This is a genomic window from Streptomyces panacea, assembly GCF_040560175.1.
GTDB lineage: Bacteria > Actinomycetota > Actinomycetes > Streptomycetales > Streptomycetaceae > Streptomyces > Streptomyces panacea.
In genome coordinates this window covers 54867-112187 of sequence record NZ_JARJHW010000003.1, presented here as the reverse complement: position 1 = coordinate 112187, position 57321 = coordinate 54867, and the positions used below count along the sequence as shown (strand labels likewise).

Sequence of the window (57321 nt, the reverse complement as noted above, 5' to 3'; positions counted from 1 at the left end):
CGAGGACGGCCCAGCCGAGGACGCCGGCGTCCTCCCGCGCCGACGCCCAGGGGCCGGACGCCTCTCCGGGCTGCGGGGCCAGCTCCGGGAGCTGCGGGTACGCCGCGTGTTTCTCCGCGTTGGTGGAGTCCCTCACCCAGATCTGAGCCTGTCTCAGCGCCTGCTCCGGCTCCATCCCCTCGCCCAGCCAGTGGGTGTAGAACCTGTCGGTGATCAGCGCGCAGACCCAGCCGTCCGCGTCCCAGCCGGTCGCCATCACCGCGGCGTAGCCGCCTTGCAGGAACGCGGACGGCATCCCCGCTGCCTCGTCGAGCACCGCCCGGTCCACTGCCCCGGTGCGGCAGGCCGGCAGGACCGCCATGCGTACGTTCCCGGCGGGGAGTCTCAGCACGTCCCGCACCGTCAGCAGCCGATCCCGCGACAGGACGAGCCCTCCGTCGAGCGGTGAGCCGTCCACCACTTCCCCGTGACAGGCGAAGTGCTGGACCGACGCGTGCGGGAGCGCCGCGAGCACGGCCTCGCGGGTGGCTTCCGGGCCGCTGAGGGACACCCCGGTCCCGCTCCGGAAATGCTGCCGGGCCAGGTGTATCTGCCACTTCGCGGAGGGCAGCGGGGTGTAGGACACGGGTGTCGGCTCCGTCACCGTCAGCAGGGTGTGGTGCCCGCCGGTCAGGGACCGGATCGTGCGGGCGGCGCCGAGGGCCCGCACATTGGCCTGGTAGCTGACGGCGAGGTCGTCGATCACATGCCGGTGGCCGGTCGGAGCCGTGGTCTCCGGGCGGCGGGCGGCGTGCAGCGGGAGCAGGCCGAGCCCGCCCACGGCTATCAGCGACACCTTCGGGACACCACGAAGTCTGCGCAGGACGGGGGCCATCACATCGGTCCACAGCCGGTCGGCCACGGCGTCGCACTTCTCTTCGCGCTCCTCTTCCCCCTCTTCTTCGTGCGCTTCTCCGTCCCGCGTGTCCACCGCGCTCTGCCAGTCCGCCACCAGCCCGTCCAGCGCCGCCGTGGTGAGTGAGGGCAGCGGGATCCGGAACGGACGCGCGTTCTCGGTCGCGGGCAGCGAGAGCGCCAGGCCGCCGCGGTCGGTCGCCAGGAGGTAGACGATGTGCGTGCCCGACTCCCTTACGGTCGAGGTCAGTTCGCCGTACGAGGGTGGCGGCAGGAAACTCGCGAGCCCCGCCGCCTCGCGGATCTCCGCGACCACGGCGTCGAAGCGGTCGCGTACGCGCGCGGCCCGCGTCGCCTCCGTCGCCGCTCCCGGCCGCGTCCCCGGCCGCGTCCCCGTGCCGCCGGACCAGCCGCCGAGAAGCTCCGCGTCGGAGCGCGCCACCTCGGCGGCGGCGTCGCGGAACGCGTCGGCGAGATCGGAACGGCCCGCCCGCCGCAGCCGGTCCAGGTCGGCGGCCCGCCGCTCCAGTGCCTCGGTGAGCATCAGCGCCCGGCCCGACTCGACGGCGACGACGGCCCGGCCCAGCATTCCGGACTCGGCGAAGGCGTAGGCCGCGCGGGCCCCCATCCCTTCGGCGTCGGCCAGGACCGATGTCTTGTCGCCGCGCGTGACCTGGACGCGGCTGAGGTGGTGCAGTGCGCTCAGCCCGTGGCGGTACGCCTCGGCCGCCTCCAGCAGCGCACCACGGCGCCATGCCCGGTCGCCCCATGCCCGCGCCGTGCTGTGTTCGACGGCGGGGCTGAACTCACCCGCCGCGTCGCACGCCCGCCGCGCCGCTCGCGTGGCCTTGTCGTCGTCGTCCGGTGCGCCGGTGATCTCCGCCTTGGCCAGCCGTACGCGGAACAACTCGGCGAGCAGAGCAGGCAGGTTGGCGCTGTCGGCCGGTAACGCCCCTTCCAGTTGCGCGAGTTGGGCGGCGGCGGCCTCCAGGCCGGACGGATCGCGGCGGAGGGCCGCGAGACCGGCGCGGCACTGCGCCTGGGTGGTGCCCGCGAGCGGGGCCTCACGCTCGTTGAAGGTGCCGCCGGCGAGTGCCTCCGTGATCTCTTCGAGCGCCTTCTCCCACAGTGGCCCGGCGGACCGCGGCCGGAGGCGCGCGAGTTCCATCAGGCAGTGGGCGGACATACGCAGTGCGTGCGCGCGTACGGGCAGGTCGCCCGCGAGGCCGATCGCCCGGGAGGCCAGGGTCGAGGCGTCGTACAGATCCTGCGACGCCGGATCACCCGCGGCGCCGCGCGCCTGGTGACGACGGAAGAGAGCGAAGCTCTGATTCAGCAGGAAGGCCGGATCGGTGGAGGCAGCCCCGTCGTTCCGGAGGATGTCGACGGCCTCGTCACCTGCTTGCAGACGGCCGCCGCGGTGGTGGCGGATCTCCGCGAGGACGGCCTCCACGCTCCGCGTCCGGTCGCCGATGATGCGGTGCAGGGGACCGCGGTCGGCGGACTGCCGCCTGAGCAGGTCCTCGGCCTCGGGCAACGGGCCGGTGTCGCCCGTGCGCTGATGGCGTACGAGGGCGATCTGGCCCAGCACATGGGTTCGCACGGCGGCGTAGCCGGGGACGGCGTCACCCAGTCCCGAGGCGTCCAGCTCGTCGATGATCCCGCGCGCCTCCGTCAGATGCCGCTCGTCGTCGCTCACTCCGGTGTACGAGCTCATCAGGGCGTTGGCCAGATTGCAGCGGGCAACCAGCAGCGTCCGGCCGTCGGGCGAGTCCGCCAGCAGCCGTGCCGCCTCCCGGCACCGTTCGATCGCCCGCGTCAGTAGCGCGTTGTCGTGCGAGATTTCCCATTCGCTGTGATCCAGCGTGCCCAACTGGAGCACAGCCAGGCCGCGTTCCTCGTTCCCGGCGCCCGGACGCCGGTAGGCGCGCTCCAACTGCTCGCGTACCGAACCCCCGTCCGGTACGGATGCCGGGCCGGATGTGGCGGAGGAGCCGGGAAGGTACGTCCTGAACGTGCTGATGTTGTGCTCGATGTCCCGGACCGCCTCGGCGGCGGCGAGACCGCGGGGGGTACTGCCGAAGCGGGCGGCGTCCCCGGCGGCGAGGTCCCGGGCCTCGGTCAAGTGCCCTATCGCCTCAAGGAGTTGTTCGGGCTGGTCCAGTCGTGCCTGGCACCGGTAGGCGCAGTAGAGACTCGTCGCGAGGTTCGCCAAGGCCGGGATACGGCGCTCGGGGCGGTGCCCGGCCGCCGCGAGCGCCGCCCTGTCCTCCCGCACCGCCGCGTCGACCTGATCGCACGGCATGTTCTCGTCACGCGGCTCGGGTCGCGATCTGCCCAGCTTCATTCTCCACGTCCTCAGGCCAGGTCCCGGTCCCGTTCCCGGCCGGGCGAGGGCGGGATCACCGGAACAACCACCTCGAAGCACTCGCCACGCGGGCGAACCACTCAGGACTGATCAGCATGGCCTTCGAGGACCGGCGGCGCCATCCCGAACAACCGTTCCATTCATCGGGTATCGGTGGCGTTCGCCCGGTAGGCGGGACTTCCGGAACGCGGCCTAACCCCGCGCCGAGGCGATGACCGGATAGTGGTCCGAGAGGTTGGTGTACGTGTACTCCGTGCCCCAACTCGATACCGTCCAGGGCGCGCTCTCCTCCTTCACCACCTCGTTCGTCCAGCCGCCGGGCTTCGCGTGGCCCGCGCGGTGCAGCACGTGGTCGAGATCCTCACGCGGGTCGTCGGGGTAGCGCTCGGACGCGATCGAGTTGTCCGCCGTGTCGAAGGAGTACGGGTGCCCGGTCCGCGCGTCCGCGCCGGCCAGACCCCCGTCGGCGAGCATCGACGCGTACTCCGCGCTGTGCGCGTCGACGTTGAAGTCACCGGCGGCCAGGACCTGTTCGGACACCGGGATGTTCTTGGCGTCGAGGAAGGAGTCGATCGCCCGGAACTGACCGCTCCGTACCTCCGCCGCCTCGCCCGCCGAGCAGCCCGGATCGGTCGACTGCGTGTGGGTGCCGACCAGATGGACCCTGCTGCCGTTGACGTTCAACTCCGTATAGACGAAGCCCTTGTTGGAGAACCAGTCGCTGCCGCACGCGTCCTGGAAGACGTACTGCTCCTTACGGACGATCGGCCACTTGCTGAGGACGGCGACGCCGCCGTCCTCCGGGGTGAGGGCGGAGTACGACCCGCCCGTCGCGTCCCAGCCGCTCCTGCTCCGGCCCAGCACCGGTGTCTGGTGCGGATACTCGGCCACCGAATTCCGCTGGAGCGCGTCGGACGAGGAGTTGTCGAAGGCCTCCTGCACGACGACCACGTCGTTGCCGCCGTAGAACGGGGCGGCCGGGATCGCCGCCGCCCGGTGGTCCTGGCCCCAGTTGGGATAGAGCGTCTTGCTGAACAGGAAGACTGCCTAAGTGTAGTGTGATGTCCACTATCGGTCAGATCAGGGGGTTTCATGATCGAAAGGCCATATGACGGGTGCGGTCGCTGCCTTGTGGCTCTGCGGCGACTGTCACGGAAATCAGATGCCACGTCGTCGCCAGGCAAGCAACGGGACCAAGTCCTGAGCGCCACTCGGGGCGTCGAGGGGCACATCATCGCATGGGCGGATGACTGGGAGGTATCGGGCGCAACTGACCCGGTGACGCGCCCCGAGCTGGGGCCGTGGCTGCGGGGGGAAAAGGGACCGTATGACGGTGTGGTGGGAGCCGCTGTCGACAGGTTGGGAAGGAACCTCGTCGACTGTCTGAACACCGGCTACATGATGCGGGACACGGGAAAGATGCTCGTCACCTACGGGCATGACGGACCGTGGGATCTGGATGACCCTGCCGACGAGAACCGTTTCACGCTCGAAGCGTGGTCTGCCCAGATGGAGCTCCGCTCCATGCAGAAGCGGAACAGCGAGACCACGGTCAGCGAGCGGAAGAAGGGACGAAAGCGAGGCAAGCACGCCTACGGATACCGCTATGTCCGCCTTCACGCAAAAGCAGCCATTGACCATGTGGCGCTGGATCATGGTGAGATGGTGCCGGAAAGCATGAGAAGCAAAGAAGACGCTGCCCTCAACCTGCGCACGGTGGCCCGCAGGATTCTCGCTGACGCAACGGGGGAGATCACGCCGGACGGTGAGGCTGCGCGACTTACCCGAAGTGGCACACTGGCTCCCAGTGACCATTTGCGAGTAATGGTTGGGCAGAAGCCGAAAGGGATTCCATGGGACGGCGCTGCTCTGTCCAAGATGCTCCAGTCAGAGGCAGCACTGGGACTTCTTATGCATGAAGGGCGCCCCGTGGTTGGTGAGGATGGTAAGCCCGTTCAATTGGCTGAGCCGCTTTGGAACCGGGCAACGCACGTCGCGCTCGTCAATAGGCTCCGTTCGAAAAAGCCCCGGGGAAAGCGCGCGCAGTCAGGGACCCACCTGATGTCCGAGGTGACAAAATGCGGGACGTGTGGGTACCGGCTCTATCGCACGGGCAGCCCTGTGGCCATGACGTGCAAATCACGCCTCAAGGGACTGACTGACTGCGAGCCGGCCCCGACGATGCAAGTCTCGCTGCTGACGGAGCTGGTGACGAGCACCTTCCTCACCGACTTCGGAGACCACATGTTCATGGAGACGGTCTACGACCCCGGAAACGGAGCGGAGGAGTTGCTAGCCGGAGCCCGGGCCGCACGCGTCAGGCTGCGAGACGACCGAAGCGCGGGCCTCTACGACGACGCGGAGGACGCGGAGTGGTACCGGTCTCGATACATCGGTCTGACGGAAGAGATCAAGAAACTTGAGTCGGAGCCCGTCCGGCCGGCGGGCATGGTGCACCGTCCTACGGGGCGCACAGTGGAGATGGAGTGGACGGCTGCTGCGGACGACGGGGAGCGGCGCAAGACGCTCCAGGAGTTCGGTGCACGCGTAAGAGTGTGGCCCCAGGGTCACGAGCCGCGGGTTTCGGTGACGTTCGACGTCGGGGTCCCTGCTCCGCGGACTGCTCCTGACGCTACTTCGACAACCGTGAAGTAACGACTAGATAACGCTATCGGGGGCGTCGGGTAACCCGTCCGGCGCCCTCGCCGTCGTCCTCGTCCTCGTCGACCGCACCCTTCGCGCCGCGAGTTATCCACAGGTCGTTGTGGATAACTTCGCAAAGTCACAGATGTCATCGTTAATCGTCACCCTAGAGTGCATGGTCTCGCCAAACTCGCGCCAAAACGACGAACTAACCCCCTATTTTCCTTTCTCTCTAACGCGCGATAGAAGAAAGGAAAGTAGGGGGTTAGTTCGTCGTTTTGGCCGCAGTCTGTCCGCGGGGGAGGGCGAGCAAGATCATCCCCGTGTCACACCCGCCCGATAACGTAAGTAGGAAGAAAGGTCTCGACGGCCTTGCCGGCGCGTGGCGCGGCACCTCAGACCCCTTCCCCACGTACGGACGACGCGCTCCCGCGGCTCCCCGCACTCTCCTCCGGGTTGAGCCTAGGTTGAGCGCGTCGTCCGACTCATGTTTCCCGTCGACGTCCAGGGGACGGACGAGGGGAGGTGTAGTTGCGTGCCCCGAGCGGCCGAAGGGGTGACGTTGCCAAGATCCTTACCCGTCCGGCATTTGGGCGAAGGGTGGGACCGCGGGTTCAAATCCCGCCGCGACTACGTGGATGGAGTGGCGAGCGTCTGCCCGTTCGATTCGGGCGTCCGTCTGGCGACGGTGTGGGGTCCGATTCCCCTTGGCCATGGTGGCGAAAAGGTAGGGCCGCTGTGCCCGATGATCCGCGCAGGCCGGTTCGACTCCGGCCCCATTCACCTGCTGTCCACGAGGCGCCGGGAACGGGGCTCACCTGCCGTGGTCAGAGGATGAGGACCGACATCAGGTCGCGACGTCCAGCACCCCGGCCTCCCGGTCAGGATGAACGGGTGTTGGGGCAGCCTTTGTTGGCTGCCCCGCCCCGTTAGTTGTTCTGCTTCAGGTGTTCAAAGATCCTCATGCCGACGCCGAAAGCGGCACCAAACGTCACGCCTCCGGCGCCAAGGATTCCCAGTGCCGGGGCGTGGAAGATCGCGGTTGCGATGCCTGCGGAGAGAGCGGCAGTCGTGGCGGCGAAGAAGACGGTGGTGACCTCCAGCCACCTGCGCGCGTCCGTGGGCTGGGTTGAGGGGGTCGTCACTGGCAAAGCCTCCGAGTCGTCGTCGCGGCATGATCTGCAAGCAGGCACACCTCATAGAGGTGAGTGCTGCTGACAGGCGACGGCGGGGCAGGATGCCCTACCGTCTAGATGCGCGTCGAGACACAGGAAGACTCCCTTTGGGGCCGAGAGCTGACGAGCGTAGATTACCGGCTGGCCTACGGAGCGTCAAAATCCTTTAGCTCAACGGAGTATGGCGCAGCTTGGTAGCGCATCCGCTTTGGGAGCGGAGGGCCGCAGGTTCAAATCCTGCTACTCCGACGACAAGACGCAGCCCCGCCGTGGAGGACGAATCCTCACCCACGAGCGGGGCTGAGCCATTTCCGGAGGCCACATGGCGCGCATGCTTCGCGCACATGCGACGGTCCACCAGCGCGAGACGAGGACATACGGCTACGAGGTGAAGGGCAACTTGCGCGCTCACGAGCGACGCGCGTGGTTGCTCGACTGGTCGGCCGACGTCGACGACGCGTGGCACGAGCGTCAGGAGCGTGAATGGCTTCGCCTCACGTGGTGGGGTCGAACGGCGCTTGAGCTTGTCGGCGGAACGTCAGCGTGACGAACCGGGCGAGCCCTTCTCCCTCCGCTTACTGGCTCTGAAGCGTCCACCCGATGGCTTCGACGTCGGATATGCCCTTCGCCAAGTCGGTCTGGTTCTTCGTGGGCCGCGGATGGAACTTGCGAACGAAGATCGTGTCTCCGCGCTTGCACGCCTCCCGCGCTGCCTCGTCGATCGGCGGTACGGCGAGCTTCTTCAGCAGCTTCTTCAACATGTCCGAATCGTAGGACAACGGCCCCTTTGGAGGAGGCGCGATGGGCGAACCGTGCGTGTTCTGCGACATCAACACCGGCCTCGCGCCCGCCACGTTTGTGCACGAGTGGTACGACGCCATCGCGATTCTCCCACTCAACCCCGTGATCGCGGGGCACACCCTCGTCATTCCGAAGCGGCACGTAGCCGATTTCGTCGAAGACCCCGACGTCTCCGCCGCAACTTCCCGACGGGCTGCGCAGCTTGCCGCGGACATGGGCCCCTGCAACTTGATCACCTCGCGCGGCAGGGAAGCGACGCAGAGCGTCTTTCACCTGCATATGCACATCGTGCCCCGCTCCGACGGGGACGGCCTCGCGCTCCCCTGGTACAGCGGGAAGAGGCGGTGACGTGGCGTGGGAAGGAAGTACCCGCCGGCAGCGCCTCCCGAAGGACTGGCCTCGCATCCGACGGCGCATCATCCGACGTGACGGAGGCGTCTGTACGGCCCGCTACAGCGACGGCCGACGGTTGCCCCGCACCATGAGGGCCCTGCGCATACGCCTGCTATCGGGCAGTGCTCCACGCAGGGCCGTACGAAGGGCACGCGGTGGAGGGACCATGCCTGAGTACGTGCCCACGCAGGGCACTGTATGCGTGCGTATGGGCGTAGGTGAGCGCCCATGAGTGGCGCGCACGTGGTGCTGCACGAGGAGGCAGACACGGGCGAGGACGGACTCATGGTCACGCACGTGAGCGTCAATGGTGTCGATGTTGGTCGACTCGCAAAGGCTCCAAAGATCGCAGTTGGAACGAAGGACGATCGTTCTCTGACGACGATCACTCTGACGCTCGTACCGAGTCGCCTGGAGATCAAGGGTGAGCACGCTGACGGTGATCGTCGCGAGTCTCGCGCCGGCTTCACGGCCAAGATTGGTTAGCCCTTGATCGTTTGACCATGATCACCAGGGGGCGACCCCCGATCTTGGTCTTTGAGAACCGAAGAGGTGCTGGGGCTCGCTGTCTGTACGGGTCTGGGGGATCGCCCCAAGGTGTCCGCAGGAGCCGGCTGGAGTTCCGAACCGCACCCTTCCGGGGGTGCTGAAGGGTGCGGTTCGGCACGCGGGCATACAGGGCTTCGGTCTCACGGTCAAATGAATCATCGCAGGTCAATGGACTAAAAGCGTTCGTGGCCGATAGGGTGAACCCATGCCAACGACACCCGCCAGGATGTGCGAGCACTGCTCGTCTCCCCTTCCGCTGATGGCCCGTCAGCACGCCCGGTACTGCGACACGCGGTGCCGGTCGAAGGCGTTCAGGGCACAGAAGAACGATGCGACTCCCCGTGAGCTGACGATCCGCGACAGGTGGATCCGGCGCTCGTCCACGAAGGTCCCGCTGACGGCCGCCGGCATGGCAGCCTCATCGACCGACCCGCGGACGTGGAGCGACTACGAGTCGGCCCGCAAGTCGACTCACGGCGTCGGTACGGGCTTTGTCCTGTCCGACGTCGACGACGTGGTCTGTATCGACCTGGACCACTGCTTGAACACGCTCACGGGCCGCCTGGCACCGTGGGCCGCTGCCATTGTCCGTGACGCGGGAGCCACCTACGTAGAGGTTTCCCCGTCCGGCGACGGGCTGCACATCTGGGGCCGCGCGAACGTCCGACAGGGACGCCGTATCCGACGCCCTGACGGTACGGCCGTGGAGATCTACGGGACCGGCCGCTACATCGCAATGACGGGACGCCGACATGGTTCGTGCCCGTCGATCCTCGCGGACCTCTCCGCAGTGATCACCGAACTGACGCAGTAGCTCCCGACAGGGGCCGCGCTGCTGTCTCTGACCGGGAGTCCCCATGCTTGCTGAGCCCACCCGAGTCCTGCCCATTTCGACTCCCATCGTGGGGAAGCCAACTCCGTTGATTCCGTCCGTAGGGCGGGTTGTTCATTACGTCAGCCACGGAACGCCGGCTCGCGAAGACGGCTCGCAGGAATTCACCTCGCAGTGCCGCGCGGCGGTGGTTACAGCCGTACGCAACTCGGAACCGGTCCCTGAGCGCAGCGTGCCGTACGTCGACCTCTGCGTCCTCAATCCCACCGGCATGTTCTTCAACCAGGAGTGCCGCTACGACGAGTGGGACGGCACCTATACCATGCCTGGCGCGGAGCCTCAGGGCGGCTCCTGGCACTGGCCGGAGCGTGTCTGATGGCTGGCAACCGACCCGCTCTCTGGATCGAGGGCAAGCGCTACGACGTTGCCGACCGAGACGACTTCCACAGCGACTTGCGCGCTGACTACATAGCGACTCTCCGAAACGGAGCGAGGCACCGGGGACTCCTCGAAGCACACGCCCAGTGTGGGACGTGTCTGGAAGTCCGGGAGGTGTTCCATGGCGGGTAGAGGACCAGCACCCAAGGACCCCACGAAGCGTCGCCGGCGCAACGTGCCCGACGACCTGACGACCATCACGCCCGACGACGAAGTCCGCGGCCCCGAGCTGCCTGAGGGCGTCCTGGGCGTCAATACCAAGACCGGTCAACTCACTGAGTGGCACCCGATGACGCTGCTTTGGTGGAACGAGTGGCGGATGTCCCCACAGGCGCAGACCTTCACCGGTACTGACTGGTCATTCCTGATCGACACGGCTCTTATGCATCACTCGATGTGGGACAAGGGCCAGTGGACGCTAGCCGCTGAAGTGCGCCTGCGCGCCGCGAAGTTCGGCGCTACGCCGGAGGACCGGGCGAGATGAGGAACGTGTTGTACGTCAGCACCTTCAACGCGGTTACGCCGACCGTCTTTTGAGGCGCCGAGGGCGACGCCGAAGCGCCGGGCGCGGTCGCGGTCAGCGTCGCGAGGGCGAGCGCGCCGGACAGCGCGACGGCGGGGACGCGGCGGAGCACGGAGTGCGGCACAGGGACTCCCGGTTCGGTGGGGGCGGAGCGGCGCCGCTCATCAAACCAGGCGTAGTTACTTCCCGGTAGCCATCAGGGGAAGCGAATGCGCACACCGCACGACCGGTGGCCACACCGACGCGAAGAACGCGATCGTGCCCCCGGCACCCTTGGGGTACTGTGACCCCGACCGAAGCAGAGCACGTACCGAGGAGGTGGGACCCATTACCGCAGTGTCAGGCCGGGTGCTCCCCCCTCACGGCCGCGCGGTCCGTCCGACAGGCTGAGACCGCCGGAGCGCCCGTAGGCGCCCCGAAAGGTTTCCATGTCGGCAACACTCTCCTCCCCGTTCTCCTCCGCACTGCCCTCCCTCCCCACCGTCGTCACCAGGCTCCGCGCCGCCGGCTGTGTCTTCGCCGAGGACGAGGCGCGGCTCCTGGTCTCCGCCGCCCCGACCCCCGCCGCCCTCGCCGACATGGTGAGCCGCCGAGCCGCCGGGCTGCCCCTGGAGCACGTCATCGGCTGGGCCGAGTTCTACGGCCTGCGGATCGCCGTCGGCACCGGGGTCTTCGTCCCGCGCCGCCGTACCGAATTCCTCGTGCGGCAGGCGGCGGCCCTGGCTCACCAGGCCGCCACCGGACGGCCCGCCGTCGTCGTCGACCTGTGCTGCGGCTCCGGCGCGCTCGGTGCCGCGCTGCTCGCGACGGCGCACGGCCCCGTCGAGTTGTACGCCTCCGACATCGACCCGGCGGCCGTCGCCTGCGCCCGCCGCAACATCGGCTCCGGCGGCACGGTCCTCGAAGGCGACCTCTTCGACGCCCTGCCGGACGGCCTTCGGGGCCGTATCGACATCCTGCTCGCCAACGTGCCCTACGTACCGACCGAGGAGGTCGGACTGCTGCCGCCCGAAGCACGCGAACACGAGCCGCTGGTGGCGCTCGACGGCGGCGCCGACGGGCTCGACGTCCTGCGGCGTGTGACGGCCGGGGCGTCCCGCTGGCTGGCGCCCGGCGGGCACCTGCTGTTCGAGACCAGCGAGCGCCAGGTGCCGGGCGCCGTCGGCACCGTCCGGGGTGACGGGCTCGCCCCACGGGTCGTGACCTCCGAGGAGTGGGACGCCACCGTGGTCGTCGCGCAGCTCAGGGGCGCCCGGCTCGGGCCCGTGGCCCTCGCTCCGGACCCGCGCGGCCACTGACCCGCGCGCGGTCGGCGGGGCGCCGCCCTTTTCGCGTGGCACCCCGCCCGCCGCGGCGGACGGCCACCGCTGTCGATCCGTCAAGACTCGAACGCATGACGGCCCGACCGACACACAACTGCCTTCTCTGTCAGCTCTATTGACACTTAGGTTTCAGAAGTTTTACGTTCCTTTACATCTGAGAGCGCTCTCGGACCCACTTTCCCCCCATGACTTCGAGGTGCCGTCACATGCCCACCTCCCGCTCCAGACGACCCGCTTCGGTGCTGGTTCTGGTCACCGCCATGGCCGCCGTAGGACTGGGCCCCGCCGCCGGTCCCGCGGCGGCGGCGAACGTCCCCGTCGGCTCCGGCAGTTACTCCGACACCCGCCCCGCCGGGACTTCGGGCCCGACCAACAACGTGGGCGCGCCGGTCACGCCCAAGCTGACCGAGGCGGCCAAGGACCGGCCGGTGCCCACCAACGACTGGTGGACCTCGGTCGCGTATCAGCGGTACGGCGACAACCCGTACTCCACCCCGATGTACGGCCACCCCCTCACCTACCAGGCCACCGCCGGGGGACTGGAGGTCGGCTATCCCACGACCGCCGCCATCGTGGGTGACGGACGGCAGTACGAGTACGCGCACAAGGCCGATCTCACCCTGGGTCTCAGCGGCCTCAACTCCCCGGACACCAAGGCCGACGACTGGTCCGACTGGACCGTCACGCCCTACTGGTCCGACGGCACCCGCACGCTGCGGACCACCATCGGCCACGGCATGCCCTACGTGTACGCGAAGGGCTCGGGCGGCGACGCCCGCATCACCACCGCCGCCGCGCCGACCGTCTTCTCCGACGACGGCAACGTCCTCGGCATCACCGTCGCCGGTCACCACTACGCGCTCTTCGCGCCGACCGGCAGCGACTGGTCGGTCTCGGGCTCCACCGTCACGGCCGGACTCGGCGACAAGGACTACTTCTCGCTCGCGCTCCTGCCCTCCGAGGACGCGCTCGCGACGTACGCCAAGTACGCCTACAGCTTCGTCACCGGCTCCACGACGAGCTGGAACTCCGAAGGCGGCGACGTCGAGGCGACGTACACCCTCACCACCGAGCCGCAGGAGGGCACCGAGAAGGGCACGCTCCAGGCCCTCTACCGGCACCAGTGGCTCAACACGACCGACGAACTCACCCCGTACACCTACGTGTCACCGCGCGGCACGATGAAGGTGCGTGAGTCCACGTCCTTCACCACCAGCCAGAAGGGGTCCGGCGTGCTGCCCGCGCTGCCCGAGTCGAACGGGGTCGACGCGGCCACGCTCAAGGCGCAGTTGGACGACGTGGTGAACGCCGGGGACCCGTTCTCGGGCGCGACCGACACCTACTGGACGGGCAAGGCCCTCGGCCGGCTCGCCCAACTGGCCCCGATCGCCGACCAGATCGGCGAGAGCGCCACGCGCGACAAGATCGTGGGCCTGCTGAAGGGCCGTCTTGAGGAGTGGTTCACGGCGGGCGGCGCCAGTGAGTTCAGCTACGACAACGACTGGAAGACGCTGACCGGTTACCCGGCGTCGTACGGCAGCGACACCGAACTCAACGACCACCACTTCCACTACAGCTACTACGTCTACGCGGCGGCGATCGTCGCCCAGTACGACCAGGCGTGGGCCGCCGATTCCGCCTGGGGCGGCATGGTCGGGACGCTGATACGCGACGCGGCCAACCCGAGCCGCACGGACAGCGACTTCCCGTTCCTGCGCGGCTTCGACGTGTACGCGGGCCACAGCTGGGCCTCCGGCCACCAGGGCTTCGCCGCGGGCAACAACCAGGAGTCGTCGTCGGAGTCCATCAACCTCAGCGCGGGGCTGGTCCTCTGGGGTTCGGCCACCGGCGACGACGAGCTGCGTGACCTGGGTTCGTATCTGCTGGCCACCGAGTCCGAGGCGATCGGCCAGTACTGGTTCGACGCCGACCAGGAGGTCTTCCCGGCGGACTTCGCACGCGGCACGGTCGGCATGGTGTGGGGCAGCGGCGGCGCCTACTCCACCTGGTGGACCGCCAACCCCGAGGAGATCCACGGCATCAACGTCCTTCCCGTGACCGGGGGTTCACTCCACCTGGGCCGGGAGAAGGAGGCCATCGGCCGCAACATCGCCGAGATGGAGAAGGAGAACGGCGGGCCCGCCGTCGAATGGCGCGACATCCTCTGGGAGTTCGAGGCGATCTCCGACCCGGCGCGGGCGAAGGCCAAGTGGGACGCGGGCCAGGCGGCCCTGTCCCCGGAGGCGGGCGAGTCCAAGGCCCACGTCAACCACTGGATCGGCACCCTCGACGCGGTCGGCGCCCCCGATCCGACGGTGACCGGGTCGATCCCGACCTCGGCCGTCTTCACCAAGGGCGGGGTGAGCACCTACGCGGCGCACAACTTCGCCTCGACGGAGCGGACGGTCACGTTCTCGGACGGCAGGACGCTCACCGTGCCCGCACGCTCCGCGGCGAGCACCACGGGCTGATCCCACCGCTGGACCGATCACCGGCCGACCGACGCCCAATTGGCGGCCGATGACCGGCAGCACCGACGAACCACCGCTCGACCCCCACCCGCGGCGGGTCTCCGGCCTCAGGCCGAGGCCCGCCGCACCAGCGTCGTCGGCGTGATCACGGACGCCGGCGCCCGCGCCTCCGCGCTGTCCTTGTCGAGACCCCGCAGCAGCAGCCGCGCCATCAGCCGGCCCTGCCCCTCCACGTCCTGGCGGATCGTGGTCAGCGGCGGGTCGGTGTCCTCGGCGACGGACACCATGTCGTCGAAACCGACCAGCGCCACCTCCTCGGGCACCGCGACCCCGCGCTCGCGCAGTACCCGCAGCGCCCCGGACGCCATCAGGTCGTTGGCCGCGAACACCGCGTCCAGGTCGGGGCGCCGGTCCAGCAGTTCCTTCATCGCCCGCGCGCCGCTCTCCACCGTGAACTCGCCCTCGGTGATGAGGGTCGGGTCGGCGTCGAGCAGCACGTCACGGTAGCCGTCCAGCCGGTCCGTCGAGGAGGTCTGATCGGGCGGGCCCGCGATGTGCGCGATGCGCTCGCGCCCGAGGTCGCGCAGATACTGCACGGCCGCCCGCGCGCCGCCGCGATTGTCGGCGTCCACGTACGGCACACCCTGATCGCTCGGCGCGGACGTCCAGCTCGGCCGGCCGCCGTACACCGTCGGAGTCCCCGATCTGCGGATGATCGCCGGCAGCGGGTCGTCGATGTGCAGCGAGAACGCGAGGGCCCCGTCGACATGGCCGCCCGCCAGATACCGGGCGATCCGCCCGAAGTCGCCGGGACCTTCGAGCAGGAGCAGCACCAACTGCGTGTCGTGGGCGGTCAGTTCCTTGCTGATACCGCGTATCTGCTGTGAGAAGAACGGGTCCGAGAAGATCCGGATCTCCGGCTCGGCGATGATGACGGCGACCGCGCCCGTCCGCCGGGTGACCAGCGTGCGCGCCGCGTGGTTCGGCACGTACCCCAGCTCCTCCACGGCCCTGAGCACCTTGTCGACCAGCGGCTGCCGCACCCCGGCGCCGCCGTTGACCACCCGGGACGCGGTGGCACGGGAGACGCCGGCACGGGCCGCGACGGCTTCCAGCGTGGGCCGGGACCCAGGTGACTGCTCGGGCAAGGCGGGCGCTCCTCGTCGGTTCGGGTGCCCGTACGGGCACCGGACCGGTACAGGGTATCCGTTGCCCCCTCCACGCAGAGAGCGCTCCCAAGCACTCGTCCGCCCGCCTCAGCAGGGACGGCGCGTATCTCCCGACATACGGCTGATCGCGGACAACCCTCTGTCGCACCGCTGTTCACCGGAGTACGTTTCCGCCCCATGGAATTCCGTTCACCGGGCATGTGTCCCGTCGGACCACCCGCCGAGCATCGGAGACCGCACCTGATGACGCCCCGGATTCGCACGCTCGTCCTGTCGGTGGCCGCGGCCGCCCTCGTCGTCCCCCTCACCGCGCTTCCCTCGTCGGCCGTCTCCTCCGCCCCGGCCGACACCCCGCCGCGTACCGGCTTCGAGGAGAGCGACGGCGCCGAGTGGACCACCCTGGCGCGGGAGCAGGAATTCCTCGCCGCCGTCGACCGCGGCGGCGACCGGGTCGCCGTCAGCACCATCGGCACCACCAAGCAGGGCCGCCCGCTCAACCTCGTCGAGTTGGGCAACAAGCGCTCGGTGACCAGCCTCCTGCTGATCTGCAGCCAGCACGGCGACGAGCCCTCGGGCCGTGAGGCCTGCCTCACCACCGTCCGCGACCTGGCCTATCCCAAGGACCGGGCGACGAAGCGCTTCCTGGACCGTACGAGTGTGCTGGTCGTCCCGACCGCCAACCCCGACGGCCGGGCCGCCGACACCCGCGGCAACTCCGACGGCGTCGACATCAACCGCGACCACATCGCGCTCAAGACGGCCGAGGGCCGCACCATGGCCGCCCTCACGCGCGACCGCGAGCCCGACGTCATCTACGACCTGCACGAGTACGGCGCCACGCCGCCGTACTACGACAAGGATCTCTTCGACCTCTGGCCGCGTAATCTCAACACCTCCTCCCGTGTGCACAAGGAGGCGCGGACCCTGTCGGAGGCGTACGTGCGCCCGGCCGCCCGCGCCGGTGACCACTCCATCGGCACGTACGGCATCTGGACCGACCCCGTCACCGGCGACCCGATCAAGCAGACCGCGGGCGACGGCCAGGAGCGCATCCTGCGCAACGCCTCCGGCGTCAAGCACTCCGTCGGCCTGCTCATCGAGAGCCGTGTCGACCCGAGGTCCGAGGCCGAGGAGAACGATCCCGCGCTGAACCACCGGCGCCGTGTCGACAGTCAACTCGACTCCCTGAAGGGCCTGTTCGGATACGCCGACGAGCGTCGCGTACAGCTCTCCGCCGCCACCGCGCTCTCCCGCGCCGCCGGACTTCTCGACCGCGGCACGGTCTACCTCGGCGGCGGCGACAACGAGCCCGCGACACCCGAGGACACCGTCCGGAACCCGCCCTGCGGCTACCGGCTCGACGCCGCCCAGTACGCGGATGTGAAGGACGAACTGGCGTTGCACGGCGTGAAGGCCCTGCCCGCGCGCGGTGACGGTGCGTTCGTGCCGCTGCGCCAGTCCCAGCGCAAACTGGTGCCGCTCCTTCTCGACGGACGCGCCACCTACCACCTCACCGTCGGACAACCAGTGGAGACTTGTTGATAGAAAGAGATCCACTTCACATGTGCTAAGGCGTAACGGAGCGCCGACGCATGCTCCGTGAAACCCCGAAAGGTGTTGCTCGTGTCGCAGGACAGTCAGAAATCGGGAGCCGAAGGAGGCCCGCCGCCGGTCACGACGGCCGGGCCGGGTCATCCCCAGGACTCCCAACACCCCCAGACCGACCGGGTGGTGTTCGGTGTCACGGCCGTCCTCACGCTCGCCTTCGTGGTCTGGGGGACGGTCGCCACCGACTCGCTGGAGAGCGCGTCGAACTCCATGCTCTCCGGCCTGATCCACAACGGTGGCTGGGCCTTCGTCCTGGTGGCCTCGGGCTTCGTGGTCTTCGCCCTCTGGCTGGCGATCAGCCGCTACGGCAAGATCACACTCGGTGAGGAGGGTGAGAAGCCCGAGTTCAGGACCGTCTCCTGGGTCGCCATGATGTTCAGCGCCGGTATGGGCATCGGCCTGATGTTCTTCGGCGTGAACGAACCTCTCACCTTCTTCACCGACCCGCCCCCCGGCACCAACCCCCCGGACGCCGCGGCGGCGGCCGAGACCGCCATGGCGACCACGCTGTTCCACTGGACCCTGCACCCCTGGGCCATCTACGCCGTGGTCGGGCTCGCCATCGCGTACAGCACCTTCCGGCGCAAGCGGCGTCAGACGATCAGCGCGGTCTTCGTGCCGCTCATCGGCGAGAAGCACGCGTACGGCGCCCCCGGCCGCGTCATCGACATCCTCGCCATCTTCGCGACGCTCTTCGGCTCGGCCGCCTCGCTGGGCCTCGGCGCCCTCCAGATCGGCAGCGGCTTCACCGAGCTGAACTGGCGGGACAACGTCAGCACCGCACTGCTCGTCACCATCATCGCCGTCCTGACCGTGGCGTTCGTGGCCTCGGCGGTCTCCGGCGTCGAGAAGGGCATCCAGTGGCTCTCCAACACCAACATGGTGCTGGCGCTGTTCCTCGCCCTGTTCGTGTTCATCGCCGGCCCGACCGTCTTCATTCTCGACCTGCTGCCGACGTCGATCGCGGCCTACTTCGGTGACCTCGCCGAACTCGCGGGCCGGACCGAGGCCAGCAGCGGCCGGGGCGTCGCCGAGTGGCTCGGCAGCTGGACGGTCTTCTACTGGGCCTGGTGGATCTCCTGGACGCCCTTCGTCGGCATGTTCATCGCCCGGATCAGCCGCGGCCGGACGATCCGTCAGTTCGTGGGCGGCGTCATCCTCGTACCGAGCACCGTGAGCCTGATCTGGTTCGCCATCTTCGGCGGATCGGCCATCAGGCTCCAGCGGCGCGAGGGTGACCTCAGCAACGAGGCGACGGCCGAGGGCCAGCTCTTCCAACTGCTCCAGGACTTCCCGATCGCCACCGTCACCAGCGTGCTGGTGATGATCCTCGTCGGTATCTTCTTCGTCTCCGGCGCCGACGCCGCGTCCATCGTGATGGGCACCCTCTCCCAGAAGGGCCACTTCGAACCCAGCAAGTACGTGATCGTCTTCTGGGGTGTGGTGACCGGCGCCGTCGCGGCAGTGATGCTGCTCGTCGGCGACGGCCAGAAGGACGCGCTCCAGGGGCTCCAGAACATGACGATCCTCGTCGCCGCGCCCTTCGCGCTCGTCATGATCGGCATGTGTGTGGCCCTCGTGCGCGACCTGCGCCACGACCCGCTGATCCTCCGTGAGGAACGGGGCGTCGAGGTCGTCGAGTCGGCGGTCATCGCCGGACACGAGCAGTACGACGGCGACTTCGAGATCCGGATCGGCCCGACGCCCGAGGACGATCCGACCGGAAGCACCCCGGAGACCTCGGCCCCACGCTGAGCCGGCCGTACGTCTCCCAGGAGGCCGCCCGGCGGGTTCACCCCGCCAGCCGGGCGGCCTCCTCCGCGCAGCCCCAAGCCACGGTGACGCCCGCGCCACCGTGGCCGTAGTTGTGCACCAGCCGTGTCCCGCCCGGCAGTTGGACGGCCTCGACCCGTACGCCAGGCCGCGCCGGACGCAGCCCCACCCGGTGCGCGAGCACCCGCGCGCCCCGCACCTGAGGCCGCAGCGCCGCGCAGCGCTCGACGATGTCGGCGGCGGTCACCGGGTCGGGACGCGGGTCCCACGCGTGGTCCTCGGCGGTCCCGCCGAGTATCAGGCCGAACGGCTGGGGGAAGAGGTACGACGTACCGGACCCGCCCCCGCCCTTGGACACCAGCCACTCCTCGATCCCCGGGTTCTCGACCACCACGAGCTGTCCGCGCACCGGAAACACCGACGCGTCGGGCACCAGCTCACGGGCGCCGAGCCCGGAGCAGTTCACCACGACGGCGGCCTCGGCCGCCGCCTCCGCCAAGGAGCCGACCGTACGCCGCTCCACGCTTCCGCCGGCCGCGCGCAGCCGCTCCTCCAGATACCGCAGATGCGTCGGCATGTCGATCAGCGGCAGCCGGCCCCGCAAGCCCTGACCGCACCCGGCGGGCAGCTCGTCGGCCCGTGCCTCCCGCAGCTCGGGCAGCTCCGCCGCCCAACTCCCCAGCCCGGCGAGGGCGGTGTCGGTCATCAGGCCCGCCACCACGCGGACGCCCGTCGTCGCCGGATCCCGGGCCAGCGCCACGTACTCGCGCAACGACCGCAGGGACCACGGCCCGACCAGCTCGGCGGGCTCGATCCGGTACGGCCAGAACAGCGCGCCCGCCACCGCCGACGTGGTGCGCGCGGCGGCGTCCCGCGACCACACGCGCACCCGCCGGCGGCCCCGTCGCTCCCCCCGCCCCTGCTCGGCGAGCACGACGGCGGTCGTCAGCCCGACGACCCCGCCACCGACCACGATCACCGTGTCACTCATGCCGGGACCGTAGCGGAGACAGAATTCGTTGGACATCCCGGTGGTCCGCGGGCGAAGCTCGACCCCCGTACGACATGACCGACGATGGCCCCGGCGAGCCGCGAATCGCCGCACGACATGCATCCCGAGTCCCGGAGGCCGACGGCCTCGCGCCGATGACGGCGATCCGCCCCCGTACCCGCGACGAACTGCGCCGCAGCCGCCGCCCACGCTCCCACTCCTGCTGGGACCACCTGTACGCGGCGCCGCTGTGGCCGCTGCACGGGGCCAACCTCGGCACCCTCGCCCGCACCTGCGACGCGGTCGGCGCGTGCCTCGTGCTCCCGCGCCTCCCATGGGTCCCGGAGGCGCTCGCCCGCGGCAACACCCTGCGCAGACCCGTGTGCGTCCACTGGACGGGCGATCCGCTCGGCTGGCTGGGCAAGCAGCGGGAGCGCGGCGCACGCGTCGTCGGGGTGGAACTCGCCGACGAGGCGGTACGCCTCGCGGACCTGCCCGCCGCCCGGCAGCCCACGGTGATGGTCCTCGGCCACGAACAGCACGGCATCCCACCCGAAGCGCTCGACCTGCTGGACACCTGCGTGGAGATCCCCATGATCGGCACGGGCGCCAGCCTCAACGTCGCCGTGGCCGGCAGCCTGGCCCTCTACAGACTGGCGGGGCTGCTGTGACCACGGGCCTCGGCCCCTGGGTCGTGTCTTCGAAGTCCCGCCTGGCCCGCGACGCCTGGCACGGCACCTCGCCGCGTTGTCGGAGTCGGCCGAGTACGCCCGGTACGAGGCCGGTCCTCCGCCTTGCGATGCACCGCACCAGACCCCGCGGGCCCCGCCCTGCGGGCGGACGGCGCTACTTCGAAGACACGACCCCGGGGCGTGGGGCCGGAAGGCAGCGCTGTCCTCGGCCGTGCGACGCACCGCACCGGCCGCCGCCCGGCCCGCCCCGCGGGCGGACGGCGCCACCCTCCGGACACGCCCTAGAATCGACGGTCTGATGACTGCCACTCTCGTCGCCAAGAATCTCGCCGCCGGACACGGCGACCGCTCACTCTTCGCGGAGCTCGACCTCGTCGTCGCGCCCGGCGACGTGATCGGTCTCGTCGGGGTCAACGGAGCCGGGAAGTCGACCCTGCTCCGGCTGCTCGCCGGGCTCGACACACCCGAGGACGGGGTGCTGAGCCTCTCCCCGCCGAGCGCGACCGTCGGCCACCTCCCGCAGGAGCCCGAGCGCCACCCCGGCGAATCCGTACGGGAATTCCTCGCCCGGCGTACGGGCGTCACCGACGCCCAGACCACCCTCGACGCGGCCACCCAGGCCCTGGTCGACGGCGCGCCCGGCGCGGACGACGCGTACGCCGTCGGTCTGGAGCGCTGGCTCGGGCTCGGCGGCGCGGACCTCGACGAACGAGCCGAGGAGGTGGCCGCGTCCCTGGGCCTGACCGTCGGGCTCGACCAGCCGATGACCGCACTCTCCGGCGGCGAGGCGGCCCGCGCCGGTCTCGCGTCCCTGCTGCTGTCCCGCTACGACGTCTTCCTCCTGGACGAGCCGACGAACGACCTCGATCTCGACGGCCTCGAACGCCTCGAATCCTTCGTCACGGGCCTCCGCGCGGGCACGGTCCTCGTCAGCCACGACCGCGAGTTCCTCACCCGCACCGTCACCAAGGTCCTCGAACTCGACCTGGCCCAGCAGCAGGTCAATCTCTTCGGCGGCGGCTACGCGGCGTATCTCGAAGAACGCGAGCGGGCCAGGCAGCACGCCCGCGAGGAGTACGACGAGTACGCCGACAAGCGCTCGTCGCTCCAGGGACGCGCCCATATGCAGCGCTCCTGGATGGAGAAGGGCGTCAAGAACGCGCGCCGCAAGGCGACGGACAACGACAAGATGGCCCGTAAGCTGCGCTCCGAGTCCACGGAGAAGCAGGCCGCGAAGGCCCGTCAGACCCAGCGTCTGATCGAGCGCCTGGACGCCGAGGCCGTCGACGAGCCCCGCAAGGAGTGGGAACTCCAGATGGAGATCGCCTCGGCCCCGCGCTCCGGTTCGGTCGTCGCGACGCTGAACGGCGCCGAAGTCCGGCGCGGCGACTTCCACTTCGGGCCCGCGTCGCTCCAGATCGACTGGGCGGACAGGGTCGCCATCACGGGGGCGAACGGCGCGGGCAAGTCCACCCTGCTGGCGCTCCTCCTCGGCCGGCTGTCACCCGACACGGGCGCGGCGTCACTGGGCTCGGGCGTGGTGGTGGGCGAGGTCGACCAGGCCCGCGCGCTGTTCTACGGCACGGAGACGCTGCTCGACGCGTTCTGCGCGGCCGTCCCGGACACGGAACCGGCCGAAGTCCGCACGCTGCTGGCGAAGTTCGGCCTCAAGGCGGCCCACGTACTGCGCCCGGCGACAACGCTCTCCCCGGGCGAACGCACCCGCGCGGCCCTGGCGCTGCTCCAGGGCCGGGGAGTGAACCTGCTGGTCCTGGACGAGCCGACGAACCATCTCGACCTGGCGGCGATCGAGCAACTGGAGTCGGCGCTCGACTCGTACGAGGGAACACTGCTGCTGGTCACACACGACCGCCGAATGCTGGAGTCCGTCCGCACGAGCCGCCGCATCGAGATCACGACGGGCAGGGTCACGGAGTCCTGAGGCGGGCGCCGGGCCGGGGTCCGTCCTCAACCGCCGGACGGGCCGGACAAGTCCGCAGGCCCGCAAGCCCGCAGGCCCGCCCGGTCACACGGAACGGCGCGCGCCGGGAGGACAGGACCCGGGGCTTGTCGTTCGGGCCCTGCCGGGCCCGCAGTCCCGTGGGGACGTCGCCCGCCGCCGCGCCGGACGCCCGCGCTCCCGCCGGGGCGGGACCGCGGGTCACCGTCCGCGTCAGTCGCCGAGCCCCGCCCTCCGCAGCGCGTCGGCCATCGCGCTGTTCGCCGGTGCCGGCTTCGCCGGTGGCTGACGCCTCGCGCCGCCGCGGTCACCACCCCGGTCGCCGCCGCCCGACCCGCGCTGCTTGCCACCGCCGCCACCGCCACCGCGCCTCTGCTGCGGCGCCCGCTCGCCGTCACCGCCGCTCCCGCCCGCGGGAGCCTGGGCCTCGTCGTCCAGGCGCAGCGTCAGCGAGATCCGCTTGCGCGGGATGTCGACCTCCCGCACCTTCACCTTCACCACGTCACCCGGCTTCACGACATCGCGCGGGTCCTTCACGAACGTCTTCGACATCGCCGACACGTGCACCAGCCCGTCCTGGTGCACCCCGATGTCCACGAACGCGCCGAACGCCGCCACGTTCGTGACCACGCCCTCCAGCACCATCCCGGCGGTGAGATCGCCGATCTTCTCGACGCCGTCCTTGAACGTCGCCGTCTTGAACGCGGGTCGCGGGTCCCGCCCCGGCTTCTCCAGCTCGCGCAGGATGTCCGTGACCGTCGGCAGACCGAACGCGTCGCTGACGTAGTCGGCGGGCCGCATCGAGCGCAGCGCGCCCGCGTTGCCCATCAGGGTCGCGACCTCGCTGCCCGTCGTCTTCACCATCGCGCGGACGACCGGATACGCCTCCGGGTGGACGGACGACGCGTCCAGCGGATCGTCGCCGTCCCGGATCCGCAGGAAGCCCGCGCACTGCTCGTACGCCTTCGGGCCCAGCCGGGCCACGTCCTTCAGCGCGCGCCGCGAGCGGAAGGGGCCGTTGGAGTCCCGGTGGGAGACGATGTTCTCCGCGAGGCCGGCGCCGATGCCGGAGACCCGCGAGAGCAGCGGGGCGGACGCCGTGTTGACGTCGACTCCGACGCCGTTCACACAGTCCTCGACGACCGCGTCGAGCGAGCGCGAGAGCTTCACCTCGGACAGGTCGTGCTGGTACTGGCCGACGCCGATGGACTTCGGGTCGATCTTGACCAGCTCGGCGAGCGGGTCCTGGAGGCGCCTGGCGATCGAGACGGCGCCGCGGATCGACACGTCGAGGTCGGGCAGCTCCTGGGAGGCGAACGCGGAGGCGGAGTACACGGAGGCGCCCGCCTCCGAGACCATCACCTTGGTGAGCTTCAACTCCGGGTGTTTCGCGATTAGTTCGGTCGCCAGCTTGTCCGTCTCGCGGGACGCCGTACCGTTGCCGATGGCGATCAGGTCGACGGAGTGCGCGGCGCAGAGCCGCGCGAGCTTGGCCAGGGACTCGTCCCACTTGTTCGCCGGGACGTGCGGATAGATCGTGTCGATGCCGACGACCTTGCCCGTCGAGTCGACGACGGCGACCTTGACCCCCGTACGGAAGCCCGGGTCGAGCCCGAGCGTGGCGCGGGTCCCCGCGGGCGCGGCCAGCAGCAGATCGCGCAGGTTCGACGCGAAGACCCGTACCGCCTCGTCCTCGGCGGCCGTGCGCAGCCGAAGGCGCAGGTCGATGCCGAGGTGGACGAGGATCCGGGTGCGCCAGGCCCAACGGACCGTGTCGGCTAGCCACTTGTCGCCGGGCCGGCCGCGGTCCGCGACGCCGAAGCGGCGCGCGACCATGTTCTCGTACGCGCTCGGGCCCGGCAGCGCGTCGGCGTCGTCGGACTCCGGCTCCAGGCTGAGGTCCAGGACCTCCTCCTTCTCGCCCCGGAAGAGCGCGAGCATGCGGTGCGAGGGGAGCGCGGTGAAGCCTTCGGCGAAGTCGAAGTAGTCCGCGAACTTGGCGGCGGGGCCCTCCGTGGCGTTGCCCTTGCCCTCCCGGACCTTCGCCGTGAGCCGGCCGCGCGTCCACATGCGCTCCCTCAGCTCACCGATGAGATCGGCGTCCTCGGAGAAGCGCTCGGTGAGGATGGCGCGGGAGCCGTCCAGCGCGGCGGCGGCGTCCGCGACACCCTTCTCGGTGTCGACGAACGCCGCCGCGGCCGTCAGGGGGTCCACCGACGGATTGTTCAGCAGGCCCTCTGCCAGCGGTTCGAGGCCGGCCTCACGGGCGATCTGCGCCTTCGTGCGCCGCTTGGGCTTGAACGGCAGATAGATGTCCTCGAGCCGCGACTTGGTGTCGGCGGCCCGGATCCGCGCCTCCAGAGCCTCGTCCAGCTTGCCCTGTTCGCGTACGGACTCCAGGATCGCCGTCCGGCGGTCCTCAAGTTCGCGGAGGTAGCGCAACCGCTCTTCGAGCGTGCGCAACTGCGCGTCGTCGAGCATCTCGGTCGCTTCCTTGCGGTAGCGAGCGATGAACGGCACGGTCGACCCGCCGTCCAGCAGCTCGACGGCCGCCTTCACCTGCCGCTCGCGTACGCCGAGTTCCCCGGCGATCCTGCCTTCGATGGACGTCGTCACGTTCTCCCCGACTCGGCTCTCGTGCTGGCTGTGCTTGTGCCTGCATTGTGCCGGGTGGCCGGGGGCCGTGTCGCGCACCCTCTCGGACGGACGGGACCAAGAAGTCGTGGGGGACGCGGCCGTGTCAGGCGCGGCGGGCGCGACCGCCGCCGCGGGAGCCGCGCGAGGCGCCGCCGAACAGCTTGGCGACGAGCCGGAACGGCAGGGTGACCACGGTGGCGATGGCGCCACCGACGGCGCGAAGTGCATCTGCGATGGCACGCATGACGGAAACCTCCTGATAGACACGCGGGTCGGTCGTGCTGACCCGCACTCTCCGGTTTGCCGCTCAGCGCGCTCGCAAACGTCAGCGCTTCCCTATGAGGTCCGCCGGGAAGGCTCCGGCACCGGCCGCGGCCAGGAGGAATCCACCCGCCAGTTCGGTGAGGCGCTCCACCCCGTCGGCGCCCAGATGCTCGTACGGCGCGGTGTCCAGCCGGTCCGTGTGCTCCTCCAGGCCGGCGCGGAGCGAGGTCCCCGCCTCGGTCAGCTCGCCCGCGTCGTCCAGCAGCCCCCGCTCCCGCAGCCGCCCGGCCGCGGCGTCCCAGTCCGTACGGTGCCAGCCCCGCGTACCGAGCACCCAGCGCGGGGACATGCCCTTGCCGGTCGCCGTGTGGCTGACGAGCGCCTCGACCGGGTCGAGCCCGGCGGACAGCAGCGCGGTGAGGTGACCGTCGCCGCGGTGCTCCCGCAGCAGCGTCGCCGCGTGCCAGTAGACGAGGTGCGGCTGCTCGGGGACCGGCAGATCGGCGTGCGCGGCGTAGAGGGGCCGGGCGTGTCGGGTGCACGCCTCGGTGGCGCGCAGCGCGAGCCGGGCCGCCTCGGCCATCTCGTCGGACGCGACGGCCTCCTCACCGAGGACGCGCCGCAGGGTGGAGTCGACGGCGCGCAGCCGGGCGTCGAGCACGGTCTCGGGCGAGGCGACCCGCCATACGGCGGGGATGTGCCGGGCGACCAGCTCGTAGCTGAAGTTGTAGAAGGCGGCGGCGATCACGCCGGGCCCGACCGCGCCCATCGCGGCGCCGCGCCCGGCGAAGTAGGCGGCCCTCGGGTCGTCGACACCGACCCCGGCGAGTTCCTTGGCGAGGTCCGGGGAGAAGTAGACCGTCGAGTGGAGCGGATTGACGGCGTTGTGGCAGCGGCGTCCGGCGCGCGGGGCGAGAGTGGTCATGCCCGTACGTTACCGACTGGTCGGTACGGCCGAAAGCCCCGGTACCCGGCACGCCCCCGGAGGCCCCGCGGGCTCAGTCCCGCACCGTCCACCCGAACCGCGGCGTCCTGCGCTCCAGGAACGCCGCCACGCCCTCCGCCCGGTCCCCGCTGCCGCGCGCCTGCCCGTCCCAGTGGGCGTCCCGGTCCTCGCGGCCCGTCGCGTACTCCTTCGCCGCCGCCTGGGTGAGCTGCGAGCGCGCGGCCAGTACCCGGGTGAACTCGGCCACCCGCTTGCCCAGTTCACCCGGCGCGAGCACCTCGTCCACCAGGCCGACCCGCAGGGCCCGCTCGGTCTCGATCAACTCACCGGAGAACAACAGGTACTTGGCGGTCGACGGACCGACCAGGGAGACCAGCCGCCGGGTCGACGACGACCGGTAGACGACGCCGAGCTTCGCGGGCGTGATCCCGAACCGCGCGCCTTCCTCCGCGAACCGCAGGTCGCACGCGACCGCCAACTGGGCGCCGCCGCCCACGCAGTAGCCCCGTACGGCCGCCAGCGTCGGCTTGGGGAACGCGGCCAGCGCCTCCTCCGCCGCCACGCTGAGATCCTGTATCGCGTCGCCGGGCTCGCGCAGCGCCCCGATGTCGGCGCCCGCGCTGAAGGAGTCGCCGGCCCCGGTGAGCACCAGGGCGCGCACGGCGGGATCCGTCGCCATCCCGGCCAGCAGTCCGGGCAGCGCCCGCCACATCGACGGGGTCAGCGCGTTGCGCTTGGCGGGATGCGTGATGGTCACGGTGGCGACCCCGTCGGCGACGGCGGCGGTCAGCCGTGGCGGCGCGGGCTCGGTGGGCGTGCGCTCGGCGGGCGTGGGCTCCATGCGCCGGATGCTATCCGCGCACGGTGAACGGGTGATCACGAAGGGGCTGGAACACGACACGGTCGGTCAGCTGCCCAACAGGCTCGGACGAGCCCGGACACAATCCATCGATAGGCGCTGACTTCTGTTCAGTGCCATGGTCGGTCCCGCCTTGTTCCCAAGACTCGGTCCCCTGTGCACAGCGCGCCGGGAGCGCTGGGGAACCGAGGGTGGGTGCCGCGGAGATGGAGAGCCTCGGGAGTGTTCCGGGCAGACCGAAGCCGTACGAGGGGGTCTGGCGCTTCACGGCCCCGGCCGTGGAGATCTCCGTGCCCCAGGCCCGGCACGCCGTACGTGACCTGCTGGACCGGCAGGGCGCTCCGGCGTCCGAAGAGACCGTCCAGGGGCTGCTGCTCATCGTCTCGGAGCTGGTGACCAACGCCGTACGGCACGCGGCCCTGCTGTCGCCGGAGCTCGCGGTGGAGATCGCCATCGCCGCCGACTGGGTCCGGGTGTCCGTGGAGGACAACCACCCGTACCGGCCGAAGGCGCTGGAGCGGGACTACGCGCAGACCGGCGGGCGCGGTCTGCTGCTCGTACGGGAGATCACCCTGGAGGCGGGCGGCACCTGCGACGCCGAGCACACGGCGACCGGCGGGAAGATCGTCTGGGCGCTGCTCCCGCTGACGCCCGACGCCGTCGTGGTGCCCGCCCGGACCCCCGCGACGCGGGAGGAGCGGGAGGGCGCCGGCGGCCCCGTCACCAGCCCCCGGCCGGCCCCGTGAGTTCCTTGATCGCCGGACGCGCCGAGTCCAGCACGGTCATGAACCAGGCGGAGAACGTCGCCGACCGGTGCCGCTCGGCCAGCTCCGCCGGTGTGACGAACGCCGTGTCGCCGATCTCCGTCGGGTCCGGTCGCAGCGTCGTCTGCGCGAGTCCCACGAAGAGGTGGTTGTACTCCTGCTCGACCAGCCCGGACGCCGGGTCCGGGTGGTTGTAGCGGACCGTGCCCGCCTCGGCGAGCAGCGTGGGCGAGATGCCGAGCTCCTCGTACGTGCGCCGGGCGGCGGCGGCGAAGGGCGCCTCGTCCGGATACGGGTGCCCGCAGCAGGTGTTCGACCAGACGCCGGGGGAGTGGTACTTGCCGAGCGCGCGGCGCTGGATCAACAGCCTGCCCTGCTCGTCGAAGAGGAACACGGAGAACGCCCGGTGCAGCTGACCCGGTGCCTGATGTGCCGCGAGCTTCTCGGCCGTGCCGATGGTGTTGCCGTCCTCGTCGACCAGCTCCACCATGATCGCTTCTTGTACGCCGTTGGGCGAGCTGCTCGGGGCAGTGACAGGTGTGGTCGGCATAGCCATCCTTCGCTTCGGTCCTCGGCCCCCAAGTCTGCCGTACAAGAGCGTCTTGTCCGTACTTCCGCGAAACGGGCATGTCCGCCCCCGCGATGTGCTCCGCGGGGGCGGACAGGGTGTGTTACGTCCCGGCTCCCGCCGGGGTGGGGACCGTCACACCACCGGCTTCGCGTGCGCCCCTCCGGCGCTCTCCGACGGGGCCGGACGCAGGACGTAGCCGGTGTAGCCGTACTCCGTGCCGTGCTCGCGGCGCATCGCGATCTCCGCACGGGTCGCGGCGAGCGCCCGCGCCATGCCGGGCGCCCGCCCGTCGGCCGAGTCGGCCCGCGCGCCGAGCGGCCCGTAGTACTCGTCCCAGTCGCTCTCCGGCTGCCGGTACACCTCCCGCACGGTGTATCCGGCGGCGACGGCCGCCGCCGCGTTCTCCTCGGTCGTACGGAGCGCGTACTGCCCGTCCCAGAAGGCTCGCGCCTCGGCGCTCGGCTCGGCCTTCGTCCACTCGCACTCGGTGACGACGAGCGCGCCGCCGGGTGCGAGCAGCCGCCGCCAGCGGCCGAGGCCGTTGTCGAAGCCGATGGAGTAGATCGAGCTCTCCGCCCAGATCAGGTCGAACGAACCGTCCGGGTAGGGGAGTTCGGCCATGTCCGCCGTCTCCGCGCTGATCGATCCGGTGAGGCCGCGGGCGGCGGCACCGCGCCGCAGCTCGTCGAGGAACGGCTCGTGCAGATCGACGGCGGTCACCCGCGCGCCGGCCTCGGCGGCCAGCAGGAGCGACACCCGCCCGGGGCCGCAGCCCAGGTCGAGCGCGCGCGGGTTCGACGGCAGCGGTCCGGCGAAGGACAGCAGCCGCCGGGTGGTGGCGTCGGAGCCGGGACCCTGCCGCGGCAGACCGCGGTGCAGGGCGAAGAAGGCGTCGTGAACGTCGGAGTGGGCCGACGGGTCGTGTGTGTCGTTGTCGGACAACGTGAGAACCCTTTGGGTGAGGGGCTCCGGCCGACACGGGGCCGCTGTGGTGCGGACCGGTCAGCCGGTGGCCCGGAAGACGAGGAAGGACCGTGTGCCGCGCGCGGCGGCCTCCACTGCGACGGTCATCAACCTCAGCTCCTCTCACGACGGGGGAGACGCTGCCGTCTCCGGCCGGGACTCTAACAGGGGCCCGCACCGCGGGCCCATCCGAATTCCGGCCCCGGCGGCACCGCTCAGTGGCAGAGGTTCGCCTCGTGCTCGGCGTGACCGACCGGCTCCAGCTGGAAGGTGCAGTGCTCCACGTCGAAGTGGTCGCCGAGGCAGCCCTGCAGATCGTGGAGCATCTTCTCGTGCCCGACGCTGCTCAGCACGGACTGGCTCACCACCACGTGCGCCGAGAGCACCGGCATGCCCGAGGTGATCGTCCAGGCGTGCAGGTCGTGCACGTCCTCCACGCCGGGGAGCGCCACCATGTGCGCCCTGACCTCGGCCATGTCCACGCCCTTGGGCGCCGCCTCCAGCAGCACGTTCAGCGTCTCGCGCAGCAGCTTCACCGTCCGGGGGACGATCATCAGACCGATCACCAGGGACGCGATCGGGTCGGCCGCCTGCCAGCCGGTGGTCAGGATGACCGTCGCCGAGATCAGGACGGCGACCGAGCCGAGCGTGTCGGCCAGCACTTCCAGATACGCGCCGCGCACATTGAGGCTCTCCTTCTGCCCGCGCATCAGCAGGGAGAGGGAGATCAGGTTGGCGACCATGCCGACGGCCGCGAAGATGATCGTGAGCCCGCCGTTGGTGTCGGCGGGGGTGATGAAGCGCTCGACCGCCTCGAAGAGCAGGAAGCCTCCGACGCCGAGCAGCAGCAGACAGTTGGCGAGCGCGGCCAGGATCTCGGCGCGGGCGAGGCCGAACGTGCGGTTCCCGGTCGGCGGCCGGTTCGCGAAGTGGACCGCGAGCAGCGCCAGGGCCAGACCGACGGCGTCCGTCGCCATGTGAGCGGCGTCGGCGATCAGGGCCAGGGAGTCGGACGCGATGCCACCGATGATCTCCATGACCATGACGGACAGGGTGATCCCCAGCGCGATCCGCAGCCGCCCCTTGTACGCGGCGGTCGCGGTCCCCGGCGGCGCACCGCCGTGCGTGTGCCCGTGATCGTGCCCAGCCCCCATGAGGTTGCCTCCCGGTCAGTTCCGTCGTGCCGACGCGGCCCAGTGAACTACGGGTGGGGGGTATCGAGCAACACGGGACTGAACACCGTTGTCATTCCCTCTGACCTGCGGGAACGCCCGCAGGTCAGCGAAGTGACAAGATCTTTTACGGGTCAGTCGGCGGGCAGCTCGGGGTGGCGCAGCCGCCAGCCCTCCCACGCCGATTCGACCATCTCGCGTACCCCGCGCCGGGCCGTCCAGCCCAGGTCCGTGGTGATCGCGTCGATCGACGCGACGGCCTTCGCAGCGTCGCCCGCCCGGCGCGGCTCGACGACCGGGGGAGTCGTACGGCCGGTGACCTCCGCCACCAGATCCGCGAGTTCACGCACCGACACCCCCTCACCGCGCCCGATGTTGTACGTCAGGTCCCCGGGCACCTCCCGCGCGGCCAGCCGCCGGGCCACCGCGAGATGGGCGTCGGCGAGATCCGCGACGTGGATGTAGTCCCGTACGCAGGTGCCGTCCGGCGTCGGATAGTCCGCGCCGAAGATCCGCATCGGCTCACCGCGGGTGATCCGGTCGAAGAACATCGGGATGATGTTGAACACCCCGGTGTCCGCCAGCTCGGGGCGCGCCGCACCCGCCACGTTGAAGTAGCGCAGACACGCGGTGGACAGTGAGTGGGCCCGCCCGGTGGCGCGTACCAGCCACTCGCCCGTGAGCTTCGTCTCGCCGTACGGGTTGATCGGCACGGCGGGGGTCCGCTCGGTGATCAGCTCCACATCGGGCACGCCGTACACGGCGGCCGACGACGAGAACAGGAACCGCTCGACCCCCGCGTCGACCACGGCCTCCAGCAGCACGGTGAGACCGTGCACATTCTCCCGGTAGTAGGCGAGCGGCCGCTCGACCGATTCGCCGACCTGCTTCTTGGCGGCGAGATGCACCACACCGGTCACGGCGTGGTCGGCCAGCGCCCGGTCGACGACCTCCCGGTCGAGCAACGAGCCCCGCACCAGGGGGATTTCGGCGGGCAGCCGGTCCGCGACGCCGGACGAGACGTTGTCGAGGACGACAACCCGTTCACCCGCCTCCGTCATGGACCGCGCCACATGCGCCCCGATGTACCCCGCTCCACCTGTGATCAGCCAAGTCATGCCGTCACCATAGAGCCTGCCGCGAGACGGCCCCGGTGGTCGTACGGTTACCGGACGTTCACCTGGCGGTCGCGGCTTCGACGGTGCAGACCATGTGGAGTCGGATATGTCTAACGGGACCCGCGCGGGTCCCTGACGGCCACGGTTTGTGAGGCGGGGCACCCATCGACAATGATGATCTCCCGGCGGGTCGGAATTGGCCCGGCTCATGGCGTCCGGGGCGTGAACGGGCAGTGAACTCGGTCTTCCGTTCATCCGATAGCCTCTGCCGACATGCCGCCGACCCGGATCCCGGGCAGAGCCGCCGCGCGGCCGCCCGCAGTGTCAAGGAGTGAATTCGTCTGTCGACCGCCATCCTCACCGGTACGCCGGTACCCGGATCGCCGCTCGAAGGCGATCTGCGGTCGCTGGGATTCGAAGTGCGCACCGCGCCCGACGCGGCGGCGGCCCTCGGCCTGCTCGCCTCGGCGCCCGCCGCGGACCGCGTCGCCCTCGTGGACCAGCGCTTCGTCGGTCATCTCCACGCCCTTCGGCTGGCGTTGACGGACCCCCGGTTCCCGGCGGCGGCCGTCACCGGCGCGCTGACCGCTCAACCCGAGGTGCGCGCCGCGCTGTCCGTGGCGCTGGCCACCGTGACCGACGGCACCGCCGCGGACCGTAAGGACGCCCCCGCCGTACGGACCGGTGGCGCCGGCCTCGTGACCGAGGCCGACCAGCCCGTCACGCACACCGCGTCCGCCACCGGGCCCGCCGCCTCCGAACTCCCGCTCGCCGACCGGGTGAGCGCCGCGCTCGAAACCGACGGCACCGCCGTACAGCACCCCGAACTCGGCTCGCTCGTCGCCGCCGTCCCCGCCGGGCAGGCCGACCGCGAACAGGCGCTCGCCGCCGTCGCGGCCGTCGACGACGAGGCCGTACGGCTGCGCTCCGCCGTGAAGGCGCGTGACGGTTTCTTCACCACCTTCTGCATCAGCCCCTACTCCCGCTACCTCGCCCGCTGGTGCGCCCGGCGCGGACTGACGCCCAACCAGGTCACCACCGCGTCCCTGCTCACCGCCCTCGTCGCGGCGGGCTGCGCGGCCACCGGCACCCGCGGCGGCTATGTCGCGGCCGGACTGCTGCTGCTCTTCTCCTTCGTCCTCGACTGCACCGACGGACAGCTCGCCCGCTACTCGTTGCAGTACTCGACGATGGGCGCCTGGCTGGACGCGACCTTCGACCGGGCCAAGGAGTACGCGTACTACGCGGGTCTCGCGCTCGGCGCGGCCCGCGGCGGCGAGGACGTGTGGGCACTCGCGCTCGCCGCGATGGTCCTCCAGTCCGTACGCCACTTCGTGGACTTCTCCTTCAACGAGGCCAACGCCGACAGCACCGCCGCGACGGTCAACGGCAAGGCCGTCGTCGGCACCCCCACCACCGCGCTCTCCAGCAGGCTCGACAGCGTCGGCTGGACCGTCTGGGTACGCCGGATGATCGTCCTGCCCATCGGCGAGCGCTGGGCGATGATCGCCGTCCTCACCGCCGTCACCACGCCCCGGATCGTCTTCTGGGCGCTGCTCGTCGGCTGCGGCTTCGCCGCCTGCTACACCACCGCCGGTCGCGTCCTGCGCTCGGTGACCCGCAGGGCCGTCCGCACCGACCGGGCCGCCCAGGCGCTCGCCGACCTCGCCGACACGGGACCGCTCGCCGAGCTGGTCGCCCGCGCGGCGCGGCGCCCGGCCCGCGCGCTGCCCGGCGTGCTGCCGCTCCTGATCGCCGTCGCGGGCGGCGCCGCCGCCGTCGCCATGGCCGCCTTCGGCCCGCTCGGCAGCCCCGTACTCGTCCTCGGCGCCCTGATCTACGTCGTGACCTCAGGGATCGCCGTCGCCCACCGCATGGGCGGCCCGCTCGACTGGCTCGTCCCGCCGGTCTTCCGGGCGACCGAGTACAGCGCCGTCCTGATCTTCGCGGCCCGCGCCGACGTCCCCGGCGCCCTGCCCGCGGCGTTCGGGCTGGTCGCGGCAGTCGCCTACCATCACTACGACACGGTGTACCGCATCCGTGGCGGCGCCGGAGCCCCGCCCCACGGGCTGGTCCGGGCACTCGGCGGACACGAGGGCCGCACGCTGCTCGTCGCCGCGTTCGCCGCCTTCTCCACGGCCGCGGCCGACCTCCCGCCGGAACTGACGGTGATCGCCGTCCTCGTCGCCGTGATCGCGCTCGCGGAGTCCATCCGGTTCTGGGTGTCCGCCGGAGCCCCCGCCGTACACGACGAAGGAGAAACCGCATGATCGGCCTCGTACTGGCGGCAGGTGCCGGAAGGCGCCTGCGCCCCTACACCGACACGCTTCCCAAGGCCCTCGTGCCCGTGGACGGCGACACGACCGTCCTCGACCTGACGCTCGGCAACTTCGCGGAGATCGGCCTCACCGAGGCCGCGATCGTCGTCGGCTACCGCAAGGAGGCCGTGTACGAGCGCAAGGCGGCCCTGGAGGCGAAGTACGGCCTCACCCTCACCCTCGTCGACAACGACAAGGCCGAGGAGTGGAACAACGCCTACTCCCTCTGGTGCGCCCGTGACGTCATCAAGCGCGGCGTGATCCTCGCCAACGGCGACACCGTCCACCCCGTCTCCGTCGAGCGCACACTGCTCGCCGCCCGCGGCGAGGGCCGGAAGATCATCCTCGCCCTCGACGAGGTGAAGCAGCTCGCCGACGAGGAGATGAAGGTCATCACCGAGCCGGACAAGGGCGTACGGCGCATCACGAAGCTGATGGACCCCGCCACCGCCACCGGCGAGTACATCGGCGTCACCCTCATCGAGCCCGAGGCCGCCGACGAACTCGCCGACGCGCTCCGGACCACCTTCGAGCGCGACCCCGACCTCTACTACGAGGACGGCTACCAGGAACTCGTGAACAGAGGCTTCACCATCGACGTCGCCCCCATCGGCGACATCCCCTGGGTGGAGATCGACAACCACGACGACCTCGCGAAGGGCCGTGTCATCGCGTGCCAGTACTGACCCGACTCATCCCGTCCCCGGTCGTCGTCGACATCACCCGCGGCGCCATGGACGATCTGGCCGGCCTCCTCGCCGACCAGCGGATCTCCGCGTCCGGCAAGCTCGCCATCGCGATCAGCGGCGGCTCGGGGCAGGCGCTGCGCGAGAAGCTGTCGCCGGTACTGCCCGGCGCCGCCTGGTACCCGGTCGCCGACGGCACGATCGACTCCGCCGTCAAGCTCGCCGACGACATCAAGGGCAAGCGGTACGACGCGGTGGTCGGCCTCGGCGGTGGCAAGATCATCGATGTGGCGAAGTACGCCGCCGCCCGCGTCGGCCTGCCGATGGTCTCCGTCGCCACCAACCTCGCCCACGACGGCCTGTGTTCACCGGTCGCCACCCTGGACAACGACAACGGCCGCGGCTCCTACGGCGTGCCGATGCCGATCGCGATGGTCATCGACCTCGATGTCGTACGGGAGGCCCCGGCCCGCTTCGTACGCTCCGGAATCGGCGACGCCATCTCCAACCTCTCGGCCATCGCTGACTGGGAGCTGTCCCACGAGGTCAACGGCGAGCCCATCGACGGACTGGCCGCCGCCATGGCCCGTACCGCCGGCGAGTCCGTCCTGCGCCACCCCGGCACCGTCGGCGACGACGAATTCCTCACCGTGCTGTCCGAGGCGCTCGTCCTGTCCGGCATCGCCATCTCGATCAGCGGCGACACCCGCCCGTCGTCCGGCGCCTGCCACGAGATCAGCCACGCCTTCGACCTGCTCTTCCCCAAGCGGGCCGCCAGCCACGGCGAGCAGGTCGGCATCGGCGCCGCCTTCGCGATGTATCTGCGCGGCGCCCACGAGCAGTCGCGGCTCTTCGCGGAGGTGCTGCGCAGACACGAACTGCCCGTGCTGCCCGCCGAGATCGGCTTCACCACCGACGAGTTCGTCCAGGCCGTCGAGTACGCGCCGCAGACCCGGCCGGGCCGCTTCACGATCCTCGAACACCTCGACCTGTCCACCGACCAGATCAGGGACGCGTACGCCGACTATGCCAAGACCATCAGTAGCTGAACTCCGTCCGGTCGTTCACCCCCCGGGCGTCAAGGACCGGCGGAGCGGCGAGCACTGGGGCGGCCGGCTCTACATGCGCGAGATCTCCCTGCGCGTCGACCGGTACCTGGTGAACACGAGCGTCACGCCCAACCAGGTCACCTACGTGATGACCGTCGCCGGCGCCCTCGCCCTGCCCGCCCTCCTGGTGCCGGGCATCGCGGGCGCGGTGCTCGGCGTGCTCGCGGTCCAGCTCTATCTGCTGCTGGACTGCGTCGACGGCGAGCTCGCCCGCTGGAAGAAGCAGTACTCGATGACCGGGGTCTATCTGGACCGCGTCGCCGCCTACCTGTGCGACGCCGCCGTTCTGGTCGGCTTCGGACTGCGCGCCGCCGACCTGTGGGGCACCGGACGGATCGACTGGCTGTGGGCCTTCCTCGGTACCCTCGCCGCCCTCGGCGCCATCATGATCAAGGCCGAGACCGACCTGGTCGGCGTCGCCCGCCACCAGCAGGGCCTGGCCCCGGTCAAGGAGGCGGCCTCCGAGCCGCGCTCCTCCGGAATGGCGCTGGCCCGCAGGGCCGCCGGGGCGCTGAAGTTCCACCGGCTCATCCTCGGTATCGAGGCGTCCCTGCTGATCCTGGTCCTGGCGATCCTGGACACCGTCCGGGACGACCTGTTCTTCTCCCGGCTCGGCGTCGCCGTCCTGGCCGGAATCGCCGTCGTGCAGACGCTGCTGCACCTCGTGTCGATCCTCGCGTCCAGCAGGCTGAGGTGAGTGACATGCGTCTCGGTGCGGTGATCATCACCATGGGCAACCGCCCCGAAGACCTGCGCGCCCTCATCGACTCCGTCGCCAAACAGGACGGCGACCCGATCGACGTCGTGGTCGTCGGCAACGGCGCCCCGGTCGGCGACGTGCCCCACGGCGTACGGACCGTCGAGCTGCCCGAGAACCTCGGCATCCCCGGTGGCCGCAACGTCGGCATCGAGGCCTTCGGCCCCTCCGGCGGCGACGTGGACGTCCTGCTCTTCCTCGACGACGACGGGCTGCTGCCCGGCACCGACACCGCCGAACTGGTCCGCGAGGCGTTCGCCGCCGACCCGGTCCTCGGCATCGTCAGCTTCCGGATCGCCGACCCCGACACGGGCCTCACCCAGCGCCGCCACGTCCCCCGGCTGCGCGCCTCCGACCCGCTGCGGTCCTCCCGTGTGACGACCTTCCTGGGCGGCGCCAACGCCGTCCGTACGAAGGTCCTCGCCGAGGTCGGCGCCCTGCCCGGCGACTTCTTCTACGCCCACGAGGAGACCGACCTCGCCTGGCGGGCCCTGGACGCCGGCTGGATGATCGACTACCGCGCGGACATGGTCCTCCTCCACCCCACGATGCCGCCGTCACGGCACGCGGTCTACCACCGCATGGTGGCCCGCAACCGGGTCTGGCTGGCGCGCCGCAACCTGCCCGCGCCCGTCGTCCCCGTCTATCTCGGCGTCTGGATCCTGCTCACCCTCGCCCGCCGTCCCACCGTCCCCGCGCTCAAGGCATGGTTCGGCGGTTTCCGGGAAGGCTGGGCGACTCCGTGCGGTCCCCGCAGGCCCATGAAGTGGCGTACGGTGTGGCGGCTGACCCGACTGGGCCGACCGCCTGTCATCTGACAGGCTCGGTTCTGAGAGCATCGAGGTCTACCTCCGGGTCCCGGCCGTCCACGCCTGTGCCCGACCGGCTGCGCATCTTGAACACGAAAGTTTCAACTTGTGAGTGACACAACCCATGAGGGCGCGATCGCCATGAGCGCGCCGCCGTCTCCCGACGACGGTCTGTCCTCGACCGAACTGGCCGCCAAGTACGGCCTGTCGGTGAGCGGTGCCCGTCCGGGACTGGCCGAGTACATCCGCAAGCTGTGGGGCCGGCGCCACTTCATCTTCGCTTTCTCCCAGGCGAAGCTGACGGCCCAGTACAGCCAGGCGAAGCTCGGCCAGCTCTGGCAGGTGGCGACCCCGCTGCTCAACGCCTTCGTCTATTTCTTGATCTTCGGCCTGATCCTGAACGCCGGCCGCGGGATGGAGATCCGCGTCTACATCCCGTTCCTGGTGACGGGCGTGTTCGTGTTCGCCTTCACACAGACCTCCGTGATGGCGGGCGTGAAGTCGATCTCGGGCAACCTCGGGCTGGTGCGGGCCCTGCACTTCCCCCGCGCCTCGCTGCCGATCTCCTTCGCGCTCCAGCAGCTCCAGCAGCTGATGTTCTCGATGATCGTGCTGCTGGTCGTGGTGGTCGCCTTCGGCAGCCTGCCGGGCCTGTCGTGGCTGCTGGTGCTGCCCGTCCTGGTGCTCCAGTTCTTCTTCAACACCGGTCTGGCGCTGATCATGGCGCGGCTGGGCAGCAAGACGCCCGACCTCGCCCAGCTCATGCCGTTCATCATGCGGACCTGGATGTACGCGTCCGGCGTGATGTTCTCCATCCCGCTGATGCTCGCCAACAAGCCGGACTGGCCGAGCTGGATCGTCGACGTCCTCCAGTACAACCCGGCCGCCATTTACATGGACCTCATCCGCTTCGCGCTGATCGACGGTTACGGCTCCGAGAACCTGCCCCAGCACGTATGGGCATCGGGTCTCGCCTGGTCGCTCCTCGTCGGCATCGCGGGCTTTGTGTACTTCTGGAAGGCTGAGGAACGATACGGCCGTGGCTGACCTCAACGAGCAGGGACGCGTCCCCACCGTCATCGCCGACGACGTGCACATCGTGTACCGCGTCAACGGCGGCGGCGGTGGCAAGGGCAACGCCACCGCGGCACTGAGCCGCATACTCAGGCGCGACAAGGGCGAGTCGCGCGGAGTCCGTAAGGTGCACGCGGTCCGGGGGGTCAGCTTCACCTCGTACCGAGGTGAGGCGATCGGCCTGATCGGCACCAACGGCTCCGGCAAATCGACCCTGCTGCGCGCCATCGCGGGGCTGCTGCCCACCGAGCACGGCAAGGTCTTCACCGACGGCCAGCCCTCGCTGCTGGGCGTCAACGCCGCGCTGATGAACGACCTCACCGGCGAGCGCAACGTCATCCTCGGCGGTCTCGCCATGGGCATGACGCGCGAGCAGGTGCGGGAGCGGTACCAGTCCATCGTCGACTTCTCCGGCATCAACGAGAAGGGCGACTTCATCACTCTGCCGATGCGGACCTACTCCTCCGGCATGGCGGCCCGGCTCCGCTTCTCCATCGCGGCGGCCAAGGACCACGACGTCCTCATGATCGACGAGGCGCTGGCCACCGGTGACCGCAAGTTCCAGATCCGCTCCGAGGCGCGGATCCGCGAGCTGCGCAAGGAGGCCGGCACGGTCTTCCTGGTCAGCCACAGCAACAAGTCGATCAGGGACACCTGCGACCGGGTGCTGTGGCTGGAGAAGGGCGAGCTGCTGATGGACGGCCCGACGGACGAGGTGCTCAAGGCGTACGAGAAGGAGACCGGCAAGTAGCCGGATCCTCGGCGGAGTTCGAGCCCTCCTCCCACCTATCGAAGCGGCCCCCGCCGGACTGGATCCGGCGGGGGCCGCTTCGGTTCGGGTACGTGTGGTCGGACGCCGGCCGGGGTGCGCTCCCGCTCGGCGGCGGCGGGCTCCTCGGCGAGACCCACCGTGCCGTGCGGCGCGCGCAGCGGCTGGACGACACTGCCGGTGAACAGGAACAGCGGGAGGAAGGTCGTCACGACGACCAGCCCGATCGCCGGCGGTAGCCGGTCGCCGATGGACCGGCGGGAGTCGACCAGGACCGCGTCCGCGCCGCCGACCGGCATCTCGGTGCCCGAGGGCCTCTCCAGCGGCCGGGGCGATCTGCTCCTCGCGGTCGATCCAGGCGCAGCGGATGCTCGCGGACGCCATGGCGCGGGTCGCGGCGGCGACGCCGGGCGCGGACGACCCCGGCGCCGCCGCCGAGCAGCGGCCGGCGGCGATCGGCCGGGGATACGTCGGCCTCGCCCCGGAGCGGCCCGGCCTCTTCCGCACGGCCTCGGGCCACTCGCTGCCGACCACCGGCGAGGACGCCGGCGGGGACGGTGCGACGCCGCCCGCCGACAGCCCCCAGTACCGCTCGTACGACCTGCTCACCGAGGCGCTGGACGAACTGGTCGCCACCGGCCGTACGCCCGCGCACAACCGCCCCGGCGCCGAGGCCACCGCCCGGTCGACGGCGCACGGGCTCGCGATGCTCATCCTCGACGGGCTGATGGGCCGGCCGCCGCTCGTGGACCGGGAGGCGGTGATCGAACGCATGACCGACATCATCGTCGCCGGACTCCTGGTGCCCCGGGGGCGCCCCGGCGGAGCGTGAATCGCGACCGTACGAGGCCGCCGCCGGGTGGTGGCGCGACGGCGCCCGACCACCCGCCCGGCGCCCGTCCGCTGCCTGTCAATCGTCAAGCTTCCGTCAAGTCCCGTGCTGCTGAGGAAGGTTGAAGCGACCCGTGGTGTTGTCGTCGGGCGCGAGGTCCCCCGGCGCGGCCGTGGGCGTTGTACAACGTAAGCTGTACCGGTGCTGATTCGTGGCAAGAGCGGCGATACGTCAGTAAGCCCCGGCTGACCGGCTGCGAATCCGCCCATATCGGCGGTATCCCAGTCGCCAGGCCGCGCGGCGTGTCCGAAATGGGATGTTTGGGTCGGCAGTGTAGAACGGGAGACGTGACGGCAATGACGGTTGATCTCCAGCTCCGCGAGGGTCGCGCCGTCCCCGCAGAAGGCGGTCCGAGGTGACGGGCGCCCCCCGGAGGGGGGCCGAGACCTCCTCGCGGGCCACCCTCGACAAGGCGTCAGGTGAGAACTTTCCCGTCGCCCCCTTCTTCCTGCCGCGCGCCTGGCGCGACGACCTGATGGCCGTCTACGGATACGCCCGCCTCGTCGACGACATCGGCGACGGCGACCTCGCACCCGGCGGCGCCGACGCCCGCCACCTCGGTCTCGACCCCGCGGCGACGGATGACCGGCTCGCCATGCTGGACGCCTTGGAGGCCGACCTGCGCCGGGTGTTCGACCCGGCGGGCCCCGCCCCCGGCCACCCGCTGCTGCGGGGCGTCGTCCCGACCGTACGGCGCCACGGGCTCACCCCCGAGCCGTTCCTCGGCCTGATCGAGGCCAACCGGCAGGACCAGTCGGTGCGGCGCTACGGCACCTACGACGATCTCCTCGCCTACTGCGAACTCTCGGCCAACCCCGTCGGCCGCCTCGTCCTCGCGATCACCGGCACCGCGACCGCCGAACGCGTCCGCCGCTCCGACGCCGTATGCACCGGACTCCAGATCGTCGAGCACCTCCAGGACATCGCCGAGGACCTGGCGAGCGACCGGATCTATCTGCCCGCCGACGACATGAAGCGGTTCCATGTCACCGAGGCGGACCTCGCTGCGCCCACCGCGAACGCCTCCGTCCGGAGCCTGATCGCCTTCGAGGCCGAGCGCGCCGGTCAACTCCTCGACGAGGGAGGGCCGTTGGTCCACAGCGTGCACGGCCGGCTCCGACTACTTCTCGCCGGATTCGTCGGCGGGGGGCGCGCCGCCCTCTCGTCGGTCGCCGCCGTGGGACACGATGTACTGCCCGGACCGCCCAAAGCCACCACGCCACGTCTGCTGCGTGAAGTGGGAGCAGTCCTGCGGAAAACGCACAGAAAGGGGTGAACCGGATCGTGGAGGGACAGACCCCCGTGTCGGCACCGGTACAGGCCGCGTACAGCTATTGCGAGGCCGTCACCGGGCAGCAGGCCCGTAATTTCGCCTACGGCATCCGGCTGCTGCCCGCCGAGAAACGGCAGGCCATGTCGGCGCTCTACGCGTTCTCGCGGCGCGTCGACGACATCGGCGACGGCACGCTGGAGCCCGGGGCCAAGCAGTCGAGGCTCGAAGACACCCGCGCCCTCCTCGGACGGATCAGGAACGGCGGTATCGAGGAGGACGACACCGACCCCGTCGCCGTCGCGCTCACCGACGCGGCGGGCCGCTTCGCGCTCCCGCTCGGCGGCCTCGACGAACTGATCGACGGCGTCCTGATGGATGTGAAGGGCGAGACGTACGAGACCTGGGACGACCTCAAGATCTACTGCCGGTGCGTCGCCGGAGCCATCGGCAGACTCTCGCTCGGGGTGTTCGGCACCGACCCCGCCGCGCCGGGCGCCGAGCGTGCCTCCGAGTACGCCGACACCCTCGGCCTCGCGCTCCAACTGACCAACATCCTGCGCGACGTACGCGAGGACGCAGGCAACGCGCGTACCTATCTCCCCGCCGACGACCTCGCCAAGTTCGGCTGCTCGGCCGGCTTCGACAGCGCCACCCCGCCCCCCGGCTCCGACTTCGCCGGGCTCGTCCACTTCGAGGTCAGACGCGCCCGCGCGCTCTTCGCCGAGGGCTACCGGCTGCTGCCCATGCTCGACCGGCGCAGCGGCGCCTGCGTCGCCGCCATGGCGGGCATCTACCGCCGGCTCCTCGACCGCATCGAACGCGACCCCGAGGCGGTCCTGCGCGGCCGGGTCTCGCTGCCGGGACGCGAGAAGGCCTACGTCGCCGTACGCGGGCTCTCCGGACTCGATGCCAGGAACATCTCCCGGCAGACCGTCAGGAGGCGCCCGTGACGCCGCCGCCCGGCGGCGCCGGCGGCGAATTCGGCGTCCCGCGATCAACCACCCGGGGATCTGTCGCGTCCCTGACTGCGACAGTCGCGGGGGAGGGCGCATGACGACATCCGACAGCACGACGACACGCCACGCGGTCGTCGTCGGCGGCGGCATCGCCGGTGTCACCGCCGCGCTCCAGCTCGCCGACGCCGGAGTGCGCGTGACGCTCGTCGAGGGCCGCCCCCGCCTCGGCGGTCTCGCCTTCTCCTTCACCCGCGACGAGTTGACCGTCGACAACGGCCAGCACGTGTATCTGCGCTGCTGCACGGCCTACCGCTGGTTCCTCGACCGTGTCGACGGCGCCGCCCTCGCCCCCGTACAGGACCGGCTCGACGTCCCCGTACTGGACGTGGGACGCGACCGGCCCCGGGTCGGACGGCTGCGCCGGGGCGTCCTGCCCGTACCGCTGCACCTCGCCGGCGGGCTCGCCACCTACCCGCACCTCTCGCTCGCCGAGAAGGCCGCCGTAGGACGCGCCGCGCTCGCCCTCAAGGCGCTCGACCCGGCGGACCCCGCGCTCGACGGCATCGACTTCGCGACCTGGCTCGGCCGGCACGGCCAGTCGCCGCGCGCCGTCGAGGCCCTGTGGGACCTCGTCTGCGTCGCCACCCTCAACGTCCGAGCCGCGCAGGCCTCCATGGGTCTGGCCGCGATGGTCTTCAAGACCGGCCTGCTCTCCGAGCGCGCCGCCGCCGACATCGGCTGGGCCCGGGTGCCGCTCGGCGAGCTGCACGACACGCTGGCCCGCAAGGCCCTCGACGCGGCGGGCGTACGGACCGAACTGCGCACCCGCGTCACGGCCGTGACCCGCGGCGAGGACGGGCGCTGGAGCGTCGAGCTACCGGGGACGCGCATCGAGGCGGACGCGGTGATCCTCGCCGTACCGCAGCGCGAGACGCACGCGCTGCTGCCCGACGGCGCGCTCGACCACCCGGGCCGGCTCCTCGACATCGGCACCTCGCCGATCCTCAACGTGCACGTCGTCTACGACCGCAAGGTGCTGCGCCGCCCCTTCTTCGCCGCGCTCGGCACCCCCGTCCAGTGGGTCTTCGACCGCACCGACGCCTCGGGGCTGAAGGACGGCCAGTACGTGGCGCTGTCGCAGTCGGCCGTCGCGGACGAGATCGACCTGCCCGTCGCCGAGCTGCGCGACCGCTACCTGCCCGAGCTGAAACGTCTCCTCCCGGCCGCCAGAAGCGCCGAGGTGCGGGACTTCTTCGTCACCCGGGAGCGGACGGCGACCTTCGCCCCCACTCCCGGCGTGGGCCGTCTGCGCCCCGCCGCGAGCACCCGCGCGCCCGGCCTCTTTCTCGCGGGGGCGTGGACCGCGACCGGCTGGCCCGCGACTATGGAGGGCGCGGTCCGCAGCGGCTTCAACGCGGCGGGCGCGGCCCTGTCCGAACTCGGCCGTACCCATCGGCATCCGCTGCGGGAGGCGGCGTGAGGCCGGACGCCGCCGTGACGGGCACGGCAGCGAAGAGCACGGCGACGGAGAGCACGACAAGAACAAGCGCGACAAGAACAAGCACGACGAGGACCAGCGCGACGAGGACCAGCGCGGCAAGGACGAGTACGGCGACGACGCGTACGGGACCCATGAGTACTGCAGAAAGAGGAGAAACCGTGCCGACTGTGCCCCCGGCGAATCCGGCTGTCGACACCGCGGACGTCTTCGCGCTGCTGGAGCGCGGCCGAGCCCTGTCCACCCCCGTGCTGCGGGCCGCCATCGGCCGGCTCGCCCCGCCGATGGACACCGTCGCCGCCTACCACTTCGGCTGGATCGACGCCGAGGGGCGGCCCGCCGACGGTGACGGCGGCAAGGCCGTACGGCCCGCGCTCGCCCTGCTGTCGGCGGAGGCGGCCGGATCGCCGGCGGAGACCGGTGTCCCCGGCGCCGTCGCCGTGGAACTGGTGCACAACTTCTCGCTGTTGCACGACGATCTGATGGACGGCGACGAGCAGCGCCGGCACCGGGACACCGTCTGGAAGGCGCACGGCCCCGCCCAGGCGATCCTCGTGGGTGACGCGCTCTTCGCGCTCGCCAACGAGATCCTGCTGGAGATCGGTACCGTCGAGGCGGGCCGCGCCACCCGCCGGCTCACCACCGCCTCCCGCAAACTGATCGACGGCCAGGCGCAGGACATCTCCTTCGAGCACCGCGAGCGGGTCACCGTCGAGGAGTGCCTGGAGATGGAGGGCAACAAGACGGGCGCCCTGCTCGCCTGCGCCGTGTCCATCGGCGCCGTCCTCGGCGGAGCCGACGACCGGACGGCCGACGTCCTGGAGTCGTACGGCCATCACCTCGGACTCGCCTTCCAGGCCGTCGACGACCTGCTCGGCATCTGGGGCGACCCCGGGGCCACCGGCAAGCAGACCTGGAGCGATCTGCGCCAGCGCAAGAAGTCCCTGCCGGTCGTCGCGGCTCTCGCCGCCGGGGGGCCCGCGTCGGAACGGCTCGGTGAACTGCTGGCCGCCGACGCCAAGAGCAGCGACTTCGCCAGCTTCTCCGAAGAGGAGTTCGCGACCAGGGCCGCGCTCATCGAGGAGGCGGGCGGCCGGGAGTGGACCTCGCAGGAGGCCCGCAGGCAGCACACCGTCGCCATCGAGGCCCTGGGCGGCGTTGACATGCCCGAAAAGGTCCGCGCGCAGCTCACCGCGCTCGCGGACTTCGTCGTCGTACGGAAGAGATGATCACCACCGCCATTCGAAAGAGATGATCACCATCGCCATTCGCATATCCGCGCTCACCGGAGGCTGACGCGCCGTCAGCCTCCGCAGTCGCCGTTCGTTCGGGCCGTTCGCGATCCGGCGGACGACGGAGACCCCAGCACAGCAGAGGACCAACTGCACGTAAGGGGAAGCCATGACAGCGACGACCGACGGAAGCACCGGGGCCGTGGGACCCCGTGCTGCCGCGGCGAGCGAACCGTCCGACATCACTCCCGTCGTGAGCGACATCGGAGAGGTCGCACGGCGTGCCACCGCACGATCCGTCGAGCATCTGCTCGGCCAACAGGACGCCCAGGGCTGGTGGAAGGGCGACCTCGAGACCAATGTGACCATGGACGCCGAGGATCTGCTCCTCCGTCAGTTCCTCGGGGTGCAGGACGCGCGGACCACGGAGGCGGCCGGCCGCTTCATCAGGGGCGAGCAACGCGCCGACGGGACCTGGGCCACCTTCTACGGCGGGCCCGGCGAACTCTCCACCACCATCGAGGGATACGTCGCGCTGCGCCTCGCCGGGGACAGACCCGACGACCCGCACATGGCCCACGCCGCCGCCTGGATCAGAGAACAGGGCGGCATCGCCGAGAGCCGGGTCTTCACCCGGATCTGGCTCGCGCTCTTCGGCTGGTGGAAGTGGGACGACCTGCCCGAGGTACCACCCGAACTGATCTTCCTGCCCAAGTGGTTCCCGCTGAACATCTATTCGTTCGGCTGCTGGGCGCGGCAGACCATCGTGCCGCTCACCATCGTCTCGGCCCTGCGGCCCGTCCGTCCCGCGCCGTTCGCGCTCGACGAGCTGCACGCGGACGTCAGTCGCCCGAACCCTACCAAGCCCCTCGCGGCGGCCGCGAGTTGGGACGGGATCTTCCAGCGCATCGACAAGGCACTGCACCTGTACCACAAGGTCGCACCGCGCGCCGTACGCCGCACGGCGATGAACGCGGCGGCCCGCTGGATCGTCGAACGCCAGGAGAACGACGGGTGTTGGGGCGGCATCCAGCCCCCGGCCGTCTACTCGGTCATCGCCCTGCATCTGCTCGGTTTCGACCTCCAGCACCCGGTGATGCGCGCCGGACTCGAATCGCTCGACCGCTTCGCCGTCTGGCGCGAGGACGGCTCGCGCATGATCGAGGCCTGCCAGTCCCCGGTGTGGGACACCTGCCTCGCCACGATCGCGCTGGCCGACGCCGGTGTGGGCGCGGACCATCCCGCGCTCGTCAAGGCGGCGGAGTGGATGCTGGACGAGCAGATCGTGCGCTCCGGCGACTGGGCCGTCCGCAGGCCGGGACTGACCCCCGGCGGCTGGGCGTTCGAGTTCCACAACGACAACTACCCGGACATCGACGACACGGCCGAGGTCATCCTCGCCCTGCGCCGGGTGGCCCACCCGGACACCGTGCGCATGGACAAGGCCGTACGGCGCGGCGCGCGCTGGACGCTCGGCATGCAGTCGAAGAACGGCGCCTGGGGCGCCTTCGACGCCGACAACGTCAGCCCGTTCCCCAACCGGCTGCCGTTCTGCGACTTCGGCGAGGTCATCGACCCGCCGTCGGCCGACGTCACCGCGCATGTCGTGGAGATGCTGGCGTACGAGGGCCTGGCCCAGCACCCCGACACCCGGCGCGGCATCGAGTGGCTGCTCGCCGAACAGGAGGCGGACGGCGCCTGGTTCGGCCGCTGGGGCGTCAACTACGTGTACGGGACGGGGTCCGTCGTACCGGCCCTCGTCGCCGCCGGGATGCCCGCCACCCACCCCGCGATCCGCCGCGCGGTCGGCTGGGTGGAGTCCGTACAGAACGACGACGGCGGCTGGGGCGAGGACCTGCGCTCGTACCGGGAGGAGAAGTGGATCGGGCACGGCGCGTCGACCGCCTCGCAGACCGCGTGGGCGCTGCTCGCGCTCCTCGCCGCCGGGCGGCGCGATACACCGGCGGTCGAGCGCGGCGTGGCCTGGCTCGCGGCGGCACAGCGGGAGGACGGCTCCTGGGACGAGCCGTACTTCACCGGCACCGGGTTCCCGTGGGACTTCTCTATCAACTACCACCTCTACCGCCAGGTCTTCCCGCTCACGGCCCTCGGCCGGTACGTCAACGGGGAGCCGTTCGCGGACCGGGCGCTCGCCCGCGCCGAACGGCTGGGGGACGGCCGCACGAGGAACGTCGACGAGCGGCGGCCGGACAGCCGGGCGGACAGCCGCAAGGGGGCCTGATGGACTCTCCCTCCGACCGGGTCGGCCCCCCCGATCTGCCCGGCGACCCGGCCGCCACACCGCTGCTGATCGCCTGCGCCCTCGGCATCGAGCAGGTGGCCCTGCGCAGTGGCCTGCAGAGCGGTCCCAGGGGCCGGGGCGGCCGGCCGGAAGACGCCGGGCCCGTCACCGTGCTCCGCACGGGCATGGGCCCCAAGAACGCCGAGCGCGCGACGGCGCGCGCGCTCGGAACGGACCGGAACAGGGACGCGGTCGTCATGGCGTCCGGATTCTGTGCCGGCCTGGTCCCCGGCATGAAGCCGGGGGACCTGATCGTCGCCGAAGAAGCCCGGGGCCCCCACGGCTCTACGCCCTGCACGGGAACAGGGCTGCTCGTGGAGGCGCTGTCCCGGGCGCTGCCCGGACGTACGGTGCACACCGGCCCGCTCACCGGATCCGACCATGTGGTGCGTGGCCCCGAGCGGGCCGGACTGCGCGCCACGGGAGCCGTCGCCGTGGACATGGAGTCCGCCGCCACGCTCCTCACTGCTCTGAGCGCCGGGTCCCGCCCGGTTGCGGCCGTACGGGTGGTCGTGGACGCCCCAGAGCATGAGCTAGTCCGAATTGGCACGGTACGCGGTGGAATATCAGCCTTCCGTGTCCTTCGTGCCGTCATTCCGGCTTTTCTTGAATGGCACCGTTCTTTGCTGCTCCCCAGGAGGTGAGCTAGATGGCCATGCCGCTCCGTCAGACCATCAGGGTCGGGACATACCTCGTTGAACAGAAGCTCCGCAAGCGTGAGAAGTTCCCACTCATCGTTGAGCTGGAACCCCTCTTCGCCTGCAATCTCGCGTGTGAGGGCTGCGGCAAGATCCAGCATCCGGCCGGGGTCCTGAAGCAGCGCATGCCCGTGGCGCAAGCGGTGGGGGCGGTGCTCGAATCCGGGGCACCGATGGTCTCCATCGCCGGCGGCGAGCCGCTGATGCACCCTCAGATCCATGAGATCGTCCGGCAGTTGGTGGCGAAGAAGAAGTACGTCTTCCTCTGCACCAACGCGATGCTGATGCGCAAGAAGATGGACAAGTTCACGCCGTCGCCGTACTTCGCCTTCGCCGTGCACATCGACGGCCTGCGCGAGCGGCACGACGAGTCCGTCGCCAAGGAAGGGGTCTTCGACGAGGCCGTGGAGGCGATGAAGGAGGCCAAGAAGCGCGGCTTCCGGGTCACCACCAACTCCACCTTCTTCAACACCGACACCCCGCAGACCATCATCGAGGTCCTCAACTACCTCAACGACGACCTGAAGGTCGACGAGATGATGATCTCGCCCGCCTACGCCTACGAGAAGGCACCCGACCAGGAGCACTTCCTGGGCGTCGACCAGACGCGGGAGCTGTTCAAGAAGGCGTTCTCCGGTGGCAACAGGGCGCGCTGGCGCCTGAACCACTCACCGCTCTTCCTGGACTTCCTGGAGGGCAAGGCCGACTTCCCGTGCACGGCCTGGGCGATTCCCAACTACTCGCTCTTCGGCTGGCAGCGCCCCTGCTATCTGATGAGCGACGGGTACGTCCCGACGTACAGGGAACTGGTCGAGGAGACCGACTGGGACAAGTACGGCCGGGGCAAGGACCCGCGCTGCGCCAACTGCATGGCGCACTGCGGCTACGAGCCGACGGCCGTGCTGGCCACCATGGGCTCCCTCAAGGAGTCGCTGCGAGCGGTTCGGGAGACGGTCGCCGGGAGCAAGTAGGGCCGGCGGCCCGTGACGTCATGCCTCGGGAGGGACAGCGGCGCCCGCCGCTGTCCCTCCCGAGGCCCGACAGGCAGTCACAGAGAGCTGACGGATCCGCCGAGGATCCAGAGGGGGCCGAACATGTCGATACTGGAGAACATCCGGGGACCGCGCGACCTGAAGGCGCTGGCCGGGGCCGAACTCGACGAACTGGCCGAGAACATCCGGGAGTTCCTGATCCCCGCCGTGGCCAGAACCGGCGGGCACCTGGGGCCCAACCTCGGGGTGGTGGAGCTGACCATCGCCCTCCACCGGGTCTTCGACTCCCCGGCCGATCGCATCCTGTGGGACACCGGACACCAGAGCTACGTACACAAACTGCTCACCGGCAGGCAGGACTTCTCCAAGCTGCGGACCAAGGGAGGCCTCTCCGGCTACCCCTCGCGCGAGGAGTCCGACCACGACGTCATCGAGAACTCCCACGCCTCCACCGTGCTCGGCTGGGCCGACGGGCTCGCCAAGGCCCGCCAGGTGCTCGGCGGCGAGGACCATGTCGTCGCGGTCATCGGGGACGGGGCGCTCACCGGCGGCATGGCGTGGGAGGCGCTCAACAACATCGCCGCGGCGAAGGACCGCCCGCTGATCGTCGTCGTGAACGACAACGAGCGTTCGTACGGCCCCACCATCGGCGGCCTCGCCGGACACCTCGCCGCCCTGCGTACCAGCGACGGCTACGAGCAGGTCCTCGCGTGGGGCAAGGAAGTCCTGCGGCAGACGCCCGTGGTGGGCCGGCCGCTGTACGGGTCGCTGCACGGCGCGAAGAAGGGCTTCAAGGACGCCGTCGCCCCGCAGGGCATGTTCGAGGACCTCGGGCTCAAGTACGTCGGCCCGATCGACGGACACGACATCGGAGCCGTCGAGGCGGCCCTGCGCCACGCGAGCCGCTTCACCGGCCCCGTACTGGTCCACTGCCTGACCGAGAAGGGCCGCGGCTACCAGCCCGCGCTGGACGACGAGGCGGACCGCTTCCACACCGTCGGCGTGATGGACCCGCTGACCTGCGAACCGCTGGCGCCGCCCGGCAAACCCTCCTGGACGTCGGTCTTCGGCGACGAGATCGTCGCCATCGGCGAGGAGCGGCCCGACGTCGTGGCCGTCACCGCCGCCATGCTGCACCCGGTCGGTCTGACGGGATTCGCCGCGCGCTTCCCCGACCGCGTCTGGGACGTCGGCATCGCCGAGCAGCACGCCACGGTCTCCGCCGCCGGGCTCGCCACCGGGGGACTGCACCCCGTCGTCGCCGTCTACGCCACCTTCCTCAACCGCGCCTTCGACCAGCTGCTCATGGACGTCGCGCTGCACAACTGCGGAGTCACGTTCGTACTCGACCGGGCCGGCGTCACCGGCGTCGACGGGCCCTCCCACAACGGCATGTGGGACATGTCGCTGCTCCAGTGCGTGCCGGGCCTGCGGATCGCCGCCCCACGCGACGCGCGGCAACTCCGGTCGCTGCTGCGGGAAGCCGTGGACGTGGCCGACGCGCCGACCGTGGTGCGCTTTCCCAAGGAGCCGGTGGGCGAGACGATTCCGGCCGTCGGACGGACGGGCGGCCTCGACATCCTGCACGGGCCGGGGGCCGCCGGGGCGGACGTGCTGCTCGTGTCGGTCGGCGCGCTCGCCGGGGTCTGTCTCGGTACGGCCGAGCTGCTGGCCGCGCGCGGCATCGGCTGCACCGTGGTCGACCCCCGGTGGGTCAAGCCCGTCGACGAGGCGCTGGCGCCGCTGGCCGCGCGCCACCGGATCGTGGCCGTCGTGGAGGACAACAGCCGCAGCGGCGGCGTCGGCTGGGCCGTGGGGCAGGCACTGCGCGACGCCGGGGTGGACCTACCGCTGCGTACCTTCGGCATCCCCGAACAGTTCCTCGCCCACGCCAGGCGCGGCGAGGTGCTCGCCGACATCGGGCTCACCCCGGTCGAGATCGCGGGACAGATCAGCGCCGCACTGACGCGCAAGGAGAACACGCAATGACGGAGCAGGCGACGCCCCGGACCCGGGGCAAGGGCTTCGACCTCGCGAAGCTGCTGGCCGAACGCGGCGGCGAGCGCTACGAGTTGCACACCGCGCACCTGAACCACCAACTCCCGCGCATGCTGCGGACCATCGGCTTCGACAAGGTCTACGAGCGCGCCGAGGGTGCCTACTTCTGGGACGCCGAGGGCAACGACTACCTCGACATGCTCGCCGGCTTCGGCGTGATGGGGCTCGGCCGGCACCACCCCGTCGTACGCGAGGCGCTCCACGACGTCCTCGACGCCTCGCTCGCCGACCTCACCCGCTTCGACTGCCAGCCGCTGCCCGGCCTGCTCGCCGAGAAGCTGCTCGCGCACAGCCCGCACCTGGACCGGGTCTTCTTCGGCAACAGCGGTACGGAAGCGGTGGAGACCGCCCTGAAGTTCGCCCGGTACGCCACCGGGAAGCCCAGGATCCTCTACTGCTCGCACGCTTTCCACGGGCTGACCACCGGCTCGCTCTCGGTCAACGGCGAGGACGGCTTCCGGGACGGCTTCGCACCACTGCTCCCCGACACCGCGATCGAGATCGGTGATCTCGACGCGCTGGAGCGGGAGTTGAAGCGCGGCGACGTCGCGGGCTTCGTCGTCGAGCCGATCCAGGGCAAGGGCGTGAACGCGACACCGCCCGGCTTCCTGCGGGCGGCGCAGGAGTTGCTGCGCCGGCACAAGGCGCTGCTCATCGCCGACGAGGTGCAGACCGGGCTCGGCAGGACCGGCGACTTCTACGCGTACCAGCACGAGGAAGGCGTCGAGCCGGACCTGGTGTGTGTGGCGAAGGCGCTCTCCGGCGGTTACGTGCCGGTCGGCGCGACCCTCGGCAGGGACTGGATCTTCCGGCAGGTCTACTCCTCGATGGACCGCGTGCTGGTCCACTCGGCCAGCTTCGGCTCCAACGCGCAGGCGATGGCGGCGGGCCTGGCCGTCCTGTCGGTGATCGAGGACGAGCGAATCGTCGCCAACGCCAGGGCGACCGGCGATCTGCTGCGGTCGCGGCTTGCCGCGCTGGTGGACCGTTACGAGCTGCTGAGCGAGGTGCGCGGCCGGGGACTGATGATCGGTATCGAATTCGGGCGGCCGACATCGATCGGGCTGCGGAGCCGCTGGGCGATGCTCCAGAAGGCCCGGAAGGGTCTCTTCGCGCAGATGGTCGTGGTGCCGCTCCTGCAGAAGCACCGCATCCTCACCCAGGTCTCCGGGGACCATCTGGAAGTGATCAAGCTGATTCCGCCGCTGACCATCGGGGAGCGCGAGGTCGACCGCTTCGTGACGGCCTTCACGGCCGTGATGGACGACGCGCACGGCGGTGGCGGGCTGATGTGGGACTTCGGCAGGACGCTGGTGAAGCAGGCCATCGCCAACCGGTGAGCGGGAGTCCGCCGAGGCTGGGGTTTGCCTCTGAGGTAAGAAATTTGCCTCAGAGGAAAATTCCTGGCGCAATGGAGGCATGAACAACCCCGCCGCCCTCAGCGAGCACGACCCCGCGACAGAGGCCCTGCCCGACGTCGCGCCCCGGCTCCGCGAGCTGCGCCGCGGCCGGGGGCTCACCCTGGAGGCCGCCGCCGGACGGGCCGGGCTCTCCCCGGCCCACCTCTCCCGTCTGGAGACCGGGCGGCGCCAGCCCTCGCTGCCGATGCTGCTCGGTCTGGCCCGCGTCTACGGTACGACGGTCTCCGAGCTCCTCGGCGAGGAGCCTCCCGAACGCGATCCCGTCATCCGCGCGGCGCGGGCCGAACCCGTGGAGGCCGACGGCTGGATCTACCGCCAGGCGGGCAGCCCCTCCGGCCGCGCGATGCAGCCGCTGCGGGTGACGGTGCCGTACGGGGCGCAGGGCGACCTCGTCCGCGTCCATCCGGGGGAGGAGTGGATCCACGTCCTGGAGGGGCGGCTGCGGCTGGGCCTCGGGGACGCCGTCCATGTGCTCGATCCCGGGGACAGCGCCCACTTCGACTCGATGACCCCGCACCGCATCGCGGCGGCCGGTCCCGCCGGCACCGAGCTGCTGTTCGTACACACCCTGCTGACCAGCCCGATCGCCGAGCTGTGCCTGCCGGGCGGGGCCCACCGCCGCTGACCCGTCGTCACCTTCGACCGGACCGGCCGGGCCGGATCAGACCGGCCGGGCCGGACCAGACCAGAGAGGCCGTCACCGTGCCAGAGAACACCCCGGAGCAGCTCCGGGAGCCGTTGCCCGAGGCGCCCGCCAAGTCCGTCATGGACGAGGAGAGCAACTTCCCGCGCGGCCTCGCCATCCGGCTCTTCGTCTACCTCGTCGCCGGCCACGCCGTGGCCGGCTTCCTCTGGCTGCTCTTCGAGGCGGGCGCCAAGTAGGCCCGGCGCCCCCCCCGAAAAGCAGCCCTCAGCCCTCGTCGACGAGACGCGTCCGCAGTCGCTCGCGCGTCTCGTCCGTCAGCCCCAGGCCGTCCGTGAGATAGCGGTCCACGCTGCCCCACGTCTCCTCCATCGTCGTGAACGCCGTTTCGAGATACACGGCGCGCGCGTCGAACAGCGGCGCGAGCAGCTCCAGCACCTCCGGCGAAGTCCCGCCGGGCGACGGGTCGCTGCGCCGTACCCGGTATCTGCGGTGGGGATCGTTCGACTTCAGATAGTCGGCCTCGATCGCCTCCCGCTCCACGCCCACGGCGAGCAGCGACACCGCGATGGAGAGACCGGCCCTGTCCTTGCCCGCCGCGCAGTGCATCAGCGCGGGCAGGCTCTCCTCGGCCAGGGCGTGCAGCACGTGCCGGTGTTCGGCGGTGCGGTCCAGAATGATCGAACGGTACGAAGCGGACATCCGGGCCACGCCCTTGCCGTCGGCCAGGATCGACCGCAGCTGGTCGAGATCGCCGTCACGGACCATCTTCCAGAACTCGGTCCCGTCGGCCGGGTCGGTCAGCGGGATGTTCACGTTCCGTACGCCCGGCAGCTCGACGTCCAGGCCGTCGAGCTTCTGGTCGGCCGCGTTGCGGAAGTCGAAGACCGTGTGCAGCCCCAGCGACGTCAGGAACACCGTGTCCTCGGCGGTGGCGTGCGCGAGGTGGCCGCTGCGGAAGAGCCGTCCGTGCCGTACGCGCCGCCCGTCGGCGGTCGGCAGACCGCCCACGTCGCGGAAGTTGCGGACACCGGCCAGGTCGGGCTCGGCCGGCGGGACCTGCTGCGGCACCTCGTGCGTCACGTGAGCTCCTCCGCGTCTGCGGCCGGCGCTCGTCGCCGACGCTGTCGCGCTCCGACTTTACGACATCGGTTCCCGCTGAAATCGCTTCAAGAAGAGGGCTTCTGTCCGTATTGAGTGATTACGCATAACGTGCCCCGGTCGCGGCGGAGATGGGCGGTGATCGGCCTCGGCTGGTGAGCAGGATCATATCCGTGACGGTGTGTGGCCGCGCCGAGGAAGGGGAATTGGGACGGCGCACGGAATTCGAAGATCCGTAATCCACGCAGGGTGACCGCGCGCGGCGGCCGATATTCGAGGCCGGATTGTTGAAGGAATACAACGGCTTGTACGGGTCGGCCCACCCGGCTTACGGTCACCGCAATCCGAGCGGATCGCCGAATCCTGCCGCCGTTCGGAATCCGCATCCACCCAGCACTCATCAACGTGTGGCAGGAGCGGGGGACCCAGGTAGTACGCCGGCCCGGACATCCGGACGGCTTGGGGTGAAGTCGCGTCACGGCGCGGCCGGGCATCTCCAGCTCGAACCCGACAGCTCACCTCGTAGGCGCCGGAGAGGAAATCGCCATGCCCGCAAAGGGTAAGCACCGTCGTCCGAGGACCAACCCGATCACGCGCGGATTCGTCGCCGCCGGAACGGGTGGCGCCGCCATCGCAATTCCGCTCATCGGTGCCACGGGCGCCCATGCCGCCGAGCAGACCGCCGCCCCGTCGGTCGCGCACACCGCTTCCGTCGCCTCCGCTCCCGCCGCCGCTCCGCAGACGGCGCGGCAGGCCGCGACCGCCCAGACCGTGAAGACGTACTCGGTCACGGCGGGCGACTACCTCGCCAAGATCGCCGAGTCGCAGAAGGTCAGCGGCGGCTGGGAGAAGCTGTACGAGGACAACCGCGAGGCCGTCGGTGACAACCCGTCGCTCATCCACCCGGGTCTGAAGCTCACCATCGGAGCCAAGGCCAAGGCGTCCTCCGAGGGCAAGGCCGAGGCCGCGCCGAAGAAGGCCGCACCGAAGAAGGCGGCGCCCGCGAAGCCCGCCCCGGCCGAGCCCGCCCCCAAGGCCGACACCACGGCGAACCAGCCCGCGGCGCAGAGCGACGCCTCCGGCTACACCGCCCCCGTCGACGGCGCGGTCACCACCACCGCCTACCGCGCGGCCGGCGGCAGCTGGTCCAGCGGCTACCACACCGGCGTGGACTTCGCGGCCTCGTCGGGCACCACCGTCAAGGCGGTCGGCCCCGGCACCGTCGTCTCGGCAGGCTGGGCCGGGTCGTACGGCAACGAGGTCGTCATCAAGCACGACGACGGCCAGTACTCGCAGTACGCCCACCTCTCCTCGCTCGCCGTCTCGGCGGGCCAGAGTGTCGGCGGCGGTGACCAGATCGGCCTCTCCGGTTCCACCGGCAATTCCACCGGGCCGCACCTGCACTTCGAGATCCGCACCGGCCCGAGCTACGGCTCCGACGTCGACCCGCTGGCGTACCTGCGCGAGCACGGCGTTTCTCTCTGAGAATGGTCGTCGGCCGGCGCCCGGTGCGCCGGCCGACGACCATTCCCGTATTCCGGCTTGAACGAATTTTGACCGGTGGCGTTTCTCACCGGCGTCAACACCTCCTTACGGTCGCGTAGGTCACATACGCAAGTGAATGATGTTCAGCTGTGGCTGACGATTCGAGAGCGAAATTCAGAAGCACCTTCGGGTCGTACGCCGCCATCGGTGACAGCTTCACCGAGGGCGTCGGCGATCCCGGGCCGGGCGGAATCTATGTCGGCTGGGCGGACCGGCTCGCCGTACTGCTCGCCGATCGCACACCGGACGGGGCGGCCGTCGCCGACCCCGACCACGGTTCGTTCCGGTACGCCAATCTCGCCGTACGTGGACGGCTGCTCGACCAGATCGTGGCCGAGCAGATCCCGCGCGCCAAGGAACTCGCCCCGGACCTGGTGACGTTCTGCGCCGGCGGCAACGACATCATCCGGCCCGGCAGCGACCCCGACGATGTCGCGGAACGCTTCGAGCGGGCACTCGCCGACCTCACCGGCGCCGTCGGCACCGTCATGGTCCCCACCGGGTTCGACACCCGAGGCGTGCCCGTGCTGCGCCATCTGCGTGGCAAGATAGCCACGTTCACCGCGCACGTCCGCTCCATCGCGGACCGCTACGACTGCCCGGTCCTGGACCTGTGGTCGCTCAAGTCGGTCCAGGACAGACGCGCTTGGGGCGGCGACCGGCTGCACCTGTCACCGGAGGGCCACACCCGCGTGGCCCTGCGCGCGGCCCAGGTCCTCGGCCTCGACGTCCCCGCCGACCCCGACCAGCCGTGGCCGCCGCTGCCGCCACGCGGCGCGCTGGAGGTGCGCCGCGACGACATGCAGTGGGCGCGTGAATACCTGGTCCCCTGGATCGGCCGCCGCCTCCGGGGCGAGTCCTCGGGCGACCACACGGTCGCCAAACGCCCGGACCTGCTGCCGCTGCCGCGTCACTGAGTCACCGGCCACCGCCCACCGGCCGGTATCCGTTCCAGGACGCCGCCCGCGAAGACGTCGTACAGCGGCAGTGTCTCCAGATGCACGTAGCCGATGTGGCAGTCGCAGACCGCGAGCGGGCACGCCCGCGGTTTCAGGGCCGCGCGGTACGAGCCGTCGTAGAGGTTGCCCAGCTCCGCCGGGACGAAGTGGCAGCGGCGGACCGTGCCTTCGCCGTCGACCGAGATCACCGACTCGCCCGTACGGCACGGAAGGCCGGCCGAGCGGTGGGGGTGGCGGCTGTACGGGAACAGGGGGTCGACCGACGTCCAGTCGGCGGCCTCCGGATCCGAATAGGCGCGCCCCTCCGCCGCGTTGACCCACAGATAGACGTGC

Annotated in this window: 50 protein-coding genes, 2 tRNA genes, 2 pseudogenes and 1 riboswitch (2 of these 55 running past the window's edge); of the genes and pseudogenes, 36 read left to right on the top strand and 18 right to left on the bottom strand. The window is 70.6% G+C overall.

The features are described from left to right. Together P3L51_RS01955 and sph are read right to left on the bottom strand one after the other, a co-directional pair. Positions 1–3241 carry the 5' portion of a CHAT domain-containing protein gene (locus P3L51_RS01955; RefSeq protein WP_354603223.1) on the bottom strand. It extends 17 nt beyond the left edge of the window, so only the first 3241 of its 3258 coding nucleotides appear in the window; it begins with the start codon at positions 3239–3241; its stop codon lies beyond the left edge, outside the window. A gap of 213 nt (positions 3242–3454) precedes the next feature. Next, positions 3455–4303: pseudogene (sph, locus tag P3L51_RS01950) on the bottom strand (sphingomyelin phosphodiesterase); the annotation flags it as partial. A 51-nt stretch (positions 4304–4354) separates the two neighbouring features. On the opposite strand from sph, the gene P3L51_RS01945 reads away from it, so the two are divergent. Both P3L51_RS01945 and P3L51_RS01940 read left to right on the top strand, forming a co-directional pair. Next, complete coding sequence (locus P3L51_RS01945; protein WP_354603222.1) at positions 4355–5917, top strand: recombinase family protein; 1563 nt, start codon at positions 4355–4357, stop codon at positions 5915–5917. Between the two features lie 517 nt (positions 5918–6434). Then, positions 6435–6538, top strand: a tRNA-Gly gene (locus P3L51_RS01940). A 296-nt stretch (positions 6539–6834) separates the two neighbouring features. Here P3L51_RS01940 and P3L51_RS01935 read toward each other — a convergent pair. Further along, complete coding sequence (locus tag P3L51_RS01935; RefSeq protein WP_354603221.1) at positions 6835–7050, bottom strand: hypothetical protein; 216 nt, start codon at positions 7048–7050, stop codon at positions 6835–6837. Between the two features lie 205 nt (positions 7051–7255). Between P3L51_RS01935 and P3L51_RS01930 the strand changes: the two genes are divergently transcribed. After that, positions 7256–7329, top strand: a tRNA-Pro gene (locus P3L51_RS01930). A gap of 326 nt (positions 7330–7655) precedes the next feature. Here the strand turns inward: P3L51_RS01930 and P3L51_RS01925 are convergent. Continuing rightward, complete coding sequence (locus P3L51_RS01925; protein ID WP_354603220.1) at positions 7656–7841, bottom strand: hypothetical protein; 186 nt, start codon at positions 7839–7841, stop codon at positions 7656–7658. A 40-nt stretch (positions 7842–7881) separates the two neighbouring features. Here P3L51_RS01925 and P3L51_RS01920 point away from each other — a divergent pair, with 40 nt between their 5' ends. The 5 genes from P3L51_RS01920 to P3L51_RS01900 all read left to right on the top strand — a co-directional run bounded on the left by P3L51_RS01920 (position 7882) and on the right by P3L51_RS01900 (position 10577). Then, positions 7882–8229, top strand: a complete 348-nt coding sequence (locus P3L51_RS01920; RefSeq protein WP_354603219.1) for an HIT family protein — start codon at positions 7882–7884, stop codon at positions 8227–8229. A 273-nt stretch (positions 8230–8502) separates the two neighbouring features. Further along, entirely contained in the window at positions 8503–8760 is a 258-nt protein-coding gene (locus P3L51_RS01915; protein WP_354603218.1) for a hypothetical protein, read from the top strand. Positions 8761–9028: 268 nt separating this feature from the next. Beyond that, a complete protein-coding gene (locus P3L51_RS01910; RefSeq protein ID WP_354603217.1) occupies positions 9029–9637 on the top strand; it encodes a bifunctional DNA primase/polymerase in 609 nt (202 codons plus the stop codon). A gap of 250 nt (positions 9638–9887) precedes the next feature. Further along, positions 9888–10031: a hypothetical protein gene (locus tag P3L51_RS01905; RefSeq protein WP_354603216.1), complete on the top strand. Its 144-nt coding sequence runs from the start codon at positions 9888–9890 to the stop codon at positions 10029–10031. Positions 10032–10268: 237 nt separating this feature from the next. Then, positions 10269–10577, top strand: a complete 309-nt coding sequence (locus P3L51_RS01900; RefSeq protein ID WP_354603215.1) for a phage terminase small subunit — start codon at positions 10269–10271, stop codon at positions 10575–10577. Here the strand turns inward: P3L51_RS01900 and P3L51_RS01895 are convergent. After that, positions 10552–10740: a hypothetical protein gene (locus tag P3L51_RS01895; protein WP_354603214.1), complete on the bottom strand. Its 189-nt coding sequence runs from the start codon at positions 10738–10740 to the stop codon at positions 10552–10554. The genes P3L51_RS01900 and P3L51_RS01895 overlap by 26 nt on opposite strands. A 304-nt stretch (positions 10741–11044) precedes the next feature. Between P3L51_RS01895 and P3L51_RS01890 the strand changes: the two genes are divergently transcribed. After that, entirely contained in the window at positions 11045–11914 is an 870-nt protein-coding gene (locus P3L51_RS01890; protein WP_354603213.1) for a putative protein N(5)-glutamine methyltransferase, read from the top strand. A gap of 230 nt (positions 11915–12144) precedes the next feature. After that, positions 12145–14409: a glycosyl hydrolase gene (locus P3L51_RS01885; RefSeq protein WP_354603212.1), complete on the top strand. Its 2265-nt coding sequence runs from the start codon at positions 12145–12147 to the stop codon at positions 14407–14409. A gap of 107 nt (positions 14410–14516) precedes the next feature. Here P3L51_RS01885 and P3L51_RS01880 read toward each other — a convergent pair whose 3' ends face one another. Then, positions 14517–15557, bottom strand: coding sequence for a LacI family DNA-binding transcriptional regulator (locus tag P3L51_RS01880; RefSeq protein WP_354603211.1), 1041 nt, complete (start codon positions 15555–15557; stop codon positions 14517–14519). 264 nt (positions 15558–15821) lie between these two features. On the opposite strand from P3L51_RS01880, the gene P3L51_RS01875 reads away from it, so the two are divergent. Further along, positions 15822–17120: a M14 family metallopeptidase gene (locus P3L51_RS01875; RefSeq protein WP_354603210.1), complete on the top strand. Its 1299-nt coding sequence runs from the start codon at positions 15822–15824 to the stop codon at positions 17118–17120. Positions 17121–17201: 81 nt separating this feature from the next. Continuing rightward, positions 17202–18941: a BCCT family transporter gene (locus P3L51_RS01870; RefSeq protein ID WP_435594357.1), complete on the top strand. Its 1740-nt coding sequence runs from the start codon at positions 17202–17204 to the stop codon at positions 18939–18941. Positions 18942–18978: 37 nt separating this feature from the next. Here the strand turns inward: P3L51_RS01870 and P3L51_RS01865 are convergent, their stop codons facing one another. Continuing rightward, positions 18979–19950: an FAD-dependent oxidoreductase gene (locus P3L51_RS01865; RefSeq protein WP_354603209.1), complete on the bottom strand. Its 972-nt coding sequence runs from the start codon at positions 19948–19950 to the stop codon at positions 18979–18981. Between the two features lie 155 nt (positions 19951–20105). Here P3L51_RS01865 and P3L51_RS01860 point away from each other — a divergent pair, with 155 nt between their 5' ends. Both P3L51_RS01860 and P3L51_RS01855 read left to right on the top strand, forming a co-directional pair. Beyond that, a complete protein-coding gene (locus tag P3L51_RS01860) occupies positions 20106–20621 on the top strand; it encodes a TrmH family RNA methyltransferase (protein WP_354603208.1) in 516 nt (171 codons plus the stop codon). Positions 20622–20940: 319 nt separating this feature from the next. Next, positions 20941–22584 (top strand): ABC-F family ATP-binding cassette domain-containing protein, encoded by a 1644-nt coding sequence (locus P3L51_RS01855; protein ID WP_354603207.1) that lies wholly within the window; start codon positions 20941–20943, stop codon positions 22582–22584. A gap of 231 nt (positions 22585–22815) precedes the next feature. Here the strand turns inward: P3L51_RS01855 and P3L51_RS01850 are convergent, their stop codons facing one another. The 4 genes from P3L51_RS01850 to P3L51_RS01835 all read right to left on the bottom strand — a co-directional run bounded on the left by P3L51_RS01850 (position 22816) and on the right by P3L51_RS01835 (position 27290). Continuing rightward, positions 22816–25218 (bottom strand): Tex family protein, encoded by a 2403-nt coding sequence (locus P3L51_RS01850; RefSeq protein ID WP_354603206.1) that lies wholly within the window; start codon positions 25216–25218, stop codon positions 22816–22818. 124 nt (positions 25219–25342) lie between these two features. Next, positions 25343–25483, bottom strand: coding sequence for an LPFR motif small protein (locus P3L51_RS01845; protein ID WP_354603205.1), 141 nt, complete (start codon positions 25481–25483; stop codon positions 25343–25345). 81 nt (positions 25484–25564) lie between these two features. Beyond that, positions 25565–26428: an SCO6745 family protein gene (locus P3L51_RS01840; protein ID WP_354603204.1), complete on the bottom strand. Its 864-nt coding sequence runs from the start codon at positions 26426–26428 to the stop codon at positions 25565–25567. A 73-nt stretch (positions 26429–26501) separates the two neighbouring features. Next, positions 26502–27290, bottom strand: coding sequence for an enoyl-CoA hydratase/isomerase family protein (locus P3L51_RS01835; protein WP_354603203.1), 789 nt, complete (start codon positions 27288–27290; stop codon positions 26502–26504). A 224-nt stretch (positions 27291–27514) separates the two neighbouring features. Between P3L51_RS01835 and P3L51_RS01830 the strand changes: the two genes are divergently transcribed. After that, a complete protein-coding gene (locus P3L51_RS01830; RefSeq protein ID WP_354603243.1) occupies positions 27515–28054 on the top strand; it encodes an ATP-binding protein in 540 nt (179 codons plus the stop codon). Here P3L51_RS01830 and idi read toward each other — a convergent pair. From idi to galE, 4 genes and pseudogenes are all read right to left on the bottom strand, one after another. Continuing rightward, positions 28029–28622 (bottom strand): isopentenyl-diphosphate Delta-isomerase, encoded by a 594-nt coding sequence (gene idi, locus P3L51_RS01825; RefSeq protein ID WP_354603202.1) that lies wholly within the window; start codon positions 28620–28622, stop codon positions 28029–28031. The two genes, P3L51_RS01830 and idi, sit on opposite strands and share 26 nt — an antisense overlap. A 198-nt stretch (positions 28623–28820) precedes the next feature. Next, a pseudogene (locus tag P3L51_RS01820) lies at positions 28821–29585 on the bottom strand (SAM-dependent methyltransferase); the annotation flags it as partial. A 236-nt stretch (positions 29586–29821) separates the two neighbouring features. Continuing rightward, positions 29822–30760, bottom strand: a complete 939-nt coding sequence (locus P3L51_RS01815; RefSeq protein ID WP_354603201.1) for a cation diffusion facilitator family transporter — start codon at positions 30758–30760, stop codon at positions 29822–29824. Between the two features lie 152 nt (positions 30761–30912). Beyond that, entirely contained in the window at positions 30913–31896 is a 984-nt protein-coding gene (gene galE / locus P3L51_RS01810) for a UDP-glucose 4-epimerase GalE (protein ID WP_354603200.1), read from the bottom strand. Positions 31897–32237: 341 nt separating this feature from the next. Between galE and P3L51_RS01805 the strand changes: the two genes are divergently transcribed. The 7 genes from P3L51_RS01805 (at position 32238) to P3L51_RS01775 (ending at position 39400) form a co-directional block, all read left to right on the top strand. Beyond that, positions 32238–34166, top strand: a complete 1929-nt coding sequence (locus P3L51_RS01805; RefSeq protein WP_354603242.1) for a DUF5941 domain-containing protein — start codon at positions 32238–32240, stop codon at positions 34164–34166. Next, a complete protein-coding gene (locus P3L51_RS01800) occupies positions 34163–34900 on the top strand; it encodes a phosphocholine cytidylyltransferase family protein (protein WP_354603199.1) in 738 nt (245 codons plus the stop codon). Before P3L51_RS01805 ends, P3L51_RS01800 begins: the two co-directional genes overlap by 4 nt. Beyond that, on the top strand, positions 34888–35949 hold the full coding sequence (locus tag P3L51_RS01795) for an iron-containing alcohol dehydrogenase family protein (RefSeq protein ID WP_354603198.1): 1062 nt from the start codon (positions 34888–34890) through the stop codon (positions 35947–35949). Before P3L51_RS01800 ends, P3L51_RS01795 begins: the two co-directional genes overlap by 13 nt. Next, a complete protein-coding gene (locus tag P3L51_RS01790; protein ID WP_354603197.1) occupies positions 35927–36706 on the top strand; it encodes a CDP-alcohol phosphatidyltransferase family protein in 780 nt (259 codons plus the stop codon). Before P3L51_RS01795 ends, P3L51_RS01790 begins: the two co-directional genes overlap by 23 nt. A 5-nt stretch (positions 36707–36711) precedes the next feature. Then, positions 36712–37584, top strand: coding sequence for a glycosyltransferase family 2 protein (locus P3L51_RS01785; protein ID WP_354603196.1), 873 nt, complete (start codon positions 36712–36714; stop codon positions 37582–37584). Between the two features lie 99 nt (positions 37585–37683). Then, the gene (locus P3L51_RS01780) at positions 37684–38622 is read left to right on the top strand and encodes an ABC transporter permease (protein ID WP_354603195.1); all 939 of its coding nucleotides are present in this window, start codon (positions 37684–37686) and stop codon (positions 38620–38622) included. Then, a complete protein-coding gene (locus P3L51_RS01775) occupies positions 38615–39400 on the top strand; it encodes an ABC transporter ATP-binding protein (RefSeq protein WP_354603194.1) in 786 nt (261 codons plus the stop codon). Before P3L51_RS01780 ends, P3L51_RS01775 begins: the two co-directional genes overlap by 8 nt. A gap of 35 nt (positions 39401–39435) precedes the next feature. Here P3L51_RS01775 and P3L51_RS01770 read toward each other — a convergent pair whose 3' ends face one another. Continuing rightward, positions 39436–39717, bottom strand: a complete 282-nt coding sequence (locus P3L51_RS01770; RefSeq protein ID WP_354603246.1) for a hypothetical protein — start codon at positions 39715–39717, stop codon at positions 39436–39438. Between the two features lie 68 nt (positions 39718–39785). Between P3L51_RS01770 and P3L51_RS01765 the strand changes: the two genes are divergently transcribed. The 12 genes from P3L51_RS01765 (at position 39786) to P3L51_RS01710 (ending at position 53622) form a co-directional block, all read left to right on the top strand. After that, positions 39786–40250 carry a TetR-like C-terminal domain-containing protein gene (locus tag P3L51_RS01765; protein ID WP_354603193.1) on the top strand — a complete coding sequence of 155 codons (465 nt, stop codon included), beginning with the start codon at positions 39786–39788 and terminating at the stop codon, positions 40248–40250. A gap of 415 nt (positions 40251–40665) precedes the next feature. Continuing rightward, on the top strand, positions 40666–41586 hold the full coding sequence (hpnC, locus tag P3L51_RS01760; protein WP_354603192.1) for a squalene synthase HpnC: 921 nt from the start codon (positions 40666–40668) through the stop codon (positions 41584–41586). Beyond that, a complete protein-coding gene (gene hpnD / locus P3L51_RS01755) occupies positions 41583–42533 on the top strand; it encodes a presqualene diphosphate synthase HpnD (RefSeq protein ID WP_354603191.1) in 951 nt (316 codons plus the stop codon). The genes hpnC and hpnD overlap by 4 nt, the downstream gene beginning before the upstream one ends. Before the next feature lie 58 nt (positions 42534–42591). After that, positions 42592–44019 carry a hydroxysqualene dehydroxylase HpnE gene (hpnE, locus tag P3L51_RS01750; protein WP_435594359.1) on the top strand — a complete coding sequence of 476 codons (1428 nt, stop codon included), beginning with the start codon at positions 42592–42594 and terminating at the stop codon, positions 44017–44019. Between the two features lie 188 nt (positions 44020–44207). Further along, on the top strand, positions 44208–45266 hold the full coding sequence (locus P3L51_RS01745; protein ID WP_435594358.1) for a polyprenyl synthetase family protein: 1059 nt from the start codon (positions 44208–44210) through the stop codon (positions 45264–45266). A 172-nt stretch (positions 45267–45438) separates the two neighbouring features. Continuing rightward, entirely contained in the window at positions 45439–47511 is a 2073-nt protein-coding gene (gene shc / locus P3L51_RS01740) for a squalene--hopene cyclase (RefSeq protein ID WP_354603188.1), read from the top strand. Next, the gene (locus P3L51_RS01735) at positions 47511–48215 is read left to right on the top strand and encodes a phosphorylase family protein (protein ID WP_354603187.1); all 705 of its coding nucleotides are present in this window, start codon (positions 47511–47513) and stop codon (positions 48213–48215) included. Before shc ends, P3L51_RS01735 begins: the two co-directional genes overlap by 1 nt. Positions 48216–48220: 5 nt before the next feature. Further along, positions 48221–49240 (top strand): adenosyl-hopene transferase HpnH, encoded by a 1020-nt coding sequence (gene hpnH, locus P3L51_RS01730; RefSeq protein WP_354603186.1) that lies wholly within the window; start codon positions 48221–48223, stop codon positions 49238–49240. Positions 49241–49363: 123 nt separating this feature from the next. Then, positions 49364–51250: a 1-deoxy-D-xylulose-5-phosphate synthase gene (dxs, locus tag P3L51_RS01725; protein WP_354603185.1), complete on the top strand. Its 1887-nt coding sequence runs from the start codon at positions 49364–49366 to the stop codon at positions 51248–51250. Then, positions 51247–52659 (top strand): aspartate aminotransferase family protein, encoded by a 1413-nt coding sequence (locus P3L51_RS01720; protein ID WP_354603184.1) that lies wholly within the window; start codon positions 51247–51249, stop codon positions 52657–52659. The genes dxs and P3L51_RS01720 overlap by 4 nt, the downstream gene beginning before the upstream one ends. 79 nt (positions 52660–52738) lie before the next feature. Then, a complete protein-coding gene (locus P3L51_RS01715) occupies positions 52739–53365 on the top strand; it encodes a helix-turn-helix domain-containing protein (protein ID WP_354603183.1) in 627 nt (208 codons plus the stop codon). A 77-nt stretch (positions 53366–53442) separates the two neighbouring features. After that, the gene (locus P3L51_RS01710) at positions 53443–53622 is read left to right on the top strand and encodes a DUF6126 family protein (protein WP_435594356.1); all 180 of its coding nucleotides are present in this window, start codon (positions 53443–53445) and stop codon (positions 53620–53622) included. Positions 53623–53650: 28 nt separating this feature from the next. Here the strand turns inward: P3L51_RS01710 and P3L51_RS01705 are convergent, their stop codons facing one another. Further along, on the bottom strand, positions 53651–54454 hold the full coding sequence (locus P3L51_RS01705) for a tyrosine-protein phosphatase (RefSeq protein WP_354603240.1): 804 nt from the start codon (positions 54452–54454) through the stop codon (positions 53651–53653). 407 nt (positions 54455–54861) lie between these two features. Next, a riboswitch (cyclic di-AMP (ydaO/yuaA leader) is annotated at positions 54862–55028 on the top strand. Positions 55029–55030: 2 nt separating this feature from the next. On the opposite strand from P3L51_RS01705, the gene P3L51_RS01700 reads away from it, so the two are divergent. Next, positions 55031–55969, top strand: coding sequence for a LysM peptidoglycan-binding domain-containing M23 family metallopeptidase (locus P3L51_RS01700; protein WP_354603182.1), 939 nt, complete (start codon positions 55031–55033; stop codon positions 55967–55969). Between the two features lie 149 nt (positions 55970–56118). Next, the gene (locus P3L51_RS01695) at positions 56119–56946 is read left to right on the top strand and encodes an SGNH/GDSL hydrolase family protein (protein ID WP_354603181.1); all 828 of its coding nucleotides are present in this window, start codon (positions 56119–56121) and stop codon (positions 56944–56946) included. On the opposite strand, the gene P3L51_RS01690 is transcribed toward P3L51_RS01695, so the two are convergent. After that, positions 56940–57321, bottom strand: partial view of an STM4011 family radical SAM protein gene (locus P3L51_RS01690; RefSeq protein ID WP_354603180.1) — the 3' portion only. It continues 482 nt past the right edge of the window; 382 of the gene's 864 nt are visible here — the last part of the coding sequence; the start codon falls outside the window, past its right edge — the gene reads right to left on this strand; the stop codon is at positions 56940–56942. The genes P3L51_RS01695 and P3L51_RS01690 overlap by 7 nt on opposite strands.

What these genes read in the sequence shown, in the direction of transcription:
- P3L51_RS01770 (WP_354603246.1), bottom strand. Translation starts at nt 39,717, where the DNA reads ATGCCGGTCGGCGGCGCGGACGCGGTCCTGGTCGACTCCCGCCGGTCC.
- P3L51_RS01785 (WP_354603196.1), top strand. Translation starts at nt 36,712, where the DNA reads ATGCGTCTCGGTGCGGTGATCATCACCATGGGCAACCGCCCCGAAGAC.
- P3L51_RS01715 (WP_354603183.1), top strand. Translation starts at nt 52,739, where the DNA reads ATGAACAACCCCGCCGCCCTCAGCGAGCACGACCCCGCGACAGAGGCC.
- hpnH (WP_354603186.1), top strand. Translation starts at nt 48,221, where the DNA reads ATGGCCATGCCGCTCCGTCAGACCATCAGGGTCGGGACATACCTCGTT.
- P3L51_RS01735 (WP_354603187.1), top strand. Translation starts at nt 47,511, where the DNA reads ATGGACTCTCCCTCCGACCGGGTCGGCCCCCCCGATCTGCCCGGCGAC.
- P3L51_RS01875 (WP_354603210.1), top strand. Translation starts at nt 15,822, where the DNA reads ATGACGCCCCGGATTCGCACGCTCGTCCTGTCGGTGGCCGCGGCCGCC.
- P3L51_RS01830 (WP_354603243.1), top strand. Translation starts at nt 27,515, where the DNA reads ATGGAGAGCCTCGGGAGTGTTCCGGGCAGACCGAAGCCGTACGAGGGG.
- P3L51_RS01815 (WP_354603201.1), bottom strand. Translation starts at nt 30,760, where the DNA reads ATGGGGGCTGGGCACGATCACGGGCACACGCACGGCGGTGCGCCGCCG.
- P3L51_RS01910 (WP_354603217.1), top strand. Translation starts at nt 9,029, where the DNA reads ATGCCAACGACACCCGCCAGGATGTGCGAGCACTGCTCGTCTCCCCTT.
- P3L51_RS01790 (WP_354603197.1), top strand. Translation starts at nt 35,927, where the DNA reads ATGCCAAGACCATCAGTAGCTGAACTCCGTCCGGTCGTTCACCCCCCG.
- P3L51_RS01700 (WP_354603182.1), top strand. Translation starts at nt 55,031, where the DNA reads ATGCCCGCAAAGGGTAAGCACCGTCGTCCGAGGACCAACCCGATCACG.
- P3L51_RS01890 (WP_354603213.1), top strand. Translation starts at nt 11,045, where the DNA reads ATGTCGGCAACACTCTCCTCCCCGTTCTCCTCCGCACTGCCCTCCCTC.
- P3L51_RS01720 (WP_354603184.1), top strand. Translation starts at nt 51,247, where the DNA reads ATGACGGAGCAGGCGACGCCCCGGACCCGGGGCAAGGGCTTCGACCTC.
- P3L51_RS01865 (WP_354603209.1), bottom strand. Translation starts at nt 19,950, where the DNA reads ATGAGTGACACGGTGATCGTGGTCGGTGGCGGGGTCGTCGGGCTGACG.
- P3L51_RS01945 (WP_354603222.1), top strand. Translation starts at nt 4,355, where the DNA reads ATGATCGAAAGGCCATATGACGGGTGCGGTCGCTGCCTTGTGGCTCTG.
- P3L51_RS01840 (WP_354603204.1), bottom strand. Translation starts at nt 26,428, where the DNA reads ATGACCACTCTCGCCCCGCGCGCCGGACGCCGCTGCCACAACGCCGTC.
- P3L51_RS01925 (WP_354603220.1), bottom strand. Translation starts at nt 7,841, where the DNA reads ATGTTGAAGAAGCTGCTGAAGAAGCTCGCCGTACCGCCGATCGACGAG.
- P3L51_RS01855 (WP_354603207.1), top strand. Translation starts at nt 20,941, where the DNA reads ATGACTGCCACTCTCGTCGCCAAGAATCTCGCCGCCGGACACGGCGAC.
- shc (WP_354603188.1), top strand. Translation starts at nt 45,439, where the DNA reads ATGACAGCGACGACCGACGGAAGCACCGGGGCCGTGGGACCCCGTGCT.
- idi (WP_354603202.1), bottom strand. Translation starts at nt 28,622, where the DNA reads ATGCCGACCACACCTGTCACTGCCCCGAGCAGCTCGCCCAACGGCGTA.
- P3L51_RS01835 (WP_354603203.1), bottom strand. Translation starts at nt 27,290, where the DNA reads ATGGAGCCCACGCCCGCCGAGCGCACGCCCACCGAGCCCGCGCCGCCA.
- P3L51_RS01800 (WP_354603199.1), top strand. Translation starts at nt 34,163, where the DNA reads ATGATCGGCCTCGTACTGGCGGCAGGTGCCGGAAGGCGCCTGCGCCCC.
- P3L51_RS01845 (WP_354603205.1), bottom strand. Translation starts at nt 25,483, where the DNA reads ATGCGTGCCATCGCAGATGCACTTCGCGCCGTCGGTGGCGCCATCGCC.
- P3L51_RS01885 (WP_354603212.1), top strand. Translation starts at nt 12,145, where the DNA reads ATGCCCACCTCCCGCTCCAGACGACCCGCTTCGGTGCTGGTTCTGGTC.
- galE (WP_354603200.1), bottom strand. Translation starts at nt 31,896, where the DNA reads ATGACTTGGCTGATCACAGGTGGAGCGGGGTACATCGGGGCGCATGTG.
- P3L51_RS01915 (WP_354603218.1), top strand. Translation starts at nt 8,503, where the DNA reads ATGAGTGGCGCGCACGTGGTGCTGCACGAGGAGGCAGACACGGGCGAG.
- P3L51_RS01860 (WP_354603208.1), top strand. Translation starts at nt 20,106, where the DNA reads ATGACGGCGATCCGCCCCCGTACCCGCGACGAACTGCGCCGCAGCCGC.
- P3L51_RS01920 (WP_354603219.1), top strand. Translation starts at nt 7,882, where the DNA reads ATGGGCGAACCGTGCGTGTTCTGCGACATCAACACCGGCCTCGCGCCC.
- P3L51_RS01765 (WP_354603193.1), top strand. Translation starts at nt 39,786, where the DNA reads ATGCTCGCGGACGCCATGGCGCGGGTCGCGGCGGCGACGCCGGGCGCG.
- dxs (WP_354603185.1), top strand. Translation starts at nt 49,364, where the DNA reads ATGTCGATACTGGAGAACATCCGGGGACCGCGCGACCTGAAGGCGCTG.